Origin of the sequence: Paenarthrobacter sp. NPDC089988 (assembly GCF_044748465.1) — a bacterium.
Taxonomy (GTDB): Bacteria; Actinomycetota; Actinomycetes; order Actinomycetales; family Micrococcaceae; genus Arthrobacter.
The window spans coordinates 57,672-109,188 of the sequence record NZ_JBIVGD010000019.1 but is presented as its reverse complement, the minus strand read 5'-3'; the positions used below and the strand labels follow the sequence as shown (position 1 = coordinate 109,188).

37 protein-coding genes (1 of these 37 running past the window's edge) are annotated in these 51,517 nt (G+C 62.2%); 6 read left to right on the top strand and 31 right to left on the bottom strand.

The window, feature by feature from the left end; genetic code table 11:
* Positions 1 to 62: 62 nt before the first annotated feature.
* The 15 genes from ACIPV6_RS19575 to ACIPV6_RS19505 form a co-directional block, all read right to left on the bottom strand.
* The gene (locus ACIPV6_RS19575) at positions 63 to 1,004 is read right to left on the bottom strand and encodes a DUF5060 domain-containing protein (RefSeq protein ID WP_400272481.1); all 942 of its coding nucleotides are present in this window, start codon (positions 1,002 to 1,004) and stop codon (positions 63 to 65) included.
* 115 nt (positions 1,005 to 1,119) lie between these two features.
* On the bottom strand, positions 1,120 to 2,160 hold the full coding sequence (locus ACIPV6_RS19570) for a family 43 glycosylhydrolase (RefSeq protein WP_400272480.1): 1,041 nt from the start codon (positions 2,158 to 2,160) through the stop codon (positions 1,120 to 1,122).
* Positions 2,161 to 2,213: 53 nt separating this feature from the next.
* Positions 2,214 to 4,625, bottom strand: a complete 2,412-nt coding sequence (locus ACIPV6_RS19565) for a glycoside hydrolase family 3 N-terminal domain-containing protein (protein WP_400272479.1) — start codon at positions 4,623 to 4,625, stop codon at positions 2,214 to 2,216.
* 150 nt (positions 4,626 to 4,775) lie between these two features.
* Positions 4,776 to 5,252: a LacI family DNA-binding transcriptional regulator gene (locus ACIPV6_RS19560; RefSeq protein WP_400272478.1), complete on the bottom strand. Its 477-nt coding sequence runs from the start codon at positions 5,250 to 5,252 to the stop codon at positions 4,776 to 4,778.
* A 14-nt stretch (positions 5,253 to 5,266) separates the two neighbouring features.
* Positions 5,267 to 6,022, bottom strand: coding sequence for an SDR family NAD(P)-dependent oxidoreductase (locus tag ACIPV6_RS19555; protein ID WP_400272477.1), 756 nt, complete (start codon positions 6,020 to 6,022; stop codon positions 5,267 to 5,269).
* The gene (locus ACIPV6_RS19550) at positions 6,019 to 7,767 is read right to left on the bottom strand and encodes a hypothetical protein (protein WP_400272476.1); all 1,749 of its coding nucleotides are present in this window, start codon (positions 7,765 to 7,767) and stop codon (positions 6,019 to 6,021) included. Before ACIPV6_RS19550 ends, ACIPV6_RS19555 begins: the two co-directional genes overlap by 4 nt.
* On the bottom strand, positions 7,764 to 9,506 hold the full coding sequence (locus ACIPV6_RS19545) for a DUF5605 domain-containing protein (protein WP_400272475.1): 1,743 nt from the start codon (positions 9,504 to 9,506) through the stop codon (positions 7,764 to 7,766). The genes ACIPV6_RS19550 and ACIPV6_RS19545 overlap by 4 nt, the downstream gene beginning before the upstream one ends.
* On the bottom strand, positions 9,497 to 10,744 hold the full coding sequence (locus ACIPV6_RS19540; RefSeq protein WP_400272474.1) for an MFS transporter: 1,248 nt from the start codon (positions 10,742 to 10,744) through the stop codon (positions 9,497 to 9,499). Before ACIPV6_RS19540 ends, ACIPV6_RS19545 begins: the two co-directional genes overlap by 10 nt.
* Before the next feature lie 83 nt (positions 10,745 to 10,827).
* The gene (locus ACIPV6_RS19535) at positions 10,828 to 12,582 is read right to left on the bottom strand and encodes a DUF5605 domain-containing protein (protein WP_400272473.1); all 1,755 of its coding nucleotides are present in this window, start codon (positions 12,580 to 12,582) and stop codon (positions 10,828 to 10,830) included.
* 11 nt (positions 12,583 to 12,593) lie between these two features.
* A complete protein-coding gene (locus ACIPV6_RS19530) occupies positions 12,594 to 14,105 on the bottom strand; it encodes a family 43 glycosylhydrolase (protein WP_400272472.1) in 1,512 nt (503 codons plus the stop codon).
* A complete protein-coding gene (locus ACIPV6_RS19525; protein WP_400272471.1) occupies positions 14,102 to 16,921 on the bottom strand; it encodes a family 78 glycoside hydrolase catalytic domain in 2,820 nt (939 codons plus the stop codon). Before ACIPV6_RS19525 ends, ACIPV6_RS19530 begins: the two co-directional genes overlap by 4 nt.
* 68 nt (positions 16,922 to 16,989) lie before the next feature.
* Positions 16,990 to 17,847, bottom strand: a complete 858-nt coding sequence (locus tag ACIPV6_RS19520; protein WP_400272470.1) for an ATP-binding cassette domain-containing protein — start codon at positions 17,845 to 17,847, stop codon at positions 16,990 to 16,992.
* Positions 17,848 to 17,850: 3 nt separating this feature from the next.
* Positions 17,851 to 19,542, bottom strand: a complete 1,692-nt coding sequence (locus ACIPV6_RS19515; RefSeq protein ID WP_400272469.1) for a dipeptide/oligopeptide/nickel ABC transporter permease/ATP-binding protein — start codon at positions 19,540 to 19,542, stop codon at positions 17,851 to 17,853.
* A gap of 68 nt (positions 19,543 to 19,610) precedes the next feature.
* On the bottom strand, positions 19,611 to 20,549 hold the full coding sequence (locus ACIPV6_RS19510; protein ID WP_400272486.1) for an ABC transporter permease: 939 nt from the start codon (positions 20,547 to 20,549) through the stop codon (positions 19,611 to 19,613).
* 44 nt (positions 20,550 to 20,593) lie between these two features.
* Positions 20,594 to 22,129 (bottom strand): ABC transporter substrate-binding protein, encoded by a 1,536-nt coding sequence (locus ACIPV6_RS19505; RefSeq protein WP_400272468.1) that lies wholly within the window; start codon positions 22,127 to 22,129, stop codon positions 20,594 to 20,596.
* A 288-nt stretch (positions 22,130 to 22,417) separates the two neighbouring features.
* Here ACIPV6_RS19505 and ACIPV6_RS19500 point away from each other — a divergent pair, with 288 nt between their 5' ends.
* Positions 22,418 to 23,521 carry a LacI family DNA-binding transcriptional regulator gene (locus ACIPV6_RS19500; RefSeq protein ID WP_400272467.1) on the top strand — a complete coding sequence of 368 codons (1,104 nt, stop codon included), beginning with the start codon at positions 22,418 to 22,420 and terminating at the stop codon, positions 23,519 to 23,521.
* Positions 23,522 to 23,539: 18 nt separating this feature from the next.
* Here the strand turns inward: ACIPV6_RS19500 and ACIPV6_RS19495 are convergent, their stop codons facing one another.
* Together ACIPV6_RS19495 and ACIPV6_RS19490 are read right to left on the bottom strand one after the other, a co-directional pair.
* Complete coding sequence (locus tag ACIPV6_RS19495; protein ID WP_400272466.1) at positions 23,540 to 24,571, bottom strand: LacI family DNA-binding transcriptional regulator; 1,032 nt, start codon at positions 24,569 to 24,571, stop codon at positions 23,540 to 23,542.
* A 116-nt stretch (positions 24,572 to 24,687) separates the two neighbouring features.
* Complete coding sequence (locus ACIPV6_RS19490; RefSeq protein ID WP_400272465.1) at positions 24,688 to 26,538, bottom strand: PKD domain-containing protein; 1,851 nt, start codon at positions 26,536 to 26,538, stop codon at positions 24,688 to 24,690.
* A gap of 884 nt (positions 26,539 to 27,422) precedes the next feature.
* On the opposite strand from ACIPV6_RS19490, the gene ACIPV6_RS19485 reads away from it, so the two are divergent.
* Positions 27,423 to 28,448 carry a DUF4192 family protein gene (locus tag ACIPV6_RS19485; protein ID WP_400272485.1) on the top strand — a complete coding sequence of 342 codons (1,026 nt, stop codon included), beginning with the start codon at positions 27,423 to 27,425 and terminating at the stop codon, positions 28,446 to 28,448.
* Between the two features lie 44 nt (positions 28,449 to 28,492).
* Here ACIPV6_RS19485 and ACIPV6_RS19480 read toward each other — a convergent pair whose 3' ends face one another.
* Both ACIPV6_RS19480 and ACIPV6_RS19475 read right to left on the bottom strand, forming a co-directional pair.
* Entirely contained in the window at positions 28,493 to 29,179 is a 687-nt protein-coding gene (locus ACIPV6_RS19480; RefSeq protein ID WP_400272464.1) for a nucleoside hydrolase, read from the bottom strand.
* A gap of 274 nt (positions 29,180 to 29,453) precedes the next feature.
* Positions 29,454 to 30,065: a TetR/AcrR family transcriptional regulator gene (locus ACIPV6_RS19475; RefSeq protein WP_400272463.1), complete on the bottom strand. Its 612-nt coding sequence runs from the start codon at positions 30,063 to 30,065 to the stop codon at positions 29,454 to 29,456.
* A 289-nt stretch (positions 30,066 to 30,354) separates the two neighbouring features.
* On the opposite strand from ACIPV6_RS19475, the gene ACIPV6_RS19470 reads away from it, so the two are divergent.
* The 4 genes from ACIPV6_RS19470 (at position 30,355) to ACIPV6_RS19455 (ending at position 36,344) form a co-directional block, all read left to right on the top strand.
* On the top strand, positions 30,355 to 31,566 hold the full coding sequence (locus tag ACIPV6_RS19470; RefSeq protein WP_400272462.1) for an MFS transporter: 1,212 nt from the start codon (positions 30,355 to 30,357) through the stop codon (positions 31,564 to 31,566).
* A gap of 39 nt (positions 31,567 to 31,605) precedes the next feature.
* Entirely contained in the window at positions 31,606 to 32,877 is a 1,272-nt protein-coding gene (locus tag ACIPV6_RS19465; RefSeq protein WP_400272461.1) for a glycoside hydrolase family 1 protein, read from the top strand.
* 41 nt (positions 32,878 to 32,918) lie between these two features.
* A complete protein-coding gene (locus tag ACIPV6_RS19460; RefSeq protein WP_400272460.1) occupies positions 32,919 to 35,195 on the top strand; it encodes a family 78 glycoside hydrolase catalytic domain in 2,277 nt (758 codons plus the stop codon).
* A gap of 81 nt (positions 35,196 to 35,276) precedes the next feature.
* Complete coding sequence (locus ACIPV6_RS19455) at positions 35,277 to 36,344, top strand: quercetin 2,3-dioxygenase (RefSeq protein ID WP_400272459.1); 1,068 nt, start codon at positions 35,277 to 35,279, stop codon at positions 36,342 to 36,344.
* Between the two features lie 60 nt (positions 36,345 to 36,404).
* Here ACIPV6_RS19455 and ACIPV6_RS19450 read toward each other — a convergent pair whose 3' ends face one another.
* The 12 genes from ACIPV6_RS19450 to ACIPV6_RS19395 form a co-directional block, all read right to left on the bottom strand.
* Positions 36,405 to 37,922, bottom strand: a complete 1,518-nt coding sequence (locus ACIPV6_RS19450; RefSeq protein WP_400272458.1) for a carboxyl transferase domain-containing protein — start codon at positions 37,920 to 37,922, stop codon at positions 36,405 to 36,407.
* The gene (locus ACIPV6_RS19445) at positions 37,919 to 39,160 is read right to left on the bottom strand and encodes a CaiB/BaiF CoA transferase family protein (protein WP_400272457.1); all 1,242 of its coding nucleotides are present in this window, start codon (positions 39,158 to 39,160) and stop codon (positions 37,919 to 37,921) included. The genes ACIPV6_RS19450 and ACIPV6_RS19445 overlap by 4 nt, the downstream gene beginning before the upstream one ends.
* Positions 39,157 to 40,413 (bottom strand): DUF3500 domain-containing protein, encoded by a 1,257-nt coding sequence (locus tag ACIPV6_RS19440; protein WP_400272456.1) that lies wholly within the window; start codon positions 40,411 to 40,413, stop codon positions 39,157 to 39,159. Before ACIPV6_RS19440 ends, ACIPV6_RS19445 begins: the two co-directional genes overlap by 4 nt.
* On the bottom strand, positions 40,391 to 42,091 hold the full coding sequence (locus tag ACIPV6_RS19435) for an FAD-dependent monooxygenase (protein WP_400272455.1): 1,701 nt from the start codon (positions 42,089 to 42,091) through the stop codon (positions 40,391 to 40,393). Before ACIPV6_RS19435 ends, ACIPV6_RS19440 begins: the two co-directional genes overlap by 23 nt.
* A 23-nt stretch (positions 42,092 to 42,114) precedes the next feature.
* On the bottom strand, positions 42,115 to 42,972 hold the full coding sequence (locus ACIPV6_RS19430; protein ID WP_400272454.1) for a fumarylacetoacetate hydrolase family protein: 858 nt from the start codon (positions 42,970 to 42,972) through the stop codon (positions 42,115 to 42,117).
* A 96-nt stretch (positions 42,973 to 43,068) separates the two neighbouring features.
* Entirely contained in the window at positions 43,069 to 43,926 is an 858-nt protein-coding gene (locus ACIPV6_RS19425) for an alpha/beta hydrolase fold domain-containing protein (RefSeq protein WP_400272453.1), read from the bottom strand.
* A 94-nt stretch (positions 43,927 to 44,020) separates the two neighbouring features.
* Entirely contained in the window at positions 44,021 to 44,992 is a 972-nt protein-coding gene (locus tag ACIPV6_RS19420; RefSeq protein ID WP_400272452.1) for an alpha/beta hydrolase fold domain-containing protein, read from the bottom strand.
* On the bottom strand, positions 44,989 to 45,879 hold the full coding sequence (locus tag ACIPV6_RS19415) for an alpha/beta hydrolase fold domain-containing protein (protein ID WP_400272451.1): 891 nt from the start codon (positions 45,877 to 45,879) through the stop codon (positions 44,989 to 44,991). The genes ACIPV6_RS19420 and ACIPV6_RS19415 overlap by 4 nt, the downstream gene beginning before the upstream one ends.
* Positions 45,880 to 45,980: 101 nt before the next feature.
* On the bottom strand, positions 45,981 to 46,988 hold the full coding sequence (locus ACIPV6_RS19410) for an oligopeptide/dipeptide ABC transporter ATP-binding protein (RefSeq protein WP_400272450.1): 1,008 nt from the start codon (positions 46,986 to 46,988) through the stop codon (positions 45,981 to 45,983).
* Positions 46,985 to 49,012: a dipeptide/oligopeptide/nickel ABC transporter permease/ATP-binding protein gene (locus ACIPV6_RS19405; RefSeq protein ID WP_400272449.1), complete on the bottom strand. Its 2,028-nt coding sequence runs from the start codon at positions 49,010 to 49,012 to the stop codon at positions 46,985 to 46,987. Before ACIPV6_RS19405 ends, ACIPV6_RS19410 begins: the two co-directional genes overlap by 4 nt.
* Complete coding sequence (locus tag ACIPV6_RS19400) at positions 49,009 to 49,962, bottom strand: ABC transporter permease (RefSeq protein WP_400272448.1); 954 nt, start codon at positions 49,960 to 49,962, stop codon at positions 49,009 to 49,011. Before ACIPV6_RS19400 ends, ACIPV6_RS19405 begins: the two co-directional genes overlap by 4 nt.
* A gap of 56 nt (positions 49,963 to 50,018) precedes the next feature.
* Positions 50,019 to 51,517, bottom strand: the 3' portion of a protein-coding gene (locus tag ACIPV6_RS19395; protein ID WP_400272447.1) for an ABC transporter substrate-binding protein. The gene runs 58 nt beyond the window's last position; the window shows 1,499 of its 1,557 coding nt (coding positions 59-1,557); the start codon falls outside the window, past its right edge — the gene reads right to left on this strand; its stop codon occupies positions 50,019 to 50,021.

Genomic DNA, 51,517 nt, shown 5'->3' with positions numbered 1-51,517 from the left:
GGGCCACATATAACCGTCACCGAAACCCGGCGAGTCACAAAATGGGGCCAGAAATAACCGTCCTACCGGGGCCATCCAAACCTGTCACAGCCACCCATGTCTTCGAATCCCCACTTGTCGTAGGGATGGAAGAACACAAGTTCTGCTTCAACTCCCATATCGGCGAGCTCTTCAACCCGTTCTTCGAGTTCCATCCAGAATGCGGGGTCCGGAAGGGTGAAGTCGTACGTCCCATCGGTAGCCCTCACGAAGGGAGTGAACTCAGGTTCCACTTCGTTGAAGGCGAACCATTTGGGAAAGAGGCACATGCGCAGCTTGTTGAATCCGGAGTACCGTATTGCTTCCATGGTGCGGACCCGTCGTTCAGGGCGTTGGTGCAGCCAGGCATAGGCAGTTGTTCCGATGGGACGGTAGGGGGTGCCATCGTCGTAGCGGAAGTGGAAGCCCTCTGCCCTTATTGGCCCGTGGCTGTCTGGGTCCGGTGGCGTTGCGGCGAAGTTGCCCGTGTGGCCATTGAGGGTTTGGGAGTTGCTGAGAGTCGAGAATGTATATGAACCGGGTTCGAGCGGCATGAACCGCAACCGATAGATGCCCTCGCCGTCGTAGAAGCCTGGTATGTGTACGTGCCCGGCGGGCCCCTCGATCACAGCTGTGAACTCGATGTCGGTGTACGGGTTTCCCTCAATCGGGCCGTGCGCTTCAAGTTCGAACCGTTTGTAGGTCCTCACCGTTTCGGGCCAGCGGGCCGGAGTCCGGTTTCCGACAAGCTGTGCGGGAGCAGGGGTGGGATGCGGCTGGTCTTCGCGTCGCCACGCCGTCGGGTCGGTCGGCTCCGCTGCTGCGAGTTCGGCGAGGGCGGCGTCCTGCGCGGCCGGATCATCGATCAAGGCGGGGGCTGTCCGCACGGCGAGTTCCAGGGGTATGGACGCGAGAGCGTACCGCTCCACTTCGTCGCTGGGCAAAGCGTTCCACTTTTCAAGGATGGCACGGCCGACGGGGTGCATGAGGACCTGGTTGTATGAGACTTCGGGCCCGAAGCCCTGAGAGAAATCAAGAGCGCTGATGGCGTGTCTCCTCTATCCGTGATGGTGTGCTGGAGCAAATGTGTGCGGAACTGACCTAGGCAAAGTCGTCGATCCGCCACTCATCTGCCCACCGCAGGACGGGAAGGTCACCTTCGAAGGTGAACGGCAACCACACGTAGTCCGCCCGCGAGGTGTCCGCAGCTCCAAGGTCTTCAGGGACGTCGTCAGGGAGTGGGTTGCCGGCGAATTGACGTTCGAACATTCCGCGGGCGTCAGACTCCTCCGGGCTGAGGTCCGGATACCAGCGGTCTGCCATGGCAATGTAGAGATCGTTCTTGCCCGGGTGCTTGAACACGCAACTGATTTGGCTGCGGAAGGATGTCTCGCTCGGATCATCCGGGTGCGGGTCCCCCAGCACAGTCCAGGGACCGTGGTAGGACGGCGCACTTGCCACCTCGGATGGGTTGGGGAAGTAGCCGGTGGTTCCGGATGTGACCAGGTAGTGGGTGCTGCCGCGTTTGAAGTGGGCGGGTGCTTCCCGGACAAACGGCGGCGCGCCACGGTGGAAGTGCGTTGAGTAGTAACCCGTGACGGCGGTGTAATCCTCTGTCAGGTCGGCGCAGATCAGCTCGCTGTGGACCCGTTCAAAGTAGTAGTACGCCTTCCCGTCGCTTGGTTCCACCACCAGGTCGAAGTCGCCGGCGTTCATTCCGGCCGGGCGGTAGGCGCTGTTGACGATCTCGTAAGGGCCCAGGAAGGAATCCGCGGTCAGGATCGTGGAACGCTGGGAGCCGTCGGCTTCCATAATTTTAATCCAGCAGACGTATTTCCGGGTGCTGGAGTTGTAGATGATGTGTGGACGGTCCATGAACCTTGCGGGGTGCAGTGGGGACGATGGATCATCCTCGACTGGAGGGATGATGAGTCCTTCGTCCTTCCAGTTGTAGAGGTCTACGGAGGAATAGGCGCGGACGCCCCAGTGCCAGATGCCGCTGCCTGGTGTTGTCCGTTCTTTGTTCTCGCCGTACCAGTAGAACGTGCCGTCCTCATAAAGCATGGATCCGCCGTGTGCTTGGATGCGGTTCCCGTTGGTGTCGAGCCAGGGCTGCCCTGGTTTGATGCTGTCGTTGGTCATGTTTGGTCTGTTCCGATCGTGAGTACGTGAGTGGGCCGTAAAGCAGTCAGTGTTCAGGCGAAAAAGGCCCTCGACTTTCCATCGATCCAGGCATCGCGGGCCACGGTCAGGGTCTGTTTGAGTCTGAGGTCCTCCGATGAGGCTCCCACCCTCACCTCCACTTCCCCTGCTTCGACTTTCCACCTCATGTCTGTGTCCAGGAAGGCCAACTGACTCATCTTTATGGTGAATGCGACAGTGGCCGACTCTCCGGGTTGCAAATGGACCCGACGGAATCCGGCAAGTTCCTGGACTGGTCGAGATACCGAGGCAAACGAGTCACTGACGTAGAGTTGGACGATTTCCGTGGCTGCGACGTCACCGTCGTTGGTGACGGTCAACGAAACCTCCACGGCATCGCCGGGTTCTGCTCTAAGAGTGGACAGGTTCAGATCCGAGTAGGTGAAGCGTGTGTAGGAGAGTCCGTGGCCAAACGGGTAACGCGGCGTGTGGGGTGCGTCCACATAGTCCGGGAAGCCGACACTTTCGCCTTGATGCCATGCTGAGCCGTGAGGGTGGTTGTAGTAAATGGGAACCTGGCCGGCATTCCTGGCGACGCTGACAGGTAGCTTGCCGCTGGGTGAGTGCTTCCCGGTCAGGACATCCACGATCGCCTCGGCGCCGCCTTGTGCCGGGCTCCATGCCTCCAAGAGCGCGTCCAAGTGGCTGTCGGCAGCATCGCTGGAGATCGGCCTGCCATCCAGGTGTACGCCGATAAGAGGCTTGCCCAGCAACGCCAGCTTGTGGATCAGTGCTTCCTGGCAGGAGGGAAGGTTGATGTCAGTTGCATCGACGCCTTCACCCATGGATGCGATGGATGCTGTTCCGTGTTTGCCGCCGAGCGTCAGAAGTACGACGTCGGCACTTGCCGCTAGTGCGAGGGCCTCCTGGTGGCTGCTTTCATCCGTGCCTGCGAAGGGGTAACCGCGCGCCCAGAGCACCTCGGTGTTGGGCAGCCGTACGGTGAGTTCGTCCAGCAAGCTGTGGATACCTGGCTGCTGACGCAGCAGCAATTCCTCGAATTCCGCCCGGTCTGAGGCTTCGATGGTGGTCCCGGGAACCGTGTCGGTAATGTTCTGAAGATTCTCGCCGCTGGTGGTCAAGCCAGCCATGGACGAGTTCACGGCAAGCTTGCCCTCGGCCATGGAATAGTGGGTGTATCCGCCGAAGAAGAATCTTGCGCTTGCTGCATGGCAGCCGATGACTACGAGTCTTTTCAGTCTGGTATCGAGCGGGAGTGCACCGTTGTTTTTGAGCAGGACGAGGGACTCACGCGCGGAATCGCGGGCAACCGTTGGGTCACTGTCTTGCAAGAAGACAGCATCCCGTTCTGCTGATACCGGGGCGAAGGGATTCTCGAAGAGCCCCATCCTGAACTTGGCCGTCAGCACTTCATGAACGGCCCGGTCCAACAGGGCGACGTCGGCCCGTCCGCTGGCAAACCAGTCCTGCAGATCGCTTCCGAATCCCTGGGGCACGTGAAGTTCGATATCCATGCCGGCATTCAAAGCGGCAAGCCCAGCATGGGCGGCCGTCGCTGCCACGCGTTGCACAGTGTGCAGGTTGCCCACGGCGCCATAGTCGGAGACGAGCAAGCCATCAAAGCCCATGTCCTCCCGAAGCAGCGTTTTGAGCAACCTTGATGATGCCGAGACGGGCTCCCCAGCTACGGAGTTGTAGGAAGGCATGACACCCCGGAGTCCGGCGAGGGAGATCGCCGCCTGGAACGGCAGTCCGTAAATCTCCTGCAACGTCCGGTCAGGTACGTTGCAATGGGCGCCGTGGATACCTCCTTCGGTGTGATGGGAGCCGATGAAGTGCTTGGCGACTGCCTCAGTTTGTCGGCCGGCGGGATCCTTGCCCTGGAGACCCTGGGTGAAAGCTACTCCGAGTATTGCTGCAAGGCGTGGGTCTTCGCCGTATGTTTCGCCCTGGCGGCCCATGCGGGGGTCACGGGAGACGTCAAGTACAGGTGCCAGCGTGTGCGTGATACCGACGGCCCGTTCTTGACGGCCGACGATTTCGCCAATGGACTTTTCCAGATCACGGTTCCAGCTCGATGCACGCCCCAAACCGGATGGAAAGCTGGTGGCACCGGGCAGATAGGCCCCGCACAGGCCTTCCATATGAAAAATTGCCGGAATCCCATGCGCTGAAGTCTCCATCGCGGTGAGCTGGACCTTGCGCTGGAAGTCCGTCACTTCGTCCAGCGACGACGCCGAACGGGCTTCCAGGCAGGAAACCTCGCCGATGCCGTGAGGAAACCGGCCCGCAAAATCGTCGGTCCGGTTGATGTCCGTGGGGAAATAGCAGGAGACCTGCGCCATCTTCTGGTCGAGCGTGAGAACCTCAAGGAGTTTCCCGGCCCGTTCCGCCGGAGCCAGTGATTGGTTAAGCCAGGGGGCCAATGTCTTGTCAGTGTGCACTTTTCGTCCTCGTTCCTGATGTGTCCTGCTGGCCAGGAGACGGGAACTCTGCCGACCAGCGACGGTGGGCTGGCCACCGTGCCGGACGACGGGCGCCGGACTTCGAAGTTAACACCGCATGCGTGCAACGTTGCACGTTAGCGTACGCGCTCAGTACTGGAAGCGCAAGCACTGTCTCTCGTCACGTAAGAGGAGCTGGCGCCCCATCCCGTCCAGCCGCCATACCCACAAGGCACTGGAGTCCGGCATGATGGCGTCGATGACTGCCTCGCATTCCCGCCGGCCTGCCCGGAGGACTTCGACCCTGTCGCCAACCTGCAGATCTTCCCATTGTCCCTCGCGCCCGTTGGGGTGGGAATCCGGTTCCGCGGAAGCTACGGTCTGGGGGACGGCAGTCTCGATCGTGGGTTGCTCGGAGGGCATCTTCCGCTGCGCATCGCGGCGCAGTGCAACGGCGTGGGCATTTGGCTGGTATCCCATTTTGCTCATCGTGAGGGCTACGAGTTCACGGGTGTGTTCCTGGACGAGGTGGGGCTTGTTCAGGACATTGGAGACTGTCGCGACGGAAACTCCTGCGGTGGCTGCTACGTCTTTGATGCGTACCGGATTTCGGTCTTTGGCTTCCATAGTCGGGCCAGTTTCTATTTGGCGGTGAGGCCGCCGTCGACCGTGAACAGGCCTCCGGTAGCGTAGGCCGATTCATCGCTGGCCAAGTACACCATGATTCCTTCAACGTCGGCTGCGGTTCCGGCTCTTCCAAGCATGGTCGAATCGACCAGTCCGGCCCGGCTGACTGGGTCGTCGGCGATGGTTTGAACGAGCGGTGTTTCGGTATAGCCGGGGACTACGGTGTTGACCCGTATTCCGGCGGACGCGTAGTCGGCGGCAACAACGCGGGCGAGTCCGTGGACGCCGGCTTTGGAACTGGAGTATGCCGTGAACGTCTGTCCGCACGCGACGACGGCCGTGGGGCTCCCGGTACAGATGATCGATCCGCCGTTCGGCTCCATGGCCCTGACGGCGTGCTTGAGTGTCAGGAATGCTCCTCGCTGGTTGATCGTGACAGTCTTTTCCCAGACCTCAAGGGACAACTCCCCTACTTTGGCGTCCTGGCCGAAGAGCTGTACGCCGGCATTTGCCACGACGATGTGCAGTGGGCCGCCACGGGTCACAGTGGCAAAAGCTTCTCGGACGCTGTCCTCGTCGGAGATGTCTACCGCAAGGGCGATGGCATGTTCTGAACCGGTTGTGGCTGCGGTCTTTTGGGCGGCTTCCAGATTGATGTCCGCGAAGTAGGTAGTTGCGCCTTCGGCGACGAAGCGCTGCGCTACAGCCCTCCCGATACCGGACCCTGCGCCGGTGACGAGAGCTGTTTTCCCTTCGAGTCGGTTTGTCATGATGATGTTTCCTTCACTTTTTTGGTGGTGGTCGACCAGGGTGCGAGGTCGAGTTCAAGCGTCGAACCGTTATCAAGGCCGAGATGCGTGCGGATGGGCTTGTCGCTCAGGTTGGCGGCCAGAATGACCGTGTGGGTGCCGTCCTGGACCGCGTAGACGACCACGTCGCCCGAGTTGCCGGTGACTTGGAGGACCGGTTTTCCTCGCAGCGATGCCAGGACTGCGAGCATCTCACCGGCTGGGGTCAGCTGTGTTCCCTGGGTGATGCCGCCCGGCCCGGCGAGCTCAAAATAGGAGAGGCTGCTGATCCCCGGCATTGTCAGCGCAACCACACTGCCCAGCAGCCATGCCGCAGCGAACGGTTCCGTCTGGAGGGTGTCGACTTCGGCCATCGCGGCTTGTCCGGCAGTTGTTGCGACGGCGTTGAACCGCGGCTTGAGTGTCACGGGACCGACGTGCACCGGTCTCCCGGCTGTGAGCCGCAGAGCGTTGTCGGCCGTCAGGCGCTGCATAGGCAGCGTCTCCACAATGTGCGGCACCTCGGAGGCGTGCATTTGTGGTGTGACGCTGTAAGTCCAGGATGGTGCATTGGCAGGCAGTGACTCCGAGCCACGGTTCAGTTCCGTGAAGTGCGCGCGTGTCCCGGCAACCAGCTCTCCTTGGTATTCCAACTCCCCTGCCGCGGCAAGCAGTTCGGCCCACAGCGCGGGTTCGCTGAGATGGCTGCGGGTGTCGAATACGGCCAGCCGCAGGACTTTGGCCAGGGGCAGCATCTGAACCATCCCGGCGACCTGATGTGCGGCTTCGACGACAAGCCGGACATCCAGAGGAACACCCAGCGTGCCCGCTTGCTCCACTGCGTGGGCCAGGTGCTCCGCTGCTGCAGGACCAGCGGTGATTTCCACGAGGAGCGCCTCCAGCCCCGGTATTCGTTGCTGCCCGCCGGCGACCCAGCCAGCCGTCGTCGACGACGCGACCGTCAGTGCCGGCACCACCCCAATCCGGGTGTCGAGCACCCGGGGCATCTCCATCCTGTTGTGTGCCTGAGGGACGATCGTGGATTCATTCGCACGCGCTGCTGCGGACAGCCTGATGGATTGTTGAACCCTGGTTCCGGCCCGGACATGGACCGGGAACGGTTCGGACAAGGGTGTGCTGTAAGTCTTGAAGGACGCATCAGTCCAGTTGCGTTGATCCTCCGTTTCAAAAACATCCCCGGCAAAGCCAAGGTGGAATTGGGCGCCATCACGTTCCCACTCCATGGATTCGATGTCCATAAATGGCTGGTGCGGGCTGATGTCCACGGGGAAGCGGCCATTGATGCTCTGCCCGGCCGTTGTCCCGACGCCGACAGGTAGCCCAGCCTCTTCTGGCCGGTGCAGGACTACCAATCCGATGCGGTTGCTGAGGAAGTCTTCGGGTGCGATGCCCTCGAAGGACACGAGCAGCGATTCCGCTTCGAACCGTATGGTGAGTCGGCCGGTGTAGCGGACACCAAAACCGTTGAAGGCCAGGTTCAGGTTGAGTTCAGTCCCCCACTCCCCCTCGTCGAGCGTGGAGTCCTGGACGGTGGGTACGAGTGTGCGCCAGTCCTTGTCCCTGACAACGGCTCGGATGGCGCGCAATGCCTGGATGCCGTTATAGCTGATGGCGGCCAGCTCGTCGTTCCGAAGCTCGGCCGCCCATGGACCCGAGTGAATGGCGGTCCTTGGCGCGATGACCCGGTCCTGGTTGCCGAGGATCATTCGGGCTGCTCCAGGACGCACATCCGGACCGCCATGTATGGGCGAGCCGGGAGCTTCACCGTTTGACGGCCGGTGTACGTGCCGGGCAGCGGATCGATCGTCATCGCCCAGGTGTCAATGACGTCGATCCTTGCGTGCTTACCTTCCGGGATGTCAACGGTGCGGAATTTGTGCTGGCTGTAGCCGTTGTAGTGGATTTCGTACTCGCCCTTTATCCCGCTCACGGGCGTGGGCGAGAGGGAGATCAGGGGTTCAAGCCTGCCCGTTGGGGACTCGCTGATCAGCTGCTCGAGGAAGGCAATCCGCTCCGTGCTTTCTCCGATCAGGCGTCCGCCCTTGGCCCACCAGAGCAGGTCGTCTTCTTGATAGTAGGTTTCGCCGTGGGTGTAGTACCCGCCGCGAAGGTTTGTCTCCCAGGCACGGCGGACCACCTCCGTGGCGGGGAGGCTGCCCCACTCGTATTCGAGGTCACCTTCATACCCGATCTCATCCAGGACGACGGGCTTGCCCCATTGTTCGTGGAAGTCCTGCACGAGCTCGGCGGTCTTGTAGTAGTCCACCTTTTGGATACTGCAGTGGGTTGCCCAATCAGCAGAATAGTCGTAGAGCCTCGTTCCGTTATGGACGGACAGGAGGTGACCGGCGTGGTCTTCTTCACGCACAATTCGGGCGAAGCGTTCCCAGTCCTCGCGGCGCTTGGTAGTGACGAAATCATATTCGTTGGCCAACGACCACCAGACGTTTGGCAGTGCAGCGAGCCGTCGGACCACATACCGGAGGTATCTGTCGTCGGCGGCCTTCCCCATGTCGCTGAAGCCCCAGCGGTCGTAGGGGTGGAACAGGATGATGTCGGCTTCGATCCCGAGCCTGCCCAGGTCACTGATCCTGTTCTCCAGGTGCTGGAAAAAGGCAGGGTTGAATGTGGTGGTGATCCAGCCGTCGCCGTTTTTTTCGAACGGATACAAGCCGGGTTCGTTGTCGTTGAAAATGAACGCTTTGGGGAAGACGCACATGCGGACCTTCGTGAACGGTGAAGATGCCAGCGTGGCCAGGGTTTCTTCTTCAAGTTCCGCGGTTTGGTGCGTCCAGGCGTAGAGGGTGGTTCCAACGGGGCGGAACACCTTGCCCTTGCTGTCTGCGAAGTGCAAACGGTCGGCAACCTGAACCAGGCCACGTTCCACGGATGGTTTGACGTCGATGCTGCCATAGAGGCCATCCAGGGAACGGGCTGTGGAGCTTGTCCTGAAGCGCCACTGGCCGGGGGTCTTGGGAAGGAACCGCACGAGGTATCGCCCCTCACCGTCGTAGAACCCTCCGACGACGGTTTCCTGGCCGTTCGACTCGAAGGTGGCATGCAGTTCCACGTCCGTGAACGGATTTCCGTGCGATGGTCCGTCAATGGCTACTTCCACCGGCGTGTTCTCGGAGCCGAAAGCCGGAACGATCAAAGTTGCCGACGCGCGCGGAACGTCATCGCCTTCGTAACCCAGGTCTGGGAGGACCGGTCCGGGTTCAACCTCTTCAGGCAGTTCGATGGCCGAGAGCCGTTCCCAGAGTTCATCCCGGACGCTGTCCTTGAGCCGGAAGAGGGTGGCAAGGGCGCCAATCGGGAGGTCGAGCGCTCCGCCCATAGAGTCGGCGTTTTCGACGACGTGGGGCAGCGCGGCCCTCATGGCTTCCCTTCCGGGGGCCACCTCCAGTACGTTGCGTGTACGTGTCTGATCATCCATTACTGCCATGTTCCAGGCCTCCTTCTGTCGTTGAATGTCTTATGAGTCAGTTCCCATGCCAACGCGGCTATCAGCGCAGCGGTCATTGTTGCCGCAGCCCATTGGGGCAAAGAGTTCAGCCCGCTGAGTTCGATGGCGGTGCCGCCAAGGAACGCTCCTCCACCGATGCCAACGTTGAATGCCGTGGTTTGAAGGGCCGCTGCCATGTTCCGGCGCTGCGATGATGCCACGAGCATCATGCGCGTTTGGAGCATGACCGGCACGCCACCGAACACCGCTCCCAGAACGCCTGACAACAACCAAACGGCCGGCTGTGAACCGGTGGCCAGCGGCAGTGAGGCCAGTATCAGAATCAGTACCAGGACCGAGCCGAAGAACAACCGCCGTGGAGACCTGCCGAACAAGGCACCCGTTACGGCAACCCCGAGCGCGCTGGCAGCCCCACCCACGAACAGCATCACGGGAATCACGGCCGGTTCCATGTGAACAGTGTCCAGCAGCCACACAACATTGAAAGTCCCGAAGCTCGTCTGTGCTCCGACGATCAAGACAATCAGCAGGCAGACCACGAGCACCGGCATCAGCCCCTCCTTGCGTGGGTTGTCCGCACTTTTGGCCGCCTTGGGCCGGCTGATCGCAACGGCGGGCAGTTTCCAGGCCATCAGCACAAGCACCAGCAGTATCAGTCCGGCCAGGACAGCGAAGGAGGAACGCCAGCCGAACGCTTGGCCGAGGGCATTGCCAAGCGGTATGCCTACCAATCCCGATATGGAGCCTCCGGCCGCAGTCACTGCCGTCGCCTTGCCCAGCTCGCCGGGTCGGACCAAGCCGGCGGGGTAGGCAGCAACAACTGACCAAAACGCTCCGTGGGCCAGGGCACCAAGGGCCCGCGCGGCGAGGAGCATTTCGAAGGTCGGTGCAAAGGTGGTCCCCAGATTGCCTGCACCGATCAGCGAAAAGGAGATCAGAACCATGGCCTTCCGCGGCACGCGCCGGGTGAGCACTGTCAACGGTGCGGCCGTGATGATCACGGTCAGCGCGAAGACCGTGATCAGGTTTCCGACTTCGGCCGGGGATCGGCCAAACTCAGTCGCGATGTGGGGTATGAGCCCTCCGGGAAGGAACTCGGTGGCCATGGAGAGGAAGATCGCCAAGGCCAGTGTCATGAGCCCCATGAGGGGAAAGGCACTGGCTTGCGCGGGTGTGGTTCGGTTTTTTGTCTGGTCCGGTTTCACGGAAGAAGTCATCCTGTTTCCTCACAAGATTGATGTTTCTGCCGCGATGCCAGCGGATCAGTTGCCCCTGCGGGGTTGTGGGCTTGGTGTGGTGTTCAGTGCGAATTGGTTTCCGCTCGTCGTATGCGGATCGCCATGTACTCCCGGCCGGGAAGGTCCACCACCATCCGTCCATTCACGGGTTCGGGCAAAGTGGTGATGCTCATGTTCCAGGTGTCGATGACGTCCACGTGCCATGCGGAACCTGCGGGCATCAGCATGGACCGGTAGCGGGGACGGCCGATTCCCAGATAGATGATCCGGTGGTCGTCGTCGCCACCGGTACGGGAGTCCCAATCGCTGGGGCGTGGATCCCAATGTCCGCTCGGTGCCTCGGATATCAGCTGCCGCAGGAACCGTAGGCGATCAGGGGATTCACCTTTGAGAATGCCGCCCTTCGACCACCAGATCACATCCTCGGGGTCCAGGTAGGTTTCACCGTGACTGACATAGCCGCCGCGCACGGCCCCTTCCCAGAAGCGCCGCACGAGTTCCTGGGCGCTGAGGTTTCCCCAGCCTTCTGCGACGTCTCCTTCGTAGCCGACTTCATCGGCCACAACGGGTTTACCCCATTGCTCCCGCCAAATTTGCGTGTTCTCGGTTGAGAGATAGTTGTCGGTGCGTTGGACACTGCAATGTGTGATCCAGGGCCGGGTGTAGTCGTAGAACGTGGCGCCGTTATGGATGGAGATGAGGTGCCCTGCGTGGTCTTCCTTCCCCACGACCGCTGCGAAGCGTTCCCAGTCGGACTCGGTTTTGGTGGTCATGAAGTCGTACTCGTTGGCCAGCGACCACCAGACGTTTCGGAAGGCTCCGAGCCTGCGCACTACATAACTGAGGTACAGATCCTCTGCCCATGCGGGCATGTCGGAAAAGCCCCACCTGTCGTAGGGGTGGAAAAGGATCAGGTCGGCTTCAATGCCGAGGTCCTGGAGCGCCTGGATCCGTAGCTCGAGATTCTGGAAAAAGGTGGGGTTGAACCGCCCGAAGTCCCAGGTCCCGTCGGCACCGCGCTCATAGGCGTAGCTCTCGGGTTCGTTGGAGTTGTAGGAGTAGGACTTCGGAAAGACACCCATGCGGATTTTGGTGAAAGGAGCGGATGCCAAAGTGTGCAGCGTTTGTTCCTGCAGTTCCCGGGACTGGTTGGTCCAGGCGTAGGCCGTGGTTCCGACGGGCAGGAACGGCGTGCCATCTTGATAGGCGAAATGGAACGTATCCTTCACCTGCACCTTGCCGTGGTTTCGTTCGCCCGGTTCGGTTACCTCGAATCTGCCCGTAACGCCGTCCAAGGACGGTGTGTTGGAGCTCGTTTCAAAGGTCCAGGTTCCAGTGGACGGTGGCATGAACCTGATCCGGTACACCCCGCCCCCATCGTAGAAGCCACCAACACGCACCAAAGTTTCACCGCTGTTGAACGTCGCAGAGACCTCCACATCGGTAAAGGCTGTAGCGGCCGCTGGCCCATTCAGGACCACTTCGGCAATGCCCCACTGTTCGGAACTTGCGGCGAACCCGGGAACGGTAGGCTCACGGGTACCCTCCAACAGCCCGCGGGGCGTCGACGGCTTTTCCGCTCGCTGCCTCGCCTGTGGAGATGTGCCAAGGGCGGCCATGTCGGCCCAGAGAGGGGCCAGGTCCGGGGTTGTATCCCCGACCGCGCGTGCCCAGTGGGCCACCTCGTCAAGCTTCGCCAGGGGGCTAAGGTCCCAGTCGTTCCATGTCTGGAACCCAGGCAGATGCTGCTCAAGGATCCACCTGGCGTCGGGGTTGGCCAGGATCTCGCCAAGGGTCGCGTTCTTGGTGAATGCCATGAAGGAATGTCCTATGCGTGGGGTGTATAGCGGACCGAGTGGACGGTACCGCTGTTGAAGGATTGGACGGCCAGCATTCGGCCGGTAAAGCCGGAGGCCACTTCCGTGGAAAGGTGTCGCCCGTCAAGGCGTCCCAGCTCGCGGACTCCGGAAGGTTCGACGACGGACAGCACCACTTCGTCGGGTCCGCCGTGGCCCAGCGGCACTGTCGGAGACGACGGCGGCACGGCCTCAATGCGCAAAGTCACCGCTTTCGCGGCTACCTGGACGGCAGCGAGTTCATGTTCGATGTCTCCCAGACGCGCGCAGGCCCGGACTTGCCCATCCAGCAGCTTGAGCCCGAACCAATACCTGTCATCAATCCGCAGCGTGAGACTGCCGGAGAGGCTGAACGTTGCCTCAGCCGTCCATTCCAGATCGCGCACCCGCGTGCACAGCAGCCCCGGACATCCATCGGCCAACGACGAAAGGCGGAGGCCGCCGTCGTCATCTTTTGAGACGATCGACGCTGGTTCACCGCCGGGTACAACCCATCGGGCATCCAGCGGACCGTGCGGAAAGTTTTCGGTGAATCCCGTTTCTGCCTGAGGGATGTCAAAGCGGTCCTCGATGAATACCGGCCAGCCATCAACCCAGTCGACGCCGGCAAGGAACGTCTCCCTGCCGAGGACATGGAATCCGGGGGTGGAACCTTTGGCGCGCACGCCGAGGTAGACCGCCGCCCAGCTGCCGTCAGGCGTCTGGACCAGGTCGGCGTGACCGACGTTCTGGACAGGGTGGATGGTGCTGCGGTGGGTAAAGACCGGATTGGCGGGGCATGGCTCGAAAGGCCCCGCCGGAGAGCTCGCGCGTGCGACGGTAACGCAGTGGCCTCGTTCCGTTCCGCCTTCGGCGAGCAGCAGGTACCAATAGCTGCCAATGCGGTAGAGGTGGGGAGCCTCAACAGCACCCAAGCCACTGCCCTGCCAGATCGGGTATGGCTCATCCAGCAGCCTTCCCGTGGACAGGTCCAAGCGCGCTTGACGGATTCCCACCTCGCCCTCGGTAAAGCTCATGGCCTTCCAGCTCAAGTAGCAGGTTCCATCCACGTCCCAACACAGATCAGGGTCAATGCCGATGGCCCCATCCACGAAGACCGGTTCGCTCCACGGGCCTGCCGGATCCGTACTGTGCACCAGGACCTGGCCGGCGTCGTAGTCGCTGACGTTGGTGGTGACGAACCAGAAGGTTTCTTCGTGGTGGCGGAGGGTACCTGCGTAAAGCCCCGTGGAGGGACGTGCGTTGCCCAGCCGGAACTGGCTTCTGCGATCGAGCACATGGCCTATCCGGGACCACGTCACCAGGTCACGGCTGTGGAAGATCGGTGCTCCGGGGAAGTATTCGAAGCTGGACGTCGTGAGGTAGTAGTCCTCCCCCACCCGGCAAATGGTGGGGTCGGGATGAAACCCCGGCAGGATCGGCTGGAGCGCGGAGGGTGAAAAGTTCCTGCCCGGCGCTGAGGGGTCAACTGCGGATGCTGTCATCGGGAGCTCCCTTTAAGGATCTCCGCCACTTTTTGCCGCAAAGGGATACGATTGCTGACCCAAGGCTCCGGCACCAAGGCCCAACCCAATTTGCCCACCGGTTCGTCAAGGTACCTGGCGAGTTTCTCGGCGGCTTGCGCCTCACCGTCAGGAGCGATACCCGTTTCGACGGCGGCACCAACCACGGCCGACCAGGTGGAGGGCTGGTTGTCGAGCAGTTCGCGAATTGTCGCTGCCGTTCCTTCACCGCCAGGGGCGGCTGGATCGACGATTGACCAGGAGTGCTTTCCGTGCCCAACGGTAATGGCTTCTGCGGAACCGGGAAGGCGTACCGCAGCCGTTGATCCGACGGGCGCAACCACGGTAAGGGTCAGCTGACCGCCCTCACGGCGCCAGTCCACGGAAGCTTCGCCGTAGGGGGTGAGGTGACGGGCCGAGGCCTGGGTAAGTGCCGCCGTCGGATGGGGTTGTACGAGAATCTTCCGGTAACCGGGCGCGGCGGGTGCGAGCCCTGCCACGCTGCGATGCAGCCAGTCGGCCACTGCGCCCAGCGCGTAGTGGTTGAAGGACGTCATGCCGCCCGGGTTGACGCTGCCATCGGGGCGCATGCTGTCCCACCTTTCCCAGACAGTGGTGGCACCCATGGTGACCGGATAAAGCCAGGACGGGCAGCCGGTCTGCAGCAACAGCCTGTAGGCGACGTCGATTTCACCGGCTGAGGTCAGAGCATCACATACCAGCGGGGTCCCAACGAACCCGGTGCTGATCCTGAAGCCGCTGACGCGCACCAGATCGGCGAGGCGACGCCCGGCCTCCAAGCGTTGGTCCTCGCTGGGCAACAGTGCCCACTCAAGGGCCATTGCATAGGCGGTCTGGGTGTCGGAGAGAATGCGGCCTGCCGGGGTCACGTAGGTGCGTGCAAACGCCGCCCTGACTTCGTCGGCCAGCTTGTTGTAGTTGGCGGCCTCCACGTCCCGTCCCAGGATTGCCGCTATACCTGACAACACCTCCGCAGAGCGTGCCAAGTGGGCGGTCGCCACCACATCAGGGTCAGTTTTGGCCCGGGCAGCGTCTTCCGGCGGGGCGCTGGGATCGAGCCAATCGCCGTACTGGAATCCCCCCGTCCACAAGGAGTCTGCCCCCGCCAGATCGGCTGCCTTGTCCACCCAGGCACACATACTGGGGAACTGACGTTCCAGTACCTGCAGGTCGCCCGTTCGCTGGTAGACGGTCCACGGAACCAGCACGGCGGCGTCACCCCAGGCGGCGGTGGGTGCGTTGGTCAGGTCTGAGTGGACCACGTCAGGTATGACGTGCGGCACGGATCCGTCCGGGAGTTGCTCGGCCGCGAGGTCCTTGAGCCAGGAGCCGAGGAATCCTCCGATGTCATAGAGGAAGGACGCGGTGGGTGCGAAGACCTGGATGTCGCCGGTCCAACCGAGTCGTTCGTCGCGTTGTGGGCAGTCGGTGGGAACGTCGACGAAATTTCCGCGGATGCTCCAGTTGACGTTCTCGTGGAAGCGGTTGAGTAGTTCGTCGGAGGAGGTGAACCATCCTGTGCGCCGTAGGTCCGTGCCGATGACGACGGCTTCAATGTCCTGCTCGGTGAGTCCGGGGACACCGGAGACCTCTGCGTAGCGGAATCCATGGACGGTGAGGATGGGCTCCAGGGTTTCCTCGGCTTCCCCGGCCACAAGGTAGGTGTCGGTGGCCTTGGCGGAACGCAGCGGCTCGGTGCAGAGCTCGCCGTTTTCCAGGACTTCGGCATGTTGGATAACCACCTGGGTGCCGGCCGGCAGGTTCCTGGTGCGGAGCCTGACCCAGCCGACGAGGTTCTGCCCGAAGTCGACCAGAGTTTTCCCTGATGGTGACGTGAAGACCGAGGCGGCCGGAAGGACCTCGGTTAGCCGGATTGCCGGCCCTTCCGGTGCGACGAGCGTGCTGAGGTCGGCGGGGATGATCTCGACGGCGGCATCCTCGCCGGCGGCGGGGGCTACTGCGGTGGCGAGATCCGTTAGCTGGCCGTCGTAGAGGTCGTCGGCCAGGATGTGGCTGTTGCGGGCTGTCCAGGTTCCGTCGGAGAGCAGGACGTAAGTGCCGCCGTCGTGCGTGGTGACTTCGAGCTGGGCGAGGACGGCGAGCCGGTCGCCGTAGATGGCGCTCTTGTGTTCAAAGCCGAGGCGGCCACGGTACCAGCCGTTGCCCAGCAGCATGTCCAGGTGGTTGACTCCGGGACGCACGATTTCCGTGACGTCGTAGGTGTGGTAGCGGAGACGATGGTGATATGAAGTCCAGCCCGGGGCCAGGACCGTGTCGTCGATGCGCTGCCCGTTGATTGTTGGTACGTAGATGCCGTGCGCGGTTGCGTAGAGGCGGGCCATTTGGATTGTTCCAGGGATGTCCAGGAGGCCGCGAAGTACTGGCGCGGGCTGGCCTACGCGGCCAATGCGGGCAGGACTGATGAACTCAGCCGACCAGTCCTCTTCGTGCAGCAGGCCTGCCTCGACAGTGGAAGGGTTGCTCCAGTCGCTCCAGTCGTTGCCGTGCGCAACACGGACCCTTAATATCGCCGCTTCCCTGGACTGCAGAGCCGGTCCCGGCCACGGGACGAGGACCTGTTCGGAGCTCTCGACCCGGTAGACAACGGTGCCGGTTTCCCTGGTGTCTTCAACTTCGTAGGCAGTTTGGGTGTAGTCCTCGTCCGCGGCCGGCACGGTCCAGGACAGGCGGGGTGTGCCCGTGCCGATGCCGAGTACCTTGTGGGGTTCGGTGCGGTTTTCGAAGCGGGGGGCAGAGGGAGCGGCAGCGTGTGCCATGTGTTTCTCCAGACGGATTGTTGCTGTGGCCGGCGGGCAACCGGGGTGATCTACGTGGTGGGGTTTGCTCAGAGTGATGCCGTGGCGCCGTTGGGGTCCACTGCCTTTTTCTCGTCGAGGAGCAGCTTGAGCCGGGCGGCCCGACGCTCGCGCTGCTTTGCGGGGTCGGCGACGGGTGCAGCCATCTGTAAGCGACGGGTGTATTCGTGCCGGGGCGCGCGGGCCACTTGCTGCGCTTCGCCGAGTTCCACGACAGCGCCTTGGTACAGCACCGCGATCCGGTGGCTGATGGAGTTGACCACCCCGAGGTCGTGGCTGATGAAGAGGTAGGCCACACCGGTTTGTTCCTGCAGTTCCTTGAACAAGGTCAATACCCGGGCCTGGGTTGTGACGTCAAGGGCGCTTGTTGGCTCGTCGCAGATGATGACTTGAGGGTCCAGGGCCAGCGCTCGTGCGATGGCGATCCGTTGGCGCTGTCCGCCGGAGAACTCTTTGGGGTAGCGGTTTCCAGCGTCGCTTGGGAGACCCACCGCGTCCAGCAGTTCCCGTACGCGTTGGCGACCGCCGGTGGCGCCTGCGGCGGCCATCGGTTCAACGAGGATGTCTTCCACCGTCATCGAAGGATTCAGGGAGGAGTAGGGATCCTGGAAGACAACTTGGATTCCGCGGGCTACCTTTCGCCGCTGGGTCCGGGAGATGTTGCTGATGGTGTCCCCCTGGAAGGTGATGGTTCCTTCTGTGACCGGTGCCAAGCCGAGGATTGCACGTCCGATGGTGGTCTTTCCGGAGCCTGACTCACCCACCAGGCTCAGGGTCTCGCCGGCGTGGAGGTTGAGGCTGACGTTGTCGATGACCCGTTTGGAAATGCCGTGTCGGCCCTTGTAGGTGACAACGAGGTTCTCTACTTGCAGCAGTTTTTCCTTCATGGCTCAGACCTCCATCAGTTCGACGCGGCGGGAAGACTCAAGCAGTTCCTGCGTGTACCGCTGTTGGGGCGCGGTGAACAACGAGTCGACGTCGTTGCGCTCCACGATCCTGCCGTCTTTCATGACGCTGACGTTGTCGCACAGATCCGCAACAACACCCAGGTTGTGGGTAACCAGGATCATGGCAAGCCCCCTCTCGATGCTGAGTTCGCGCAGCAGTTCCAGGACCTCGGCTTGGACTGTTACGTCCAGTGCAGTGGTCGGTTCATCGGCGACGATCAGATCGGGATCCGCTGCCACGGCGCCGCAGATGAGGACGCGTTGTGCCATGCCTCCGGAGATTTCGTGGGGGTAGAGGCCCATGACGCCTTCGGGGTCCCGGATTCCGACCCTCGACAGCAGTCCGATGAGATGTGTTTTGGCGTCCTTGGCACTCATTTTCTTCACCGCACGCAGTCCGTAGACGAGCTGGGCGCCAATAGTGAAAGACGGGTCCAGGTTGGACATCGGCTCTTGCGGGATGTAGCCAATCCGGTGACCCCTTGCCCCCTTCAGCGATTTGGTGTCTGCGAGAAGATCCTCACCGTCCAGGAGGATGCTTCCCCCAAGAATGACGGCTTCTTTGGGCAGGATACCGAGGGTCGAAAAGGCCATCTGTGACTTGCCTGAACCGGACTCCCCGACGAGTCCGTGGATTTCGCCCTTCCGAACGTCCAGGTCGACACCGTGGACAACTTCGCGGACATGGTCCGGGCTGTCCGGATAGCCGATCCGGAGGCCGCGGATGGACAGCAGAACCTCGTTGCTACCCTCGGCTCGTTTAACCTGCGTCCGCTCGCGCTGCGCAGCGGTGACGAGTTCCATTCGCCGTGACTTCTTGAGGTTGTTGTTGTGGGCGGACGCTTGAAGGACATCCCGCAATACGTTGCCCAGCAGCACCAGGGCCAGAATCGTCAAGGTGATCAGGAGGGCAGGCCAGAGTACGCCGAAGCGGTTGTTGTAAATATTAGCGTTGGCATTCTGCAGGATGCCACCCCAGGAGGGTTGTTTCGGATCGCCAAGGCCCAGGAATTCGACGCCTGCCTGGATGGCAATGCCTGAGGCTGCGACGAAGGAGCTCTGGATCACCACGGGCGCGCGGACGGCCCACAGGACATGGCGTCCGATAATGCGGAGATCGGAAAGGCCAACAACTTTTGCCGCGTCAACGTAGAGTTCCGTTCGAACGGCCAGGACCACTGAACGAACCAGTCGGTAGTACGTTGGTGAGACAAGCACGCCGAAGACCGCCATCGCTACCAGCACATTTGGGCCGGTCAAGGCGAACAGGGCGATGAGCAGGACGATGCTGGGCAAGGACATGATTACGTCCGTGACGAACCCGGCGGCCGCCTCGAACTTGCCGCGGTAGAAGCCGGCAAGCAAGCCCGCGGTCACGCCTATCAGTACAGCAATAGCCAGGACCAGTACAGCGCCAAGAAGGGTGCCGTTCGTTCCCCACATCAACTGCGAGAGGGTGTCCCGGCCTGCGCGGTCGGCGCCCAACAGATGACCCGGTGAGAAGGGTGGAGCGTTGACGGCGTCAAGGTCTGCCTGGTTGGGCTGATAGGGAGCGAGCAGTGGACTGACCAGTCCGAACGCGATCACGAAGAGCAGGAAGGCAATGCTGAGGGCACCTTGGGGGTTTCTCAGCAATCTGGTCAGTATTGAATGGCCTTTGGGCGCCACTGGGGCTTTCATCGCAAGCGGCGTGGTTTCGGCGCTCATCGGGTCCTCGCTTTCGGGTTCAGCATGGTGTTGGCGAAGTCGCCCAGGAAGTTGACCACCAGCACGATGATGATGGTCACTACGACGGTCCCCATGACCATGGGCACGTCGCCTTGCTGGGCCGAGGTGTTCGCCAACTGCCCCATGCCGGGAAGGGCCATGACTTGTTCGACGAAGATGGCTCCGCCCAACAAGCCGAGTGTTTGCAGGCTCAGCACGGTCAGGCCAGGCCCACCGGCGTTCCTGAGTACATGCCGGAAAACCACACGGGACTCACGTATGCCCCGTGCCCGCAACGTGCGGACGTAGTCCTTGGACAGGGCATCAAGCACGGCACCACGGAATTGGCTTGCAGCACTGGCTACAGATCCAATCAAGAGCGCAAGGACCGGAAGGGTGATCGACAAGAGCCAGCCGCCGAAGTTGCGGTCCGGCGATACGTACCCCGTGGCCGGAAAGACGCGGACGGCGATTGCGAAGGCGAAGACCAGGACGATGGCGATAATGAAGGGCGGGACAGCCGCTCCCAGTACTGAAATGAACTGGAGAACCCTGTCCAGCCAGCCACCATGGACCGCGGCCGCGACGCCCAACAAAACACTAAGAATCAGCGTGAAGACCAAGGTCAGGATGACCAGGGTCAGTGTCACCGGCACCCTCGTCGAGAGCGCAGACGTCACGGTTTGGCCCGTGAAGAAAGACTCACCGAGGTTGCCGGTGACAGCCTTGACCAACCAATCCCCAAACTGCACCAACAGGGGTTGGTCAAGCCCCAGGCTGACCACTTTGCGTTGCACGTCAGCGTCTGTGGCTTGGTAACCCAGGATTGCGCGGGCAATACCGGTACCGTTGCCAAACATCAGGCTGAACGTTGCAAAGCTGACGAGGATAAGTATTCCCGCAGAGCGGAGAAGACTCTTGAACAAAGAAGACATCATTGTGGTCGCCCGGGTTTCTGGTGTTGTTACGTGTGGTTGCGTTACTTGAAGTCGCGCAAAAGCGGGTGGAGGCCTGAGAAGTCGCTGGACTCCTGGAGATCAACCTTGGGGTTGGTCGCGTAGAAACGGTCCATGTAGGCCATCGGCACGAACCAGGCTTGTTCCGTCACGTACTTGTTCAGGTCCTGCTCGGCTTGTTTGCGCTCAGACTCGGATCCAGTGAGGACCGTGTTCCACAGCCCCTCGACCTTCGCATCGGCCTGGTGCGAAACGTTCCAGATTCCGTCCTTCAACACGTAGTCGCTGATGTCCTGCAGCGATTCGCCGTAGTTGCCCAACTGCCACAGCGGGACGGGGAATTTGCCGCTCAGCAGTTCAGCGATGGCATTCGGCCCCGAAAGCGGCACTTGCTCAACCTTGATGTTCAACAAGGCCAACTGCTGCGTGATGTATGGCATCAGGGTTTCATGGTTCTGCCCGGCCATGGTCGGAATCTGCAGCGTGAATCCGTCGGCGTAGCCGGCCTTCGTCATCAACGCCTTGGCCTGATCCACATTGAAGGGGTACGGATCCTTCATTCCGTCAATGTAAGCGTCGCTGCCCTCACGGAAGATCTGGTACGCCGGGCTCGCGTGGCCCTGGTAGAGCTTCTGAGCCATCGCGTCCCGGTCGAAGACCATGTTCATGGCTTTACGGACATCAAGGTTGCCAAGTGCCGGCACCTTCTCGCCCAAATGGTCAGTAATCAAAAGGCGTGTAGTGCTGCTGCCTTTGAGGGTCTGGATGTTCTGACCGGCGGCCTTCGCTTCTTCCAGTGTGGCCGCGGAGACCATGGTGCCGTCGATTTGCTGCGTCTTCAGCGCGTTCACCGCTGCAGTCTCGTCCTCAAGGACTTTGATCACGAGCTTCTTGTAAGGAAAGTTTGCGCTGTCCCAGAAGGAATCATTCTTGACGAAGGTGTACACCGAACCCCGCGTCGTTTCAGACTCGCTCAGGGTGTAGGGCCCGGAGCCCACGGGAACGTCGAACTTCTTGGAGGCGATGGATGCCGGTGTAGCAATCTTGGATTCGCACATCCGCAAGGCCAGCAAAGGATTGGGCGCCGGCCAGGAGATCGCGACTGTTTGGGTGTCAGGCGTCTGAACGATGATTCCCGCCCACCGGCTGGACGCTCCACCAGCGGTGGCGTAGTACTCCGCGTTGGCCTTGACAGCTGCAGCATCTACGGGCGTGCCGTCGGAAAACTTCACGCCGTCGCGGATGTGGAGGGTAGCCGTTTTCTGATCGGCGCTGAACTCCCACTTGTCTGCCAAGGATGCTTCTGGCTTGCCGGTCTTGTCGCAGCGAAGCAACGAATCCCAGACGGCGTCAGCCGACCATCCCTGGTAGCTCGGCTGTACACCAGGGTCCCATCCCTGAATATCAGCCGTCATACCGATGGTCAGGAGGTCCTTACTGCCGGATCCGCTCCCGGTATTACCATCCGTGCCGCCACTCGTGCAGCCAGTGAGCGCAACCAGCCCGATGGCCAGCGGTGCTGCCAAGGCGACAAGGGCACGTCCTCGTGTGCGTCGCATGAAAAACTCCTTTGTTGTTGAGGGGCAGATACGCTGCCTGCAACGTCGTCAAAGCCTCGCTCTTGAGGGGCAATTTCATCGGCGTGCAACGTTGTCCGTAAGAACTGTAGGTCAGTTCTGAATCCGGCGTCAAGACCAACTTGTCGCATGGATCACAATTCCGGAGCAAAAGCCCTGCAAATAGCAGGAACTCTCTGTCGTACTGCAGCGGTGGCGTGTGCCCGACTTGGCGCGAGCTTGCCAATATTGGTACAACGTTGTCCGTTCCGTTAGACTGAACATGAAGCTATGGACAAGGAGAAGGGGTCGACGTTGACACCGAAGGACAGCGCCACTACCGACAAGCCGCGCCGGGCAACCCTTCAGGACGTCGCCGGTGAAGCCGGCGTATCCTTCTCTGCGGTATCCAAAGTGATCAGGGGCGCGTCCGGCGTGAGTCCCCAAATGCGTGAGCGGGTCACCGCTGCCATCGAGAAACTGGGGTACAGACCCCACGCCGGCGCGCGTGCCATGCGTGGAAAGTCGTACACCGTGGGCGTGATGATCGTCGAGATGGAATCACCCTTCCAGCCCGAAGTGGTCAAAGGGATCACGGACGCCCTGGAGACAACGCCCTACCAGGAAGTCCTCGTCACAGGCGGTTTATCACCCGAACGCCAGAAACGCAGCATCGAAGCACTGCTGGATCGGCAAGTGGACGGAGTCATCCTGGTTGCTCCGTGGATGGAAGCTTCCTGGCTGGAGGAACTTGGCGCCAGAATTCCCACGGTGGTGGTAGCCAGACACGGCACGGCGGCAAATTTTGACACCGTTGTTGATGATGAATTCCAGGGCGCACGATTGATGGTGGACCATCTCGTCGAACTGGGTCACCGCCGCATCGTCCATACAGGAATGCCCTCCGGCAACCTCGAACCATTCGTCCTTTCCCATACGGCCAGGCGCTACGGCTATGAACAGGCGATGCTCCGCCACGGGCTGACCCCCGAAACCATCGAAACCACATACTCGGAAGTGGGCGGTTACGAAGCCGCACGCCGGGCCCTTTCCGGAGACGACATGCCCACTGCGATTTTCGCTGGCGCAGATATCGCAGCCCTTGGCGTCCTTCGGGCAGCCGAGGAGGAAGGCCTCATGATCCCGGATGACCTAACTGTGGTGGGCTACGACAACATCTACGTCTCATCGATTGGACGCATCGCCCTCACAACCGTGGACCAGTCCGGACATCTCACGGGCGCCAACAGCGCGCGCCTGCTCCTTGAACGCATAGATGGCAGGACACAGCCGGCCCATTACGTCCTGGCACCCCAACTTGTACCCAGGAAGACCAGCGCTGCCCCTGCTACAAGCCGCTTGGTGCAAGAAGGGTCCGTCCCAGCAAAAAGGTGAAGCGCGCCGGACCTGGACTCATTTGGTCGGGGCCGTAGATCTCCGGATTACGAGCCGGGGTTGGAACAAGTCATGACGGGAGTCACGGCGTCCGTCGATGCGTTCCAAGAGCAGTTCTCCGGCGCGCTCACCCATTCGAGTACCGGATTGGTCAATTGTTGTGAGTTGGATCGGGCCCAAGGATGAGGTTCGGGAGTTATCCCACCCAACCAAGGAATACGTTGAAGGTACCGAGCCGCCGTTGTCCCACAGCTCATTCATGATGCCCAGTGCCACAACGTCCGCCCCTGCATAGACAGCTGTGGGCGGCGGGTCCACGGCGGCCAACTGCCTGGCGGCATACCGTCCCCCATCGAGGCTCCATTGTGAGTCAACGACTGCGGCATTGCGCCCCAGGCCTTTACGTTCCATGGCACGGACAAATCCGCTCAGACGATGACATTCCGGACGCGCTTCATCACTCCTGCCATCTTCATGCATCACGAACGCAATGTCTTTGTGGCCTAGCTCTGCCAAGTGTGCGACCACCAGCTGTGAGCCGAGCTCATCGTCGGCGGCGACAGTATCGAAGGATTGGCTGCGGTGGTGATGGCCTACGACCACAACAGGGACGCGGGCAGCAATCGCCTCAAGTTCGTTGCCCCTCATCAACGGTGACACCAGGATCAGGCCGTCTACTTGGTGGTCGATCATTGCCTCGATGACAGATTGCTGGACTGTTGCGTCAAAACCGCTCGGGGAAACGAAGACATCATAGGACTTGGCACGGACAACGCTTGTGAGTCCGTCGGTTATGAGGCTGTAGAAGGGGTTTTCGATGTCTGAGAGAACCACTCCGATGGTGAAAGTACGGCCGCGCATTCCGCGCGCCGACCCGTGAGGACGGTAGCCAAGCTCATCCATGGAGGCTTGGACGCGTGCACGCATTGCCGGGCTGGCTCCGTAGGCGTTCCTCAGTACCTTGGATGCCGAAGCAGTGGAGACGCCCGCGTGCTGGGCTACGTCGGATATTGTGACGCGGCGTCGGTCTCTGTCTGCGTTTTCTCTCACGGGCCACCTTCCCTGCGACTCCGAACAAGACTAAGCCCCGCTTCCCCGTGCCAGGGAACATGCGGACAGTGCAGAACCCCCGCAGGTCTGGGCGGGGGGTCTGCACTGAGCGGCTTCTATTTTGCTGGTTCCACCACTACTTGTATTCGATCCAGGTTCTGGGCAATGGCGAACTTCGCGCTCGAGTCACCGCTGCGTTCAGAAGAAACCCGTAGGGCTACCAGGTACGTGCCGGGCTGGTTGAAGGTTGTGGTCGTCTGAAGGGTCATGACATTTCCAACGCGGGTCAATGGGGCGTCCGCGTAGTTGCCATCGCCATTCAGGTCCCACTCCGCCTTGATGATTTCTCCCGCGCCGGGCGGCACTTGGGCCTTGGCTTTCAGCGTCAGCGATTGACCTGCCTTGACGGTCACACTCTTCTTGCCTTGGGATGTCAGGTCGACCGTCGGCTGCACTCCGCGGCGCACTGCCGCATTCTCGGGTATCACAATCTGGGCATCCGCAACCTTGTAGTTGGTCGAGGCCGGAGGCGCTGTTCCCGCCTCTGCCCACGCGGCAACGTCACGTAGTGCCTGCTCTGCCATCCCGTACCAGTTCACCAAATGTTTGGCCCGTTCACCGGAGACTGGGGCGTTCTGGTGGTCCGCATGATCGTTGAAGTAGACGCGGTACGTATTGCCGGCTGCCCTCCCCAGGCTCGCTTCGACCTTGTTTCGATACCAATCAGTGTGCCAGGGCAGCGCGTCGGTGTCGTAGAGATTGGATACGGCGATGACCTTCCCCTTTACTCTGCCGTCGAAGGCGGCGTTGCCCGATACGGCTCCGGAGAAGACGGGAGCGGTAACTGCGCGTTGCGGATAGAGCGGTGAGCCGTCTGCTCTACGGAATTGGTTCAACCCCACCCATCCCTCGTTGGCCGGGGGCACTTGGTACCTGTAGTAGAAGCGGTTAGCGATGTTCCAACGGTTCCCGACGGTATCGCCGGCCTTGGCCAGTTCGGCTCGCACGCGCTCACCCAGGGGTGAACTCTCCTTGCCCAGGTAACCGTCCGTGTTCCAGAAGTCGTCGACGTACGTGGGGTCGTACCAAAGTGGATCGCTGGAATCGAGACCGTTGGGGTACTGTGCCGAACGGCCCAGCAGGTAGTCCGGGTACTCCCAGCCCTCCCATGGAATACCAAGTGCCTGCACTTCTTTCAGCATGGCAGACTCAGCTGCGTCCAAAGTGGCGTAGGGATTACCGCTTCCACCTGGAAGGAGTGCGGTGCGGATCTGGTCGGCCTTGTCGCCCAGAATGAGCTCTGCAGCCGATCGGCCAAGGAAGTTGTAACTGGTAGGCTGCGGAACCCCTTGGACCATGGGGACAAAACCCTGCCAGACACCGGTAGTGTTCTCTGCCGCACCGATGGTTTGATAAGACCCTCCACTGGGGCCGTAGAGGTAACCACTAATGGGCTTGTTCGTGCCGTAATACTTCGCCGCAAGTGTTTCAGCGAACTTGGCGGCCGCGGCCGAATGCCGGTAACCCAGTGCAAGGGACTTGTTGCCCGCCTGGACGGCATAGCCGCCACTGGAGAGGGCAAAACCGATCGCCCTCTCATCAGCATGGGATGTATCTTCCTCCGCTGTGAACGCTGTTGGGTAGGTGTACTGGAAGAAGCGCCCCTTCCATTGCGCCTTATCCTGCTGCGCGTGGAAGTAGATGGTGAACTGGATATTCGTACCGTCGAAATGACCCCGGATGCGATGGTGTGCAACGGGGGCAGTCTCGTCAGTTTCGCTGTCAATGACCGGCTTTGAGTACGTCGCATCCGAACATGCAGCGGTCACCTGCATGGCTCCGGCAACGGTCTGGCACTCTGCTTGGCCAGCAAATGCCGGAGAAGCAGCAGAAAGTCCAGCGCTCAGCAGCAACGTTACCGCCAGGGCGCAGACACTTCCCCGCCGTGCAAGGGAAAAGGGAATCATCATTGTCTTCCTTAGGTCCGATACCCACGACTACCGTCTATTCGGCTCGAAGTGGTTTTAGAGAACGTTCTCCATGGAACGTTTCAAGAAGATTAGGCGCGACGGACCAACACGGTCAAGCCTTTTTCTGCAAAGAGTTGGTCGGTTTCACAGCCTTCACTCTGACTTCAGCGATAGAAAGCCGGACGGCTGGTGCATGTTCCGGCGAACGGCCGGCTCACGGTCCACGGGCTCCGACCCAGTTCTGCGGCGCTAACGCGGAAGTCTGGTATCCGAGGCCTGTGGTTGCGGTGGAAGCCTAGGTGTCGATGAGAGTCCTTGCAGCGTCGGGGCGTTCGATGGATTCGATGGCGTTCTCGAAGGCTGCCCGGACGGCTATGACTGCCGGATGTCGTCGCGTCAAACTCTCACTTCGGTGTAGAGCGTTCTGCAGGGATGATCGTGAAAGTTGAGTGACGCGATGCCCGCAAGATGGGGTTCGCCAAGCAGAGCAGGAACAGCTGCTACTGCGTGGCCGTCGCGCACCAACTGCAGGTTCAACAAGGGGTCGGGCCGCTAGCGACCCGAGCATCGCCGATAACGGAACATATGTCCGAATCCCCCACTGCGATCACGGCTGTCCGGTAGGGCTCGAGGACAGAGCAAGAGCGTTCGCTAGCGACCCAGTGGGCCCTTTCGCAAGCGACCCCATCGCGGTGACGCTAATGACTGCGCCACAGCTCCATGATTACGCTGCGTCCTCGACGTCGGCACAACAATCGAATTGCGCGCTCGAAACCAAAGTCGACGCAAGCCGGTCATGGTGAAGGGTAGGTCTAGCGTCCATGGATGGCTAAGCCCCAGCAGAAAGGTGCCCTCAGCAATAGCGTGACTCGACGAGGAGACTGGAGCATGAACGCGCTCACCATCAAGGACCCCGCCGACCTGCTCGGCTTCATCGGCCACACCCAACAGAAAGCCTCGTCTGCATCACCCTCGACAAAGACAAAGTCGGTGCCACCCTCCGCATCGACCTCCCCCAACACCGAGGCCAAGAACTCCACTTCGCCCAAACCGTCGCCGCCTACCTCACCACCGACGAACGAGCCAACGGCATCGTCTTCGCCCTCTACACCACCGAACCTCCAAAACGCGGAGAAGCAAGGCCGCACCGCGCCGCCATCGCAGCCCTCACCGGAGTCCTCGCCCACGAAGGCATCACCATCCGCGACGGAATCTACGTCACCGACACCACCTACTCCCCCTACGACACCCACCCAGGCGAGAGCATCGCCATCCCACTCAGCACCACCGAATACTCCCAAGTCAACGCCGAATTCATCTACCGCGGCAGCTCCATCGAACCCACAAACCAAATCACCCTCCCGGCGGCGACTGACCAGAGAGCACACGCGACCGCCGTCGAACACCACATGGAAACCATCCTCAACGGACCACCTGCAGCAGCCACCCAAAAGGCTCACCAGCTCTGGACCACCATGCTCGAGACCAAGGACTACCCCACCGACGACAGCATCCTGAAGCTCATCGCCTACTACCAGTTCCCCCACATCCGTGACCGGCTCATGGCCGACATCCCAGGCATCAACGAACCACCCGAACGCATCCTCTTCGCCCAAACCAGCCAGGCACCGGACTGGTCACGCATCGCATGGGCCAAACAACTCCTCACCCACACCTACACCCTCACCGCCCCAGAACACTCAGCACCCATCCGCACCACCATCGGCTACATCAACTGGTGGGAAGGCCGAGGATCCAAAGCCCACCAATACCTCCAACTCGCCCTCGACACCGACCCCGGCTACCGCTTCGCACGACTCACCGACCACATGCTCGGCGCCGGCATCATCGCAGGCTGGAACACCAACAAAAACACCGCCTACAAAAACCAACTCGACATGCCTTAATCACGTCAAAGGGTAGGCGCAACACTCCCGGCGCTTTTGGTGCTCTACCGAGCCTGCAACCGAAGCTGGGCAAGGAAGTCAGAAACGACCAACCGTGTGTCAACGCTCTGGCACATCCTTCGCCGAGGAGCATCGCTCACCTCCACAAATGTGCTGCCCGTTTCCGCGAGCCCGGTGACTACCAAGGGAGCGCTGTCTCCCAGGCACCACAGCGGACCAAACTTGATGAAGTCCGGGACAACCAATCCATGAAAGTGCTCCCATAGCCACGCGCCAACGGCTCCCCCGGCCCGGAGGGCATCGTCGAGCTCGGCCACGGAGATGACAACGTCCCGGTAGGCCTCCAGCGGGAACTGGTCAATGTCCAGCTCACCATTCCCGAGGACGAAGTCTGCAGCGGTGGGATCGGTGAAGTAGTTATATTCCTCGTTCTCATTCCCGCCTGAAGATCCACCAACCCACGCCAGTTTGAATCGTGCTGCGATACTCGGATCGACCAAAAGTGCATCTGCGACGTTGGTCAGGGGCCCCGCGCAGACGACAACCATCGGTAGTCCGTCCGCGTCCTGGACGGCATCAATGATGGCCTCCGCGGCCGCGCTTTTCCGGACTTGGCCAGTGAATGTTGCGTCCGGCCCCGGATGAACGACCGCCGGTTGTTTGAGGACCCCGAGAAGTTCCTGAGCGAGGTCTGCCCCGGCCTGGGCCATGCCGGCGGGTGGACCAAACATGGGATTGGTCAAAGAACTCGTGACGGCGACGATTCGGTTGGCTGGCGACGTGACATGGTGCGCCAGCGCGACAAGTCCGTCAGGGTCACCTGCCCAATCGTTATCCAGCACTACGCGGCAAGCGGGCGCTATTTCTATCATGGGGACTGGAGATCCGGACCTTTTCAAAGTGGGAGACGAGGTAACCCAGTAACAATCCCGCGGATGCTCCGGTCCCGTCCCGAATGGTTTCAATGGATGGAAGGCCAGTCGAGCCAAATAGTACGGGCCGCGTCTAAGGGGCCTTGATCAGGTCCATGTAGACCTCCAGCTGCTGAGCCATGTCCACGCCGCTGTCGTAGAGCCAATTCAACTGGACCCCGTCTACCAAGGCCGTGATCTGACGGGCGAGGACATCCGGTGACAGTCCTTCGCGCAACCGGCCGGCGGCAAGTTCGCGTTCCAGTTCGGAGCGGACCGACTGAACAAAGTCTTCATTCCGTCGTACCAGGAACTCGTGCGCCGGATGATCAGCGTTGATCGCTTCGGCTTTGAGGGTCGCATCCAGGTGAATGACCCCTCGAATCCCTGCGTTGTGTCGCATGACAGCCGGCACGGTCTCCAGAAGGCCGCGGTCTTGGATGAGCTTGTCACGCCATGGCCCTTCCCGCTCCTCACGAAGAACCAGCACAGCCTGCAGGAGCGCCTCCTTGCTCCCAAAGTGGTGCAGGAGTGCGGTGTGGCTGGTGCCCACGGCCTCGGCTATCTGTCGAATGGAAAGACCCAGGTATCCCTTTTCGGCGAACACCTGGAAGGCTGCCTCTACAAGTTCAGCTCTTTTCCGAGCACCGTTTGCGTAGGGGGCGCGCTTGCCTGTCCGGCCCGGCCCGCGGGTTTCCTGATCCATCGATAGACCTCCTATCAGAGGAGGCTATCAAGTTTCTGTTCCACTTTGGTACAGAAATCTCGCTGAAAGTATTCCAATGTGGTCAAAGTATGGCTATGGTTGCTGGAAAGGCGCGGCAGCCGTTCTCACTGCCCGCACCGGTCACGCGGAGCCAATGGTGGCTCTGATCCAAAGGAGGATTTACATGGGTGACCCCTCAGCTCAGACTCAAGTCATGGAACCTGCCGGCTTCCCAGCGCAGGAGCACCGAACGGACCCACCACAGGCGAACTCAGCGAAAAACCAGTCGATGTCGCCCAGGAAGGTTGTGGCGCTCGTCCTCACCGCAGCGTTGGGCATGTACATCATGAGCCTGACACTCGGCACGGCCCTGTCTTTGAGGCTCGCTGTCGTCGACCCGGCCAGCAAAGAGACAAGCTATGGCATGGCCGTTTCCATCAGCGCAATGCTGCTGCTCGTCACGGTTCCGCTGACCGGCGCCCTCTCCGATCGCACCACCAGCAGGCTGGGCCGCCGTCGTCCCTGGATTATCGGCGGCCTGGTCCCGGCGCTGCTCGCAGCAGCCGTCATTGGCATGGTGCCGTCTACACCGGTGATCATCGCCGCCTATGTCATTGCCCTCGTGTGCGCCCAGGCGGCCTTCAACGCATATGCGGTCATCCCCATTGAGGCTCTCCCGGACAACAAACGGGCGCGGGTCATGGGTGCAATGGGGATGTTCGGAGCGCTGGCCATGTCCGCCGGTTCCTACCTGGCCGCGTGGCTGGTGGATGTTCCGCTGTTCATGATGTGCGTTCCGGTGCTTCTGGCCGTACTGTGCAGCCTGCCTCTGCTGGTGCTGTACAGGGATCCCGTCAAAACGCGAAGCGAAGTACCACCATTGGACATCAAGGGCCTGGCAAAGTCCTTCCTGGTCAATCCCCGGAAGCACCCCAACTTTGCCTGGGCCTGGGTGTCTCGATTCCTGGCGGGCGTTGCAATGACAGCGCTCTTTGCCTACTTCATCTTTTTCCTGATCGATGGGCTCCACATGCCCATCGCAGAGGCCGGCAGGAGCGCTGGCACCCTGACCTTGATTTCGGCTCCGGTGAGCATCCTATTCTTTACCGCCTCGGGCTGGCTCTCCGACAAAATCGGCCGACGCAAGCCGTTCGTCATTGCCGCCGCGCTCCTAATGGCCACGGCCCTGGTTCTCGGTGCGACGGCTACGTCCTTCGAGCAATTCGTAGTGGCATGGATTGTCTTCGCCATGGGCCAGGCAATGTATCTCACCGTTGACCTCGCCCTGTGCGCCGCCGTGCTGCCCGACGCCCGCGATACGGGCAAAGACATGGCCGTCTTCAGCCTGGCGCTCAGTATTCCCAACATCATCGTCCCAGCGGCAGCTCCTGCCATCCTCGCCATCGGCAGCGGCCACAACTACGGACTCCTCTGGTTCGCCGCCGCCGCGCTGTGCGCCCTCGGCAGCGTCACGGTCACGTTCATCAAGGGTGTCCGCTAAGAAGCGGAATCTTACTTTCAAACATCACAAAGGAAATCAATGACCATCTCACACTCCTTCCCCCAGAACTTCCTTTGGGGAGTGGCCACAGCCGCACACCAAGTGGAAGGCAACAACGTCAACAGCGACACCTGGTTGCTGGAGCAACTGCCCGGCACCATCTTCTCCGAACCATCCGGCGACGCGATCGACCACTACCACCGTTACCGCGAGGACATCGCGCTCATCGCCAGCCTCGGCTTCACCACCTACCGCTTCTCCTTGGAATGGGCGCGGATCGAACCGGAGGAAGGACAGTTCTCGACGGCGGCACTCAACCACTATCGCCGGGTGCTGGAAGCGTGCCACGAGCAAGGACTGACGCCTGTGGTCACCTATCACCACTTCACCTCGCCGCTGTGGCTCCTGGCGGCCGGGGGTTGGGAAGACCCGGCAACTCCGGAACGCTTTGCACGCTACTGCGACCGCGTCACCGAGCACCTCGGTGACCTTATCGGCGTCGCCTGCACCCTCAACGAACCGAACCTCCCCTGGCTCCTCAAGGAGATCGGCATTGGCGGTGGCCCTGCCGAAAGCCGCGGCGAAGTGCCAATCTGGGCAGCGGCAGCTGAACGCCTGGGCATCGAAGCCGCCCGCGTGGCACCGTTCCAATTCACCGTCTCCGAAGCAGGCTTTGACGTAAAACTCGCTGCACATCACGCCGGACGCGACACCATCAAGGCACGCTACCCGGACTTGATGGTCGGCTGGACCCTTGCGAACACGGACATCCATGCCGCGGAGGGCGGAGCGTCCAATGCCGACCGCATCCGCCGGGAAGTCAACGAACGTTTCCTCGAAGCCTCACGCGGGGACGACTTTGTGGGAATCCAGACCTACGGCCGTACCGTGTTCGGAGCAGAAGGCTTGGTCCACGCCGAAGAGGGTGTGCCCACGAATCAGATGGGCGAGGAAATCTACCCCGAAGGCCTGGAAGCGACCATTCGCGAGGCCGCCAGGGTAGCGAACGTCCCGGTGATCGTCACCGAGAACGGCCTCGCCACCGAAGATGATTCCCAGCGCCTGGACTATCTCCGCACCGCAGTGGCCGGAGTTGCCTCCTGCCTTGCTGACGGCATCGACGTCCGCGGCTACATCGCATGGACAGCGTTCGACAACTTCGAGTGGATCTTCGGGTACATGCCCAAGTTCGGCCTGATCGCCGTTGACCGCGCCACCCAGGAACGTACCCCCAAGCCAAGCGCACACTGGCTGGGCGGGGTGGCGCAAACCAACGGCAAGTCGCGCGACCTCGAAAACCAGCCGGCCTGACACGACGTTTCGAATCGCAACGAACACTGGAGAACACACTGATGACTGACTGGTACGCCCGCATGATCGCTGCGGACAAGGAGTTCGACGGCGCACCACTGCTGCGCGGCGAGTTCAGGCTCGACGACGGCCACGGTGCCGTCGAATCCGCCACACTTTTCCTGTCCGCTGTTGGAGTGGTGGAAGCCTGGGTCAACGGCCGACGCGCCTCCGAGGACCTGCTCACTCCCGGCTGGTCAAGCTACGAGTGGCGCATCCGGTACAGCGAACTGGACGTCACCTCCCTGGTGGGCACGACGACGGTCCTTGGCCTTGCGCTCGGAAACGGGTGGTACCGCGGGCGGCTGGCATGGTCCGGCGGTTCAAAATACTACGGTGATGAGCTCGGCGCCTTCGCTGAACTGCGCGTGCGCTTCGCCGACGGCCACGAACAGGTCATCGGAACTGACCACACGTGGACAGCGGGCCCGTCAGCCACTACGGTCAATGACCTCTACGACGGCCAGTCCATTGACGCCCGACGAGCCAGTGACGAGTGGCTGGCTCCCGGTTTCACGTCGGACGAGTGGACCACCGTGCATGTCCTCGACGACGATCTCAGCCGACTCGAGCCCTACATCGGCCCTCCAGTCCGCCGCCAGCTGGAACTGGAGCCAGTGAAGGTGTGGACGTCCCCGGCAGGCAAAGTACTCGTGGACTTCGGCCAGAACCTGGTGGGGTGGATCCGGGCTTCCGTGACTGGTCCTGCGGGCAGCGTGGTGACCGTCCGTCATGCGGAAGTACTGGAAGACGACGAACTGGGCACCAGGCCCTTGCGCTCCGCAGAAGCGACAGACAGGTTCACCCTCTCTGGAGCGGCGGATACATTCGAACCGACCCTGACATTCCACGGCTTCCGCTACGCCGAAGTCGAGGGATGGCCCGGAGGTATTGACGCCCTACGTCAAGGTGAGCTCACCGCCGTCGTCATCAGTTCCGACATGAAGCGCATCGGCACTTTCGAGTCCTCTGATCCGCTGCTGAACCGACTACACGAGAACGCTGTGTGGGGTATGCGCGGCAACTTCGTGGACGTTCCCACCGACTGCCCCCAGCGCGACGAACGCCTCGGCTGGACCGGCGACCTTTCGGCCTTCGCGCCGAGTGCAGCCTTCCTGTTCGACAGCCGCAACTTCCTAAGGGATTGGCTGCGGGATCTGGCCCTGGAACAAAGCCACGACAGGGACATCGTGCCGTTCGTGGTGCCCAATGTCCTCAAATACATCGAGCAACCGGCCGAATTTGGCGCCCCCGATACGGCGGCGGTGTGGAGCGACGCTGCAGTCTGGGTTCCATGGGCGGTTTGGACGGCTTACGGCGACAAGCGCGTCCTTGAGGAACAGTTCGAGTCAATGACCGGCCACGCACGCCGGCTCCGCACCAAGCTCTCCCCCAACGGTTTGTGGGACACCGGCTTCCAGTTCGGCGACTGGCTTGATCCCGACGCGGCACCGGATCAGCCGTGGGCGGCGAAGGCCGACAAGCACGTGGTGGCGACACTGTGCGCCTATCGAACAGCCTCGTTGGTGGCGGCAGCAGCAGACGTTCTCGGCGATCAGGCTGCGTCAGAGGAATTTGGTGACATGGCCCGGATCCTGCAGGCAGCGTTCACCGAGCACTACGTCACCGACGGCGTCATCACCAGCGACTGCACCACCGTCTATGCACTCGCCATCGTTTTCGGAATCCTCAACGAGGCAGACCGGGAGTTCGGCGGACAACGCCTCGCCGAACTCGTTGAGAAATCCGGCTTCCGGATCTCCACCGGATTTGCCGGGACGCCTTTTGTGACCGATGCGCTCGCTGACACCGGCCACCTCGATGCGGCGTACCGTCTGCTGCTCCAAACCGAGAACCCTTCGTGGCTATACCCCGTCACGATGGGCGCCACCACCATCTGGGAACGCTGGGACTCCATGCTTCCGGACGGAACCATCAACAAAGGTGAGATGACCAGTTTCAACCACTATGCGCTCGGCGCTGTAGTGGATTGGATGCACCGGACCATCGGCGGACTGGCACCCCTCGAACCAGGCTACGGCCGCATCCTCATCGCACCCCAGCCCGGCGGCGGACTCGAATGGGCCGAAACCGAGCTGGAAACACCGCAAGGCCCCGCCTCGGTCCGCTGGGACCTTATCGACGGTCGACTCGAAGTTTCAGTCACCATCCCCAAGGGAAGCGAGGCCGTACTGCGGCTTCCCGGGCTGAAAGATGAAGTGGTTGGCCCGGGCCAGCACACCCGAAGCGGAAACGGCGCGCAGCTCGCCTTTCAATGATTGAAAACGCGTCACTGTCGCAGTGCGCTGCCAGCGAAGCTAAGAACGGGCATACAGCCCGATGAAGGAAAGTAGGAACACATGTCCCTAAGTGTCGAGGAAATCAACAAGACACTCCCCCTGGCCAACACGCTCCCGGGCGACGCCGTTCCCTATTACATGGCTTCCGGCGAGGGGGCCCGGTATGAGATCAACGGGCAATTGGTCACTGTTATTGCCCGCGCCGCGGACACGGGCGGCATTTTCAGCGCCGCCTATGTTTCCGGCGGGATGGGGGCGGAGTCTCCTTTCGTCAGCCACGCGATCGAGCACAAGACGCTTTACGTGTTCGATGGCATCCTGCATGTCTGGTTGCCCGGTGAAAGCCGCATTCTGACACCGGGCGATTCGGTGGTCATTCCGCCGGGCACACCCCACGCGTACCGGATGGCCAGCCACTACACCCGTTTCCTCAACTGGATGACCCCCGGCGGAGCCGAGGCCTACTACGAGCGCGTGGGCACTCCCATCGACTCGCACGTTCCTCCCGTCCATGCCGGCCACAAGCCCTCAGCCCAGGAACAGGCAGAAGTGGGCGCCGAATTCGGCATCACATTCCCGGACGTTGAACGTGTCCAACCGGGACTTCAGCAGAATGCCGGCCTGCCGTCGTCGTTGAGCCCCTACTTCCTCAGCGCCGGCGAGGGCGAACGCCTGGTGAGCTACCAGACGATGTTCTCTTACCTTTCACGCCCGCAGAACACTGGGGACAACTACTTCGCGGTCCACACCAAGGGTGCGAAGTCCCCGTATATCCCGCTGCATTTCCACTCCGAGCACACCGAGAACTTCCTGTGCACGGAAGGCCGCATGTGGTTGTACGTCAACGGACGCGAAATGCTGTTGACCAAGGGCGATTTTGTCCACGCCCCTGCCGGCACCATCCACTCGTTTGCCTTCGATGCCCACAACACCCAAATGGTTGGCTTCCTGACGCCCTCGGTGTTCAACGGCTTCTTCGAATACTTCAACAAGCCCACCGAGGACTACATCTACACCGAAGGCGGCGAGCCCTATATGGACATGGAAGGGTTCGGCCGCGCCCAGGCAGAACTGGACCTGACCGTCGTCGGGCCTCCCCCGCAGAGGCGTGTTGCTTTGGAAATCTAGAGCGGAATGCAAATGGTCCGGACTCCCACGAGGAGTCCGGACCATTTCTTTTGGGTTCAGTCAGGAATGCCCGACGGCGGACACACCGGTTTGGTTGTGGGGGCGCAGTTCCGTGAGGTCCAGCAGATTCTGCTCGATCAGCCGTCCTGCCCTGCGACAGAAGTCCGCAGGCTCCGCGGCAGCGTCTGGCTGCTCGGCGACCACCATGGAGACTACTCCGCAGTCCACCAGATCGTCCGCCGTGATGTGCAGGCTTTGGGCAAGTTCAGGCGCCCTGGAGGTGTCTCGGTGGAGTATGGCGCTGGCTCCTTCCGGTGCCAGCGGAGCAAGCCAGGCATTCCGGGCGCACAGGATCCTGTCGGCTGGAAGCAGCGCAATGGCGGCTCCTCCGGTCCCCTCCCCCATGATGAACGACAGTTTCGGCACGTCAACTATCGGGAGAAGAGCCAGGCACCGTGCAATTTCACGGGCCAAACCGCCCTGTTCAGCCTCAACGCTTAGCTCCGCGCCCAGCGTATCGATAACGGTCAGCAGCGGAAGCCCCAGCTTCGCGGCGCGCAACATGCCGCGTCGGGCTGTCGCCAGTTCCTGAGGGCCAATCATCCGCCCCGCATTCTGTATACGCCGATCCTGGCCCACCACAACGCAGCGGACGCTGCCGAAGGAAGCCAAAGCCACGGTCACGGGGCCGCTGTGCAGCACTTGTACGTCGTGCGCTGCTTCAGAGAGGAGTTCCCGGAGGCCGGGACGGTTCATGTTCCGTGAACGGAGGACAGCGTCCCAGGCTTTGTCGTCGGTGGCTGCCATTGGCCGGGCGGTGAAAATACCGCGGAGCGCGCCCGGCTCGACAGGACAAGCTCCTCGGTGGATTGTGCCGGGGTGCGGTAACAGCAAACTGTCCGCCAGCACGGCACGGAACTCTTCAAGGGGCACTACAGCGTCAACCACACCATGCCGCGCCAGATTCTCTGCTGTCTGGACGCCGGAAGGAAACGGCTTCCCGTGCAAGGACTCATAGACCCGCGGTCCCAGGAAGCCCAGCAAGGCACCCGGTTGGGCGAACGTCACGTGGCCGAGTGATCCCCAGGACGCCATGGCCCCGCCTGTGGTGGGGTGCCTCAGGTAGACGAGGTAGGGATGTCCAGCAGACTTATGGCTTTGCACCGCTGATGCGATGAGGGCCATGGTCAGGAAAGCCGGCGTTCCTTCCTGCATGCGGGTGCCACCTGAGGAAGGGCTAGCCAGTACCGGCAGTCCCTCAGCGGTTGCCCGCCGCAGGGCCTCAATGATTCTCGACGCGGTAGCCACCCCAACGGAACCGGCCAGGAAAGCGAACTCGCCGGCAATGATCACCACGGCCCGGCCGGCAACCGCGCCTATGCCGGTGAGCACGGCTTCATCCAACCCGCTGCGCCGCCTTGCGGATTCCAGTGCCGCCGAATACTCGTCCGCGTGCCCCGTGTGCCGGGGCGGGCTGTCCCATGAAACGAACGATCCGGGATCGACTATTTCCGCGATGAACTCTGAAGCACTAATAACGGGAGCTTTGGCGCCGGTCGGCGTAGGGCCGGCTTTCATGAAGCGGTATCCGACGCCAGCCAACTCCGGATGGCCTCACCATGGCGGTTCAACAGTGGCGGTGCCTTGTGCGTTGCCGGTGTGGTTTCGTGCTCACCGTGTTCTGTGGCTTCGAAGAACCGCAGTGGCGGACCGGGCAGCGTGATCGTGCCAAGAATGTCATGATCAACCTGCACGGCCAAGCCCTGCGACTGCACTTGGTCCCAGGCGTAGACCTCGTCCAAGGATCGGACTTTGCCCGCTGGGATGCCCGCCAACTGCAGCTTCCGCAGCAGTTCGGCCGCTGGATAGTCGGCAAACGCCTGCTCCACAAGGTTGATGGTCGCTGCACGGTTCCGGACCCTGAGTGCGTTCGTGGCACTGGCAGGAGCATCCGCATCCAGACCAAATGCCGCACAGAATTTACGCCACAACGCTTCACTGCCCACGCTGATCTGCACGGCGCCGTCCAGGCAGCGGAACAGTCCGTAGGGAGCGATCGATGGGTGGTGGTTTCCTTGGGCTTCGGGGACTTCCCCGGCGACCGTCACCCGGGTGCCCTGAAATGCATGGACACCCACGACGGCGGCGAGGAGCGAGGTGCGTACCACCTGTCCGCGTCCGGTTCGCTCGCGTTCAAGCAGTGCGGCGAGGAGGCCATAAGCGCCGTACATTCCGGACAGCAGGTCCGCGATGGGAACACCTACGCGTTGGGGGTCCTCCGGCCCGTTGCCGGTGAGGGACATGAGCCCGGCTTCGCCTTGGACGATCTGGTCGTAGCCGGCACGGCCACCTTCGGGTCCATCGTGGCCGAAACCGGTGATGGAGAGGATAACCAGTCGCGGGTTCAGATCCTGCATCGCTGCAGTCGAGAAGCCCAGCCGGTCCATGACGCCGGTCCGGAAGTTCTCGATGACCACATCGGCCCGTACCAGTAACTCCCGGAGAACGCTCCGGTCAGCTTCGGACTTCAGGTCCAGGCTGATCGACTCCTTGTTCCTGTTGCAGGAGAGGAAGTACGTTGCTTGGGGGTCGTCCTCCGGGCCGACGAAGGGTGGTCCCCAGCCGCGGGTGTCGTCGCCGGTGCCGGGCGCTTCGACTTTGATGACCCGTGCTCCGAGGTCGCCAAGCATCATCCCGGCGTGCGGACCAGCGAGTGCCCGGCTGAGGTCGACCACCAGCAGTCCCTGCAGGGGCCCGCGTGAGCGTTGTTGCCGGGTGTCCGGCTGCATGACGTGGCCCAGTTCCGCCGTCGTCATGCTCCGTCCCCTGCTGCGCGGCTGGTCGATTGTCGAAGCAGCGCCCGCCCGTAGTCATTGCCGTTGGGTGTCCGCACTATCGTGTGCATGTGGAAGGGGGCGGGTGTGTCGTTGTCCAGGAAAACGCCCGTGTGGTGGTCCAGTTCCAGGATGACCACGGGGCTCTGGATCCTGTAGTAGAAGGTTTCCTCCCCCTGCCAACCGCCGATCCAGGAGAACCAGGTGTCTTCGTAGTGTTCCTGGATCTCGCGGAGGCGGGACGCACGTGGCCCCGCCGGAAGGTAGGCGATGGAGTCGTCCACGATCTTGTCCAGGACCTGCACAGCGGTTGCCGGCATGGATGACACGCGGATGCCTTCGTAGGGAATGACCCGGTTGTCCTGGAAGCAGCCCGCCAGGTGCCGTTCATCCCCGGCGTGCAAGCGACCTTCCGGCATGGCCGGGTCCTGCATCTGCTGATAGACGATGGCGTCGGTGCGGAGCTCCGGGGTGAGTTCACCCATCAGCTCCCTGGCCCGCTGGATGCGTTCCTTAAACACGCTAACGCCCTGGTTGGGTCCCTCGTCGATGATGTCCGGCTCCGCCCCGAGGAACACGGGCGAAATGACCATCTGGCTGCCGATCACCAGGCAATTGAGCGCCACATGGTGACCAAACAACTGCCAGCCCCACGGTTCGGTTTCTGAAGGTTCTCCGTAGAGGGCGAAGTTGTAGCTGTACTCGTTCATGAGCAGTGGCAGGTCAATCAGGTTGCCCAGGAAGTCATTGATCCGCATCAGATCGCGGCAGAGCGCGTACCCCTCAGGGCTCAGGCTCGCCTCCACCACGGCCATGGCCGCATCGCGCACCACGGGGGCCAGTTCGTCCAGGCGGAGCCCGGTATCGTGCTGCATGAATTCGGGGTTGGCCCAGCTTTGCCATTCATGGGCGTCGGCTGCGTAGCACAGGCGGTCTTGCTGCGCGGACGCAAGCAAGGCCAGCAGCTTCTCTGCCGCGGCTACCATGTCCGACGTCGGAGCCTCCTCGCCCGGCCGGGCTTCGGCCAGCGTGAAGAGCCCCTTGCGGAGCACGCCGTCGTCGGTCACACCGACAAAAGGTTCGGGATACAGCTTCTTCCATCCCTCGATCATGGGGCCGGCAAAAGAATCGTCCTTGGCTGCCTCGGCATAGGCCCGTGCATCCAGGCCGTGCAGCTTCACGAGGCGAGGGTGGTCCGGCGCGTACAGGTAGTTACGAAATGACGGCGTCGACATGGGTGCCCTCCTTGAGTGTCTGGGGTTCGGCATGGATCCATCCGGCAGCAATTCGCAGGGCGTCAGCTGCCGTTTGCGGAGACGAACCCCGCCAAGCGACATGCTGGTCGGGGCGGACAAGCACCGCGTCCGCGGCCCAATGCTCCGACATGCGAGTCCCCCGGCTGTCTGTACCCACTGCCAGCACGGTCACGGGAATGCCGTGGTCGGCGGCCGCTGACAGGAAGGGAGCGTGGACACCTGCGACGTCGTCATCTGATAGGGATTGGGCGTCGACCAACAGAGTAAATCCTGCACCCAGGTGATCGTAAAGGGAGGTAGAGTCCGCCAGCCACGCGTGTGGCAACAGGGCCCCCGGAGTCGCCGAAGCTACATAGCGGATGGGATCTTCCGCCAGCACCGTCGATCCGTCCGGGACCACCACCGGCGATGCGGCGTAGTTGTACCCAAGGACCAAACCCAAGGAATCGAATTCGCTTTGCTTGACGCCCAGAGCGTCGTACGCGCGAGCCCTTGCAGCCTGACCCTCATCACCTTCACCTTCCAGAGCGGGATCTGCGAAGTGGTAAGCCAGCGCCTTGCCGTTGGCCGCGGCGTCGGAAATAGTCCGCTCAGCCACCGGCCGGCGCTCCAGACCGTAGCTGTCGAGCAAGTCCGGGCCGGCCCACCCGTCCAGTGCGGCTGCGATCTTCCAAGCAAGATTGGCGGCATCTCCGATGCAGGTGTTGAATCCGTGTCCACCCCAGGGCGGGTTCTGGTGGGCAGCATCGCCCACCAGAAACACGCCGTCGTGGCCGTAAGAGGGTGCCAGCAGCATGCGCGCGGTCCAAGGGTCGGTGGCGATCACGTCAACATCAACGTCGGCACCCACCAGAGAACACACCATCGCCGCCGGGGCCAGGTCCTGGTCCCCCACCGTTGCGTCGACACCTTGGACGATGGCCCACCAGGTCTGCTCCAAGTTCATGCGGCCCACCATGCCAGCTGTTCCCGGACCCAAAACCCAGTACTGCACCGCAGGATCCAAGGTGATGGTGTCGGCCAGGTCGCTGGAGCGGAAGAGGATGCTGATGTTGGAAAGCGCAGCAGATCCGCCCTCAAGCTGGATTCCCAGTCCGCGACGGACGGTGGACGAACCGCCGTCGGCCCCTGCCAGGAAGCTGCACCGAACAGTCCCGGTACTGCCTGCATGATCAGCCACAACCACCCGTTGCCCGCCCCCTTCCAAGGTGGCGAACTCCTCCACCCGGAGCCCGGTCAACAGCGTCACAAGCGGCGTCGCCGCCACCGCTTCGCGCAGCACAGTTTCCAGCACCGGTTGCGGCACCTGCTGCCCACATTCCGGCTGCGGTTCGTAGCGGCCGCTTTCCAACTGGAAGGCGTGGGGGAAGCGGCGGATTTCTCGGCCGGTCAAGGACGAACAGAAAATGACGTCCTGGGCGAAGTCCACGGGCAGAGGTGCCGCCTCCCGGAGCCGTGTGGCAAGGCCGATCCGGCGCAGGTGCGTCATGGTCCGTGCATTCGTTGTTTTGGCGCGCGGACGATCCTGGTCAATGAACGTGCGTGGCTCGATGATCACGCTGTGAATCCCCCGGTGGGCCAGGTCCAAGGCCAGGAACAGTCCGCTCGGACCACCACCGGAAATCAGGACCGGGACCTCATGGGGAAGATCGCTCAAACTAGCATGGTCGATGGCAGTCATCAGGCCCTCTCCCGCAGTGACGGTTCACCAACAGGTGTGACCAAGGTGCCAAGTTTCTCGATCTCGACTTCAACAGTGTCGCCTGCCTGCAGCAGCCACTGCGGCGTTCGCGCATAGCCGACCCCCTCGGGCGTTCCGGTGGCAATAACATCGCCGGGGTGAAGCGTAAAAGTTTCGCTGATCAGCGAGATGATGGCCGGGACGGAGAAGATCATGTCCCGGGTGTTGCCCTTCTGGACTTCGGTACCGTTCACCCGGGTGCGGACCTGGAGGCCGTCACGGAGGTCGCCGACGACGTCGCGGCTGACCAAGGGACCCAGGGGGCCGGTAAAGTCGCCGTTCTTGCCTAGTGTCCACTGCGACGTGAGCTTCTGGGCACGCCGGGCAGTGATGTCGTTGAAGGTCGAGTAACCAAACACCGCGTCTTCAGCTCCGGCCTCATCTACGGATTTCACGCGCTTTCCGATATAGGCGGCTACCTCTCCCTCCCAGTCGAGGCCCGCTTCGCCGCTTGGTACCGGAACGGGGACGTGCCCGACGGACAGCGAGGCTGTCCATCGGCCGAAGAGCGTCGGGTATGGCGGGAGTTCCTGGTCCTTGTAACTGCCTTCCGCTGCGTGGGCCTTGTAATTGAGCCCCACACAGATGACGCGTGCCGAGGCAGGAACCAACGGCACTTCGGTCACGTCCGCTCGATCCATGGCCACGGTGGAGTCCGTGATGATCGCGGCCGCCTTTTCATGCCAGCGGGCGGCGTCGGCCCAAAAGTCCGTGACCGCCGCCTGTGGAAAGACGGAACTACCGATGAGGGCTGCTACCCAGGTGCCGCCGTCGTGGTTGATACCTATGTACTGCATGTGGAGCCTTTCAGCTTCGCCCGGAGGCGGTTGTCGGTGGATGGGCACGGCAAATGGACCCCTCCGGGGGTTGCCGAAGCCGATGGTGCGGGAAAGTTAGGGTTGGCCGGACTGGCGGCGGAAGAACGAGACCGTAGCGGCGAGCGCCTTGTCGGCAGCGGCCGGACTTCCATTTTCGAGCCGCCACATGTGGTCGGCGTCGTCGAGGAGGAGGAGTTCGACGTCGGTACCGGCCTTTTCGAGCTTTTCGGCCAGCGATTCGGACTGCGCCGCGGGAACGAACCGGTCTGCTGTGCCATGGACCAGCAGGAAGGGTGGGGCGTCGGGATGAACGTAGCTTATGGGGCTGGCCGCTGCTGCCTTTGCAGGATCGCTGGCCAGGACTGCGCCTACCAGGTGTTCTTCGCGGGAGCCGGGATCGCTGGCGCGGGCGATTGCGTCGGGAAGGGCCTGTTCCCCCATGTGAACCAGATCAGTCGGCGGGTACCACGCGGCGACTGCGGCAACGCCGGTTCTGTCCTTGCCTGTGAGCCCGACCAGACTTGCCAAGTGCCCGCCTGCGGAGTCGCCCCAGGCGTAGATGCGGTTCGGATCAACACCGTACTGGCGTGCGTGGTCCCTCAGCCATTGGACTGCGGTCAGCGCATCATGGAGCTGGGCGGGGAACTGCGCTTCGGCGCTCAAGCGGTAGTCGGCCGATGCCACAACAAAACCGGCGTCAGTAAGGACGTCGAAAGGTGCCAGGCCGAAGCCGTCGCAGACGGGGCCCAGTGAGGATCGCTCCCCTACGCGCCAGCCGCCACCGTGGAAATGTACGACGGCGGGCCGCAGGTTCTTGGCGTCGGCATCTTCCGTGGCGGGTTCCGGCAGGTAGAGATCGAGCAGCAGTGGGCTCGAACCGTCGTCGCCGGTGCGGGCAAACTCGATGCCCTTCAAGTGGCGGCCGTCCGTCATCGTCGACTCCCTCTGCTTTGTTGGCCGGATTCTCGATGTTCCTGGCCTGTCCTTTAAGGATGTCGAATACTGGCCCCAACCAGAACCTTCGATTTCAATCATTGGAACCACCAGCGATTGCCAGTTCAGTTCCCAGGAACGCCAGCCCCCGCTGGACGATGCCCAGCGCTGCGGAGTGATTGAGGTAGCCGTGGGTGGCTCCAGGTTCGAGTCTGAACGCTACAACGGTGCCCGCGTCGCGAAGTCTCTCTGCATATAGTTCAGCTGAAGGTCGGAGGTCGTCGTACTCACACGCCAGAATGGCCGCAGGCGGCAAACCCGAAGGATCGGCGTGCCCGGGCACGGCATACGAGGACGCCATGCTGGCCGGGCCGCCGATGTAGTTTTCCATGATGGCCGTGCAGTCCTCGGCCGAAAAGCGCAGGATGGGCGGCAGGGACGCCATCACTCCGGACGGCACGTCGAGAGGCGGCAGCGCCGCGTGCAGAAACGGGTAAGCCAAAAGCATCTTCGCCGGCAACTGCATGCCGATGTCCTTCAAGTACATGGCGGCCCCCGCTGCAAGGTTGGCTCCCGCGCTGGCACCGCCAAGGCACAGCTTGCCCGGGTCGATTCCAAACCGTTGCGACTGTTCACAGGCCCAGAACCACGCAGCCAGGACATCTTGGTGCGGCACGGGGAAATGAACTCCGTCCCTGGCCAGCCGGTAGTCAACGGAAATGACAACGCCACCGGTCCTGGCCACGAGCTCTCGGGCCAATTGGTCGGCTTCGCGCATATGCACGTCACCGCCGGCGAAGCCCCCGCCGTGCAGCCAGACCAACCCGGGGACGCCGCCGTCGTCAGCTTTGCCCCGAAGCGGGCCGTACACGCGCAGCCGAACGTGGCCGTTCGGACCTGGTGCGTGGGTCTCCGCCACGGGGACATCGGGAGGCGAATAGGGGAGCCCGGCACCGCTGAAGGCCTCGAGCCTGTCCGCACCTGATGGATCGGCGAGCAACTCGGCGAAAGACGGGGCTCCGGCCACCGGCTCCATCAGCTCACTGAGCTCGGCGTCGAGGCTCATGGTTGCAGGAGTTCCTGGCGGAGGAAGTCAATTGACGTACGGAGGATCCGGTCTATGTGGTCCTCTGCGAAGAAGAAGCAGTGATCGGCGCCCTCTACAGAGATCAGTTCGTTTCGGACATTCACCTGGTTCAGCGCAGCGGATAGGAGCTGGCTTTGGGCAAGGGGAACCAGGCCATCGCTATCGCCGTGGATCAGCAGGAAGGGCGGAGCATCAGCGGTGACGTAACCCAAGGGACTGGCGGCATCCAACAGGGCGGGTTCAGCCACGCCACCCACCAACATCGTGCCAGGGTCCAACGATGTTCCTTCCGGCACGGCGGCAAGCAAAGGACCTTTCAGCAACTCTTCGACTCCTTGGCGTCGCTCCACGTGCGTGAGCGATGAGATGCCGTAAAAGTCCACCACTGCGCTTACGGAGCTTGGATAGCCCTGCACGCCCAGACCTCCCTCGAGGTCTTCGCGTGTTCCTGTGAGCCCCACCATGGCGGCCAGGTGGCCGCCTGCCGATTCTCCCCATACGCCGATCCGTTGCGCATCGATGCCAAAGACTTCCGCGTAGTGCCGGAGGTACCGGCCCGCGGCTTTGATGTCGTGCAGCTGGGCCGGGAACGGCGCTTCCAATGAGTGCCGGTAGTCCACTGTGGCACACGCGATTCCTGCCTCGTTCAGAAGGTGGAACACCGAGTTGGGAGCGAAGGTGGGTGGTAGTTCACGGCGGTCCCCCAGCTGGAAGGCGCCTCCGTGAATCCAGACCACCAACGGGACCGCTGCCCCCGTCGCCACCCGTGGCAGCCAGACGTCCATGGATAACCGCCGGAAACCGACGGCGATCGCATAGCTTAGCTCGCGGTGAAGCAGCGATGTCTCCGACACTTCCTCGGGCATACCGGGAGCGTGAAAAGCGGGAAAGGGTGGCGGGGTGGGTGCGCGATAAGCGGTGTCTGCTGCTTCGATCGACAAGGTTGGCTCCTGGATTGTTGAAATGTTCAGGCGTAGTGGCACGCGACGTCTGCTTCGCCCACGCGCCGTAGGGCCGGGCGTTCGGTGGCGCAGAGCTCGGTGGCCAGGGGGCAACGCTGCCGGAAGGGGCACCCGCCTGGTGTGGCGTCGACGGCAGCGGCTGTTCGGATCCCCATGGACTCGCGGACAGCACGGCGTTCAGCTTGCTCCGCTGGCCGCGGCACAGGTGACGCCGCGACCAAGGCCTGGGTAAAGGGATGCTTCGGTGATTCAGTGACTGCTGCGGCAGGACCCGATTCCATCACCTGCCCGCGGTAAAGGACCACCACCCTCTGGGCCAGGAATTGGACCACGGAGATGTCATGCGCGATGAACAGGTAGCTCAGGCCGCGCTCGTCACGCAGGTCTGCCAAGAGGTTCAATACCTGCGCCTGCGTGGAGAGGTCCAAAGCGCTCACTGCTTCGTCACACACCACAAGCTGTGGCTCGCAAATCAGCGCACGTGCCACGGAGATGCGTTGCCGTTGGCCTCCGGAGAACTGGCTAGGATACCGGTCCACGGCTTCCCTTGGCAGGCCCACGCGTTCCAGCATGTCCTCTGCCTTGATCCGCGCCTCCCCGCTGGCGATACCGCGGACACGCAAGGGTTCTGCCAAGGAGGCACCGATGGTCTTCCGCGGGTTCAGCGAGGAGTTGGGGTCCTGGAAGACGGCGCGGAGTTCACCGCCAATGGACCGGCGTTTACCGCTGCCCGCGTGCGTGATGTCTTCACCTTGGAAGGCTACGGAACCACCGGATACCTTCTGAAGACCGAGAAGTGCTTTGCCGATGGTGGACTTTCCAGAGCCCGACTCCCCCACGAGGCCAACCGTTTCGCCCGGCTGGATGGCGAAGCTGACGCCGTCGACGGCCGCCGGTGCGGCTGCGGCCTTCCGTCCCCGACCGTAACGGACTACGAGGTCTTTGACCTCAAGCATGGGCTTCGGTCGAACAGCCGTATCGGAGGGACCCAACAGCGGGGTTTCGATGCTCATGCCATGTCCTTTTCAACGATATCCATTCTGTGCCGGGCGGGAACATCCGACGGAACTGCGTGCTCTGACGCGACGTCGGTGAGCACCCACGCCAGTCCTTCCATGGCCAGTTCGTCGGCCTTGACGCAGCGCACCAAGCCAGATTCCCTTCCCGAGGGAACCAGTGGCACAGGTACCAGGCAGGCAGATCCTGCGAACTGGCAGCGTGCGGCGAACCGGCAACCGGTGGGCCAATCCTTGGGCTGCGGAACCTGGCCTTTGATGGTGGCCAGGCGCTCGGGCATGTCGTGCGCAGTGTTCGCATGGGGATCGGCCGCAAGGAGTGCCAAGGTGTACGGGTGCCGCGGGTTGTCCAGGATGCTGGCCGTGCGGCCGTTCTCCACTACTTGGCCGGCGTACATGACTGCAACCTGGTCGCAGATGTCGGCCACGACGCCGAGGTCGTGTGTCACCATGACCACGGACATGCCCGTGTCCTTCACGAGCGACCGTAGGAGGGAGAGGATTTCAGCCTGGACGGTGACGTCGAGGGCGGTGGTGGGTTCGTCGGCAACCAGCAGCCTTGGATTGCCGGTCAAGGCCAGGGCGATGGCGACGCGCTGGGCCATGCCGCCCGAGATCTGGTGCGGGTAAGCCTTGAGGATGCGCTTCGCGTCGACGATTCCCACCTTTCCCAGCAGGCTCAGTGCCTCCGCCTTGGCTTCGTTCTTTCCCACTGAGCGCAGTCTGCGAACGGCTGAGGTCAACTGGTAGCCAACAGTGAACATGGGGTCCAGGGCCCGCATGGGTTCCTGGGAGATCAGGGCGATGTCCCGTCCCCGGATACTTTCCATGTCCTTGTCCGTGGCGGCGGCCAGGTTCTTGCCGTTCCAGAGAATCTGCCCGCCGCTGACAGCGACGCCGGAGGGCAGCAGCCCCATGAGGGACAAGGCGGTCATGGTCTTACCGCAGCCGGACTCGCCTACCAGCCCCAGGACGGTTCCAGGCTCGACGTCGAAGGAGACGTCCGTGACCAGTGGTGTTCCGCCGTCGACCGCCACGGAAAGACCGCGGACGCTCAGCTTACCGGCCTCCGGGGCATCGTCAACACGGGGGGCAGCTGCCGCCGCGGCAGCAACTTGGGCTGCCCGCTTGCGGCGGGCAGCGGCGGAGGGAAGATGCGGTGCCATGGCGTTGGGAGCCTTGCCCAAGGCGTTGCCGATCGCGTTGGCGGACAGAACCGTCAAAGCCAGCACAACGCCGGTGGGAACCATCAACCATGGGGCGTCGTAGACGTGCTGTGACGCGCTCTGGATCATTCCGCCCCAGCTGGGCTTTGGGAGGGGAGGTCCGAAACCAATGAATGCGAGGCCGGCTTGGATCAGGAGGCCGACAGCGAAGATCAGCGCCGATTGCACCACGATGGTGGTGGCGAGGCCGGGCAGCACGTGGCGGGCACTGATGGCGAGTGGGCTCAGTCCATCCACCTTGGCCGCATCGACGTACAGCTGGTTCTGCAGGGACTTTGCCTGGCCGAGCATCACTCGGTAGATGCCGGCTGAGATCAGCACGCCAAGAATGGCCATGATCAGGGGGATGTTGGTGCCGACGGCCCCGATAACGGCAAGAATGATGACAGTGCCAGGCAACGACATCATGATCTCGGTGACCCGGCTGATGAGCCCTTCGGCCCGCTGGCTGTTGGCTGCCGTCAAGGCCAGCAGGGTTCCAAGCCCGACGCCGACAATCACGGTGATGAATGACGTCCCCAGCGTCTCGGCTGCTGAAGCGAAGATGCGGCTAAGGATGTCACGGCCCAATTCGTCCGTGCCCAGCCAGTGTGTGGCAGTCGGTCCGGAGAGGACGGCAGTGAAGTCCTGGTCCTCAGTCTTGAAAGGCAACCACCACGGCGCCGTGAGGGAGGCTACGATCATGGCCGCAAGCCAGAGGGTGCCTGCCACGCCCGCTGGCGAAGTAAGCAGCCGGTGGCCTGAGAGCTTGGTCAGGCCCGTCTTACGTGAGGTACTGGGGAGAGTGGGGATCATGAGGCACGCAACTTCGGGTCAAGGAATTTGGTGGCGAGTTCAAGCACCAGGTTCACGGCAACCACCACCACCGTGGCGATGACTACGACCCCCTGAACGGCTGGCGCGTCGTGGGTGCTGACGGACGTCTGGACGGCCTGGCCAAGGCCGGGCATGGCAAACAGCTGCTCCGCGATGACGGAGCCGCCGAAAAGGCCGATGAACTGCAGGGCGATACCGGCCACGATGGGCAGGCTCGCGTATCGGAGGGCGTGGATGTAGAGAATTTTCCACGTGGGTGTGGCTGTGGCCCGGAGGGTTCGGATGTGTTCCTGCTGCAGGGCTTCGAGCATCGACGCGCGGGTTTGGCGGGCGATAAACGCCGCTCCGCCCACAGCCAGAGTGACGACGGGCAAGGCAAGGGACATGGCCCACTCCTGCGGCGAAACCTCAAACGGCACATAGCCGGTGGCTGGGAAAACGGATGACTGGACGGCGAAGAGGTAGACGAAGATGACGCCGATCCAAAAGGCGGGAAGTGCCACAAGAAGTCCGACGAAACCGCCGATCAGCTGGTCGAGGAAACCGCCGCGGACAGCGGCCGTGACTCCGAGGAACACGCCAAAGACGGCACTGATAACCGTGGCCCCTGCGGCGAGGGAAGCAGTGACGGGAAGCCTGTTGGCCAGATCGGCACTGATCGACCGGCCATCGATGAGCGAGTTCCCGAGGTTGCCTTGGATGGCGTCGCCCAGCCAGCGGAAGAACTGCACCACCAGCGGATCGTTCCATCCGAGGCTTTGGTTCAACTGGTCGATAGCCTCCTGCGAGGCGCCTGCTCCCAGAGCCACAGCGCCGGGACTGCCAGGCATGGCGTGGACCAGCAGGAACGCCAGCACCGCCACCACCAGCACGGTGGCCAGCGCCATCAGCAGGCGCTTGGTGACGAACATAGCCATGGTGACCTCCATTGGTCGGGGCCTGGCGCCGATCCCCTACGGGAGTCGGCGCCAGGCCTATTGGTGAATCAGTTGGTGGGTGCGTAGGAAGAGAGCAGCGGGTACACGTTGCTTCCAGCGAACTTCACCTGCTGGACCTTCTTGGTGTTGTAGCCCTGGTTGGTCAGTGACTCATAGAGCGGAATCATCCAACCGGACTCCACCAAGCGGGTGTTGAGCTTGGTCAGGGCAGCCTTCTTGGCGGCGTCATCCTTGGCGGCAGCAGCCTCGGCAGTGGCTGCATTCAGCTGTTCATCCGTGGCTTTCTGGACGTTGGTGAAACCGCTCAGGACGGCCCCGTACATCAAACCAACCGGGTTGTCCCAGCCAAGCGGGGCGTAACCCAGCGGGGTGGTTGCTACCGCGGCGAACGCCTCATCCGTGGAGGCTGCCAGCTTGACGTTCATGGTGATTCCGACGGCGGCGAGGTCCTTCTGGACTGCCTGAAGATCTGTTTGGGTCTGTGGGCCCGCGATGATCGTGAACTCAAAACCGCTGCCATAGCCAGCTTCTGCCAGGAGGGCCTTGGCCTTGGCGGGATCGTAGGCATATGTCTTGTTCAGGTCCTCCGAGTAACCAGCGGAGTCTTTGGGCAGGGCGTTCCACGCCGGGATGTCGCCCTTGTGGAGGGCATCGACCAAAGCCTGGCGGTTGATGGCGTACTGGAATGCCTGGCGCACCTTCTCGCTCGCGAACGCCGGTGCGGTCTTCCCGATCTTGTCGAAGGAAATCATGGTCTGGACCGTGCCGCCAATCTGCGACACGCCCACTCCCTTGGACTTGGCGAAGTCAACAGTGGGAGACGTCAGGGAAGCGACGTCCGCCTGGCCCGAGACCAGTGCGTTGGCGCGGGCCTGAGGGTCCATGATGACGCTGAACGTGATCTTGTTGTAGGGGTATTTGGAGGCGTCGGGGTTCTTGTCGTTCTTGGTGAAGACGTACTTGTTGCCCTTGACCGTGGTCGCGGTGTCCAAGGTGTAGGGCCCTGAACCGTCCGGAGTGGTGGCCAGGCTCGCGGTGTCCGTGACGGCGTTCTTACCTACGATCATGCCCAAGGTCGAGGTGAGGTTCTTCTCGAATCCAGGCTGTGCCTTGGCGAAGGTAATGGCCACTTGGGTAGGGCTCACAACATCAACCGAAGTGACCTCCTGTGCACCCCCCTTGGCGATGGCCGAGTAGGCGCTGAGGGCGGTGTCACTGCGGCGATCAAGATTCGCCTTGACCAATGCCGCGTCCAAGGTGGAGCCGTCAGTGAAGGTAACCCCTTCCTTGAGGGTAAGAGTCAGCACGGTGTTATCGGCGTTGTAACTGAACTCCTTCGCCAGGCCCGGTCCCACGCTGCCGTCGGGCTGCAGCGTCATCAGGTTCTCGTACAGGCCCTCGAAGAACTGCCGCTGCGCGTCCGATACCCGCAAGGGGTCGTAGCCGAACGATGCGCTGTCGCTGTCGGTAGCGATGGTCAGTGTGCTCTTGTCCACGGTGGACGTGGCGGCAGTGCCGCCTCCGCAGGCTGTCAGGGATCCCAGAA

Coding starts and splice junctions, on each gene's coding strand:
- ACIPV6_RS19410 (WP_400272450.1), bottom strand. CDS start 46,988: ATGAGCATCGAAACCCCGCTGTTGGGTCCCTCCGATACGGCTGTTCGA.
- ACIPV6_RS19550 (WP_400272476.1), bottom strand. CDS start 7,767: ATGATCCTCGGCAACCAGGACCGGGTCATCGCGCCAAGGACCGCCATT.
- ACIPV6_RS19530 (WP_400272472.1), bottom strand. CDS start 14,105: ATGACAGCATCCGCAGTTGACCCCTCAGCGCCGGGCAGGAACTTTTCA.
- ACIPV6_RS19545 (WP_400272475.1), bottom strand. CDS start 9,506: ATGGCAGTAATGGATGATCAGACACGTACACGCAACGTACTGGAGGTG.
- ACIPV6_RS19475 (WP_400272463.1), bottom strand. CDS start 30,065: ATGGATCAGGAAACCCGCGGGCCGGGCCGGACAGGCAAGCGCGCCCCC.
- ACIPV6_RS19570 (WP_400272480.1), bottom strand. CDS start 2,160: ATGACCAACGACAGCATCAAACCAGGGCAGCCCTGGCTCGACACCAAC.
- ACIPV6_RS19430 (WP_400272454.1), bottom strand. CDS start 42,972: ATGCAGTACATAGGTATCAACCACGACGGCGGCACCTGGGTAGCAGCC.
- ACIPV6_RS19535 (WP_400272473.1), bottom strand. CDS start 12,582: ATGGCATTCACCAAGAACGCGACCCTTGGCGAGATCCTGGCCAACCCC.
- ACIPV6_RS19445 (WP_400272457.1), bottom strand. CDS start 39,160: ATGACGACGGCGGAACTGGGCCACGTCATGCAGCCGGACACCCGGCAA.
- ACIPV6_RS19490 (WP_400272465.1), bottom strand. CDS start 26,538: ATGATTCCCTTTTCCCTTGCACGGCGGGGAAGTGTCTGCGCCCTGGCG.
- ACIPV6_RS19450 (WP_400272458.1), bottom strand. CDS start 37,922: ATGAAAGCCGGCCCTACGCCGACCGGCGCCAAAGCTCCCGTTATTAGT.
- ACIPV6_RS19520 (WP_400272470.1), bottom strand. CDS start 17,847: ATGAAGGAAAAACTGCTGCAAGTAGAGAACCTCGTTGTCACCTACAAG.
- ACIPV6_RS19465 (WP_400272461.1), top strand. CDS start 31,606: ATGACCATCTCACACTCCTTCCCCCAGAACTTCCTTTGGGGAGTGGCC.
- ACIPV6_RS19440 (WP_400272456.1), bottom strand. CDS start 40,413: ATGTCGACGCCGTCATTTCGTAACTACCTGTACGCGCCGGACCACCCT.
- ACIPV6_RS19525 (WP_400272471.1), bottom strand. CDS start 16,921: ATGGCACACGCTGCCGCTCCCTCTGCCCCCCGCTTCGAAAACCGCACC.
- ACIPV6_RS19555 (WP_400272477.1), bottom strand. CDS start 6,022: ATGACAAACCGACTCGAAGGGAAAACAGCTCTCGTCACCGGCGCAGGG.
- ACIPV6_RS19455 (WP_400272459.1), top strand. CDS start 35,277: ATGTCCCTAAGTGTCGAGGAAATCAACAAGACACTCCCCCTGGCCAAC.
- ACIPV6_RS19505 (WP_400272468.1), bottom strand. CDS start 22,129: ATGCGACGCACACGAGGACGTGCCCTTGTCGCCTTGGCAGCACCGCTG.
- ACIPV6_RS19560 (WP_400272478.1), bottom strand. CDS start 5,252: ATGGAAGCCAAAGACCGAAATCCGGTACGCATCAAAGACGTAGCAGCC.
- ACIPV6_RS19420 (WP_400272452.1), bottom strand. CDS start 44,992: ATGAGCCTCGACGCCGAGCTCAGTGAGCTGATGGAGCCGGTGGCCGGA.
- ACIPV6_RS19470 (WP_400272462.1), top strand. CDS start 30,355: ATGTCGCCCAGGAAGGTTGTGGCGCTCGTCCTCACCGCAGCGTTGGGC.
- ACIPV6_RS19575 (WP_400272481.1), bottom strand. CDS start 1,004: ATGCACCCCGTCGGCCGTGCCATCCTTGAAAAGTGGAACGCTTTGCCC.
- ACIPV6_RS19400 (WP_400272448.1), bottom strand. CDS start 49,962: ATGGAGGTCACCATGGCTATGTTCGTCACCAAGCGCCTGCTGATGGCG.
- ACIPV6_RS19415 (WP_400272451.1), bottom strand. CDS start 45,879: ATGCCCGAGGAAGTGTCGGAGACATCGCTGCTTCACCGCGAGCTAAGC.
- ACIPV6_RS19480 (WP_400272464.1), bottom strand. CDS start 29,179: ATGTTTGGTCCACCCGCCGGCATGGCCCAGGCCGGGGCAGACCTCGCT.
- ACIPV6_RS19405 (WP_400272449.1), bottom strand. CDS start 49,012: ATGATCCCCACTCTCCCCAGTACCTCACGTAAGACGGGCCTGACCAAG.
- ACIPV6_RS19460 (WP_400272460.1), top strand. CDS start 32,919: ATGACTGACTGGTACGCCCGCATGATCGCTGCGGACAAGGAGTTCGAC.
- ACIPV6_RS19425 (WP_400272453.1), bottom strand. CDS start 43,926: ATGACGGACGGCCGCCACTTGAAGGGCATCGAGTTTGCCCGCACCGGC.
- ACIPV6_RS19500 (WP_400272467.1), top strand. CDS start 22,418: ATGGACAAGGAGAAGGGGTCGACGTTGACACCGAAGGACAGCGCCACT.
- ACIPV6_RS19510 (WP_400272486.1), bottom strand. CDS start 20,549: ATGTCTTCTTTGTTCAAGAGTCTTCTCCGCTCTGCGGGAATACTTATC.
- ACIPV6_RS19540 (WP_400272474.1), bottom strand. CDS start 10,744: ATGACTTCTTCCGTGAAACCGGACCAGACAAAAAACCGAACCACACCC.